Genomic DNA, 56,395 nt, shown 5'->3' with positions numbered 1-56,395 from the left:
TGGCCTGGCCGATCCGCCCGGCTATGGCCGCCGGCTTCGCGCTGCGCTGGAGGAGGCGGGGCGCCACCGCCCGGCCGACGCGAACCCCGGTCCGCCCTGGTTGATCGTCGAGAAGATCCTGGGCGCGGGCGAGCGGCTGCCCGTCGATTGGGCCACCGACGGCACCAGCGGCTATGACTTCATGGACCAGGTGTCCGCGCTGCAGCACGCCCCCGCGGGTGCTGCGCCGCTCACCGCTCACTGGCAGGCGCTGAGCGGCCGCCCCGGCGAGTTCGAGGCGGAGGAGACGCTCGCCCGCGACCAGATCCTGGATTGGGCGTTCCCCGGCCAGCTGGAAGCGGCGGCGGGCGCGTTCGAGCGGCTGGCCACGCTGGAGGGCGATCATTGCGACGTCACCGCCGGCATGCTGCGCCGGGGCATCGGCACGCTGTTGCGGGCGATGCGGGTCTATCGCAGCTATGGCAGCGCCGCGCTGGCGGACAGTCCGGCGCTGCGCGCGGCGCGTGCGGTGGCCCAGGCCAGTGCCGCCCCCGGCGAGGCGTTCGTGCTCGATCTGCTGTGCGACTGGATCGAGGGGCGTCGCTCGCCCTATCATTCGCTGCGTCGCGAAGCCGTGCAGCGTTTCGAGCAATTGAGCGCGCCGCTGTCGGCCAAGGCGGTCGAGGACACCGCGTTTTACCGCTATGCCCGGCTGCTCTCACGCACCGATGTGGGCTTCTCCGCCGATACCTTCAGCCTCAGTCCCGCCGACTTCGCCGCGCGGGTGGCGATACGGTCTGGCGATCATCTTCATGCGATGCTCACCACCGCGACGCACGACCATAAGCGCGGGGAGGATGTGCGGGCCCGGCTGGCGGTGCTGAGCGAACTGCCCGAGGCGTGGATCGCCGCCAGCGAGCGCTGGATGGACATGCCGCCCGGCGAGACGTTGCTGCCGGGCGATCGCTACGCCATCCTGCAGACGGTGGTCGGCGCCTGGCCGCTGGACCTGGACGCGAACGAACCGGCAGGCTTGCAAGCCTTCGCCGTGCGCGTGATCGACTGGAGCCGCAAGGCCATGCGCGAGGCCAAGCTGCGTTCCTTCTGGGCCCAGCCGGACGAGGCCTATGAAGCGGCCGGCGCCGAATTCATCCGTGCGCTGCTGGCCCCCGGCAGCGACGCCGCGCAGGATCTCGCTGCCTTCGTCCGGCGCATCGCACCCGGGGGCGCGGTCAACGCGGTTGCCCAGGCGGTGCTGCGCAGCACGCTGCCGGGCGTGCCCGATCTCTATCAGGGTTGCGACCTGTGGGACTGGAGCCTGGTCGATCCCGACAATCGCCGCCCGGTCGACTATGCCGCCCGCATGCCGATGGCGAGGCTGGGCGAGGGCACGCCCGGCTGGCCCGACGGTCGCCTGAAACAGGCGGCGATTGCCGAGGCGCTGCATCTGCGCCGCGCCGATCCGGCGCTGTTCGCGGCGGGCGACTTCGCGCTTCTGGAGACCGCGGGTGCGCGCGCCGGCCATCTCTTCGCCTTTGCCCGTCGCCACGAAGGACGCACGCTGCTCGTCGCAGTGCCGCTGCACTGCGCCACCGCCGTGGACGCCGATCTGCGGATCGATCCCGATTGGTGGGGCGACACCGCGATCCTCGCGCCCGATGGCGCGCGCATCCCGGCCCACGACGCGTTCGCCGAGCGGCCGTTCCTCCTGCGCCAGGGCTGAGCGGAAAGCGCCCTGCCTCTCCGGAAGAACCGGGCCGGCGCCGAATAGTGCTTGTTCGGCCGGCGTGGATCGTGCGACGGCGCGCGGCATGACGAGCATCGGCATCTGAGACCTTGCCCGCTTGGCTCGGGTATCTCGGGCGTCGACGCGCAGCGCGCGAATGACTGCTCTTGGCAACTTGCGACGTTCGCGTCGCCAAAACGAACGTCGCAATCTGGTCGACATCTGCCAATCAGCGGCAAGGGCGGGTGGCGAATCGGATCTGGGGTTTCATTCGCCGTGATCGTCGGTCGCGATTGAGATAGAGAATTTCATTAACCATCATCCGTCTTTTCCATGCTGCATGCATGGTTGTGTGAAGAGCGAGAGAAAGGAAAATAAGAAGAATTTGGATATAATTTTGGTTGATGCGAGAGCTTTCTCCATGTGGCCCGAAAGGCGCGATTTGGAAAAATTCTAAATCAGGTGCTGCGCGTTCACTTTCAATTAAGGGTTTGATGTCAGAAGGAGAAATACTTCTTTTTTTCCTTTCTCTCTGCCTCTTCGAACCTCGCGTCGTACGTCGAGAGCTCCCTCCGATCTGCTGGGACGGCAGCCAGGCGGTGCTAACCGGCGCCACGGGGTGGCGCCGGCCTGCGAGCCTAGATCGCGCGTTCTTCGAGGCGCTGCGGCGCCGGTACATCGCATCCATCGATCAGTTGATCGATGGTGATCTGCGCCAAGCGCTCGTACGCGCGCACTTTGCCCGCGAACGCAGCTTTTTCGCTCCGCGCAGGGAGGCGAGGATTATGTCGCAGCTTGAACTGGTCGTCGATGCGGAACGCACCCCATTGGTTGTTGTCCGGGACGAGCCAGCAGCGGCCGCCGCTCTGCGGCAGCCACAGCATGCAATTCTCGAAGGCCATAGCCTGGCCGTCATCGTCGACATGCACCAGCGAGATGATGGGGACATAGGGGTTCTCCTCCACGAAGGTGAAGTTGAGGATGTTGCGCTTCGAGGCACGAGCGAAGTGCGTCAGATTTGAAGCAGTCAAGTTGCTGCCCGACAGTGATCGCGATGTTGCGATCAACGTGCTCGAACTGGCCGGGTTTTCCCGTCAGCAGGTAGGCAACCGCGACCATGATGTTTGCGGCCTTCTGCTCGTCGGAGTAGTTTTTCATTTCAGTTCCTTGGTGATTGGCGCGCAGGCGGATGCCTGCGCTGACCTTCTCTTTTTCCGCCCTTCAAAGGGCGCATATTCACCTTTTGTTCTATTTCTCTTCCAGGCGCGCGGGTGCGCGCTCAAGGGTTTGCGACGTCATGACGTCACGCAGGATGCGATCGCCATGCTGGATCCAGTCTGACGCGTACGGGCGGTGGGAGAGGTGCTCGGCGACGAAGCGCGTCATGCGGAGCGTGGACTCGAGAGCGGAAGTGCTGCCGCCGACCAGATGCCGCCATCGCATCAGGAGGAGCGCGGTGGTCAGAACATCGCCCTCGGCGACGGCCTTGACCGTGGACCATTTACCACGTTCCATGAGCTCGTGGATGCGTTCCGGATGACAGGTCAGCTTGGCCGGAATATCGAGCTTCGCCGCCAGTTCGGCGAGATGGACGCGGTCCGCGCCGCCACATATTTCGCTCATCAGGTCGAGATGTCCCTCGCGTCCGCGCGGCCATGGCGCATGGAGTTTCGCAAGGCTTGCGGGGAGCCGGAGACCGGCGGCTGCCGCCGCCAGCAAGATGCGCGGTACGTCGCTGCGGAAGCCGTTATAGGTCACTATGGTGAGCGCCTGATAGCTCGCCATATCGTTGAAAAAGCTGGCGACGATTTCCGCCTCGTCATGTTCCGGGGCCCCGCGGGTCTCCATCCGCACCGGACGAAGCCCGTCAGGGCCATCGATCATCACCAGCCAGCTGAGCGTATTGATCCGCTGGGCCGCCCAACGCGGCGTCAGGCGCAGGGCCTGCCTGGGATCGCTCGCCGTACGCGGCGGAATGTCTTCGGGGTTCACGTGTTCGGCGGCCAGGTACCGGTCATGGACGTCGAGGGCATATTCGGTTTCGGCGTCGAGAATGACGAATACGTTCGGCGTTTCGGCCTTGAACAGCCGATTTGGTTCAATGTGCATGAGATCTCCAGCGGACGCGGCGGTCCGGCATGTCAGGGATGGGGAGGGGGATCAGCTTGTTGGGCGCTGCGCAGCACGCCATTGTCGAGGGCCCGCAGAGCGGCTTGCGCCGGGTGAGTCGTGTCGTCGAAATCACCGAAGTGGCGCGACCAGATCTGCCAGCCGGCGATGGCTTCGTCGGCGAGCTCAATCGCGGATGTCACGGGATCTGGCAGCAGCACTGCAGGTACCCGTGCGGCACATTCGTGGATGCGGACGGCAGGACCACACAGACAGGGCAGTGCCGCAGCACGCGCCTGCCGCCGGTGCCAGGTATGACCCCGAGGCATGTCGCGCCAACGACCCGCCGTATCGAGCGCTGCCGCGCTGATGTGCGGATGCCGCGCCGGGTCCGCAACCGCGCGCAGCCTCCAGGGAACCGAGCCCCAGTTATGCCAGCTGATCACGGCGCCCTGGTCAGGAAGGTGCAGTTCCAGGAAGTCGAGTAGCGAGGCAACGTCGTCGCCTTCCGTCAGGCAACAAGCATCGGCAGTGAACGCGCAGCCATGCTCTGGATCAGGGGTGACGACGAATAGTCCGATGCCGGTGATAAGCCGGGTATCCGGTCGGTAGCGGGCGCCATAGCAAGCGCCAATCGAGCGAACGGCAATACTGATCGAAACAGGCGACCAGCCCCGCTCCTCGATGGAAAAGTCGATAAGGGACATGGTGATTTCCTTTGTAAGTCGCTGCGATGGAAATGATTTGATCAGTCGGCGAGCGAGCGCAGATCGGTGATGTGGAGGCGGGTTGCGACGTGGCCGGCCTGATCAAGCCAGGCGACGAATTGTGTGCTGATGGCGCCGGCGACGTTGCGGGCGACCGGGCTCGTCGCAGCGATGCGACGCAGGACCAGGCGGAACGCGGCCAGCACGTCGACTTCGACGTCCAGCTCGATTTGCCCTGTTTCGGCGCGGACCCAGTCGGCGAACCGGCGGCTGGGATCGGTCTGCGCGCACAGGATCTGCGACAAGGCACAGGCCTGCTCGAAGCGCAGCGGGCGGTCATCGACGGTGGCGGACAGATCGATCACCTGCTGCTTGCCGCGTCCCTTCAGTGCGCGAAGCGCATCCGACCATGTGGTTTCGGCCAGGCCATCGAGCAGATCGGTCACCTCCGAGAGGCGGTAGCCGGCAATCGTCGCGCCCTCCGTTGTCAGGTTTCGATCGAGCCAGGCCAGCAATGCGTTGCCCGTATCGGACGGACGGAGCACATGACTGTCGAGTGTGAATTGGACCGTCGGCCCTTTTAGACGAGCGGTCAGGACGGCAGCCCCGATGGGGATTTGCCTGTCGAGTCCCAAGCGACGCCCGCCATCGAGCCGAGCCAAGCTGAGCGTGGTGATAATAGGTTTGGGAAGCATTTACGGTGTGCTCCAGGCACGCGACGTGCCAACCCCATGCCGCGCAGGCGGATGGGCTCGGGACGCGCAAGTGGTGGTGAGAATGACCGGTAGTCACGGTCGACGACGAAAGTTCCGATGGGTGGCTCAGCCGGCGGATGCCGACTTTCTTTTCCTTCCCTTCAGAACCTACGTCTTACCTGCTGGTAGATAACGGCATCATCGATGCCTATTTTCCATGCGTGCAGCATGGGTAGACCTTCCGGCTCGACCCTCTGGTTCAATTGGCTCGACGCAGAATTCAGGGAAGCGGCCGCGGCTTTCGAGGCAACCGCCCGAGGGCCGCATTGTCGCAGCGCATTGCGACCATTTCTTGTGAGGTCGCAACGTCCTGCTGCTGGATTCAGAAAGCTTGATTTGCTGTCCCAAGACGCGGGGAGCGATCTGGTCGATCGCTCTCCTTGCCGCATCGCGCGGCCTGGAGAAATATCATGGACGACAACCATCAGACCGTTTCGCCGCCCGCAACCGCCAACCTTGATTTGAACGATGTCGGTGACACGACGGTCGCTGCGGACAGCTCGGCACCGGGTGCCGTTACCCCGCTCGTCGATCTCGATCAGCCCGAGGCTTACAATATACTTGGGCCTGTCCACTTTCTCGATCCGGCGCTTTGCATGCCGTTCGACGGGGCGCCGCGGGCAGGGTACCGGTACGACGAACGCCGAGATGCGGACCTCACCGCGGACATCAAGGCCCACGGCATCATTGATCCCATCGTCGTCCTGCGACGGCCAGATAAGCGTGTCATAGTATCCGGCAATCGACGTCGTGCAATCGTTGCTCATCTGCGTTCGCAGGGCATCGATATCCCGATGCCGGTGCGCATCGCTAGCTTCAATGATATTGAGGCGGTCGCCTACGCGACAGCGTGTAACGCAGGGCGAGCCGCACCGACGGCGATGGAAATGGCTCGTTCCGTTCGGTGGGCGCTCGAGAATGTCGATGAAAATCAGGCAACGCTGGCGCGTGCTCTGGCGATGGACCAGGCCAAGGTTTCCCATCTCTGCGTTCTGGCATCGCTGCCGGCGTGGGTGACGGACATCGTAACCGATCCCGAAACGCTGTCCGAGAATTTTGCCGCGCTGATCGGCCCCGGCCTGGCTGATGACGCGACGCGGCAGGTCATGAAGGAACGCGCCGAACGGCTGGCGGCGGAAAATGTCACACTCGCCGGACCTGCCGCCGCCCGCTATCTGCGGACCGGCGAGCGTGCTGCCGCCTCGCGCGAATTGCGTAATGCCGATGGCGCCACGTTCGGCAGCCTCAAGCGCGACCCTCGTGGCGGCATCGCGCTTTGCCTGTCGCCCCAATGGCAGAAGGTTGGCACGGACCCCGCGCTGATCGTCACGCGGGTCACAGAAGCGCTCGCAGATGCGATGCGAGGCGCCTCATAGCGACCCGTGGCCAAAACTGTTCGTATCCGTCAACCATCAGAAATATCCTGGGCGGCGGGGCGTTGACGTCTCGCCGCTTCGCGTTGTTTGCGCGCCTGGCGCTCGGCCCGACGGGCAAGCGCCTGTTCGACCAGAAGCAGGATATCAGCCATCCGTTGGCTCCACCCGCTGCGGATCGGGACGTCCATCGATAGAATCGGCAGTGGCGGATTCGATCGCCGAGAGGGCGACGGCATAGCCTTCATAACCGGCAGAGGCGCCGGGTCGATCGCGATGCGGTAGGGTTCACCCAAGGCCGGCAACGGAGGACGACGCTGGATGTTGGGCGCCGCTTGCGTCCGCGCCGCCAGCGGCAATCCTGGCATACGCGATGTGCGAACCGGGGCGAATTCGGGCAACGCGTTCGGCAGGCCTTTCATGGCGGCAGGCACGATGACCGGTTTCGCCTCGAGTGGAGGCGAGGGCGGCAGAGCGGCTCGTGAGGGGGGCAGCGAGATTGGCCGATAGCGTGCATCGATGGCGTCTCGCTCTACCTTGCGTTCGGCGCGCCAGCGGGCGCGGTCCTTGGCCAGCAGGGCTTCGTTGTCGGCGATCCGCTGTCGATTCCGCTCATTTGCGCCGACGATGTCGCCATCGCGCGCCGCCTGGGTCAGCGCTGGTCCAAGCGGTAACAGGGGCAAGGCTCGCAAGCCCCGCGCCGCGTTTGAAAGATGGGTGTACACCCGGTTCTTGCCATGTGCCTGCGTCACCTCCGTCATGGTCTGGGCGAAGAGCGCCCGGAGGTAGGTGAAGCGCGCTTCGCCGTCGAATTCGGTCGCCAGGCGCGGCGCAACATCCCATTCGTGGGAGCCGAGCCGGTGCATCGGCCGCAAGGCGAAAGCGATGTGCGCATGGAAGTTTCGCGCGTCGCCCTCCGGTGGCGGCGTGTGGATCGTTGCGACATAGGGTAGGTTGTGAAGACCGAAGGCCTCAGCGCAGAAGCCTTCGAGGATCTGGCGCCTGGCCTGCGGACTGACGTCATGGGGCAGATTGACGACCATCGAGAAGACGACCTTGGCATTGCCCCGGCTCGACCGCGCGAGCGTCTCGATCAGATCGAACGCGGTCGCCTGTTCGGCGACATCTTCGCCGACATTGGTCAGGATCGTGGGATTGCCGTCGTCGTCGCACTCGAGCGCGTCTGGCCGGGTAATATAGAGCACCAACCGCCGTGCAACGCCGATCCTGGCCCGCTTCGACCCGTAATAGCGGACCGCGACGAACACACCCTGGCGCCCCAGCCGGTCTATCACAGCGCCTTGATAAGCGGGCAACTTGGTCGAACCCGCGGGCATCGTGCCGGTCTGCCGCTTGCGTGAAGGCTGCGGCGCCCGTCGCTTGATGCCCTGCGGCTTCGCGAAAAACCGCCTCCAGAACCGCTCGATCGCACGATCGGCAGCGCGTTGCTCGCGCAGATAGTGGATTCTGGCGGCAGTATCGCGCATCGCCTACGCGGCGCGCGCGCGGATCTCGCGATGCTTGTTCAACAGCGTGATCAGCCGATCTGCGCGTTTCATGGCCAGCATCTCCGCCCGCCCGACGCTGAGGCTGACCTTCAGCCCCTTGTCGCTGACGAAGGAAAATCCTGCCGCAAGCTTCGCGCGCGCCGCGCGCTCGTCTTGTGAATTCACAAGGGTGGGGACAGGAGGGGGAGGGGGGCCGTTTTTGGATTTGGGCATCGCTCAAACATTTCTTTCGACTACAGCCCCCAATCCTACCCCTTCTCCTGGCGCCGTCTTGGGACAGCAAATCCGCCGCGGATAACCGATGCTTCAGAGTCCCCGGCTATCGGTAGCGCCATGCCCCCGACGCAGCACACGGACATCCGCGGACATATTCGAGCGCTTGCGCATCGCGACGGGCTGGCGCAGCGCATGCGGGGGCGCGGTGACATCTTGAAATGGGCGTCCGCCCTGATTGCCGCGCAGGACAACCCGGGGCGGTCGCTGCCGACGAACCTGCCTGAGCTAGGGCCGTCCTTTCCGAGCGCAACCGAGCTTGTCCGGGCGCTGATCCCGGAGGTGGAACTGCCGCCGGGCGAGACGCGAGGACGTCCCGTACCGGGAGGAGTGCACCATCCGCTCCTGCATTGGTCGCCCGTGCTGCAGTTCGCTCGCCTTGGCGCTTCAGACGGCTTGGTAGACGGGCAGCGGATCGAGGCGTTGCCGCACAACTTTTCCATGCTGGCGGCATGGTTGGAGCGCAGCATGGGACTGATGCCTGCGGAGGGCGGGCAGCAGCGGGATTATGATCGGGACGAGCTGCAGAAAAGCTTCCGAAAGCGGTTCACCTTCTCGACCGACGAGTTTGCTCGCTGGTTGATCGGCGTGCGGGGTACGGACCCGGTGTTGTTCGTGATGCTGATGTCACGGGAGTACCGGCTGGCGCTGCGGCATTGTCCCGAGCTTGGCGATCCGCCAGCCCCGGGCTGTGCCGTTGCCGATGCCATGCCGGCGTTGAAGACGGCGCCAATTCTCGCGGCCATGACGGCTGGCGAGATTCAGCGATTGTTCGCGCTCACGCGCGATCTGGCAGGGCGCATGGGATCGACGTTCCGCGATGCCGCGATCGAGCTGGGCGACAAAAGCGCGTCTGTCGCCGCTCGCGGTAACAAGATTGCCGACGCAATCGGTGGAAAGCGTGCAGCAGGATTCGCCTATGATCACGAACCGATGCGAGTTGAGTCGATCCGGAAGCGTGTATTCCTCGTGCCCAACCGGGACTTGTCGAAACTCGACGAAGATAGCTTCCTTTGCGCGATCTTCGGCGGCTCCACGGATTGGAACCACATCAGGTCGGCTGGTCGACTTGCCGGCGCTCGCGAACTGATTGCGTCGATCCTCGCGCCCAAGATGTTCAAGAAAAGCGGCTCGGGTAGAGGTAAGGGATACTACAAGGATTCGCTCGACCACTATTATGGCCTGTCGATCGGTGATCTGCCCTATGTCGCACTGCTTGAACTAGGAGTGGTACTCCATAATGCGCAGATGCGCGGCGAAACCGCGCCGCTTGCGGCGCGCCTGCTCGCGATTGCGGCCAGCGCCAACGGAACACCCAAAGAACGAAAGCATAAATCGTCGGTCAAAAAGGCTAAGCGATATCTGCGGAAATTCCCCAGGCCCGGGTCTGGCGGCCGCTTCGTGGCCGTGGCCTGGCTCGATCCCGAGCGGGATGCAGCATGGTTCAAAAAGCTGCTCAAACCGGTCGGCGCCATTGATCGGCAAAACATGCGTTCCAGCACCGGCTGGATGAAACCCATTGCGCTGCGCTACCTGCAGCTGTGCTTCCCTCGCCTCTACGAACAGGTAGACAGTCATGATCAATCGGCGAGGCTGATGGCCCATTTGGCAACCTCGTCGGCTGCCTTCACCTCCGACCCGATCTTTTGCGGCATGTTGCGCGACGCTGCCGCGAAGGCTAAAGCATCGGTGAAGGTAAAGAGCAACTTCCTTAAGCGCCCGCCGCCGTCACCTCTGCTGCCGATTTCCCAAAAAATCATCGATGCCGTACGGTTCGCGACGGAGGAAGACGAGCCGGGCGCGGGGCTGGCACATAGCTAATGAGTTGCGCCGATTGGTAACGGACGGTGGTTCCGTGCCCGGACCATTGCTTGGTGCACTGGGCAAGGGCTGCTGATGGAGCGTTGTGGGGTATCCCCAACGACCCGCTCCTCGATGTGAACGTGAATCATTTGGTGTCCCAAGACGTCGACGATGGGCCATGATCATGTCCGCTCTTCCCGCAAGGAGGAGCAGACCATGGATACGAATAGCGATGGACGCCGCGAACCGCATCGGAACTGGCATATCTACAGCCTCGGGGCTCACCTGCCTGAGTACGGCTTCCGCGGCGAGGATGCCGATGCCCTGATGGAGCTGCGGGGACTCCCGGTCACCCAGGGGGTCCAGATGCTGGTAGCGGATCTCGGCCACGGGCAAGTGCTTGGCGGCGTGCTGAAGACGGTGGTCGACAAGCATAGGGGGATGCTAGAGGACCTCGGACGGCAATTGTCGTGGGAGCGGCGCTCGCGCCGTTACCACGCCGCGCTGGCGGATTGGAACGCGCAGCCCGATGCCGTCCAGCAAGGCAGGTGGAGACAGCTGGCGATGACCGCCCGACAGCGGGCCCTGGTGCAGATCACGGCCGACCTTCTCGATATCGCGATTCCGCCCGGGCTGGATCGCGGTACGGCGGCCGACTGGCTAGAACGCCATGGCGCCAACCTCGCCTATCGCGGGGAGAAGTGACATGCCCACGCTCACCATCACGACCGTCGACGGCCAGGGAAAGCCGATCGAGGACACGGCAGCGCTGGAAGCCGAGATCACCAAGTTTGAGGAGGCACTGCAGGCGCTTATCCCGGATCTGGAAGGCGACGATGACGAGGCAGGAAGCCGCGCCGCCAGTCGCTATCGCGTCCTCAAATATTACTTCGACCTCATTCTTGAAAACATCGATTGGTGGAACGAACAGGTTGGCAACGAGCGGAGAGCTGCTCGGCGAAAACTTGCCTCTGCTCTAAAAGCGCGGCGAAAAGAAAATCAGTGAAAATCATGTGAATTTGCGAAATAATTCAGTGAGATTTCCGAAGGAACGAGGCGAATTACTGCCGTTCGTTTGAGATCGGCCGAGGTGGCGCCAATGTTATTGGTTGCCAAGGACGGAGGGATCATTCGGCTACCGCACCGCATCGTCGCCCCTTCCTCCTTAGGTTAGGGGCGTCCGGCAGACCCGGTGCGGTTCAATTTCCATGGCATTCGGCTACCGGGGGGGCATCATGCTTGATCGCAAAGGACACATGTTGAATTACAAAGAGCTATACTTGGGCAGGCCCGGGAGCGGGCCCGTGGCAGCTGGGCGCTGATGCCAGTGACATCGCCGTAGGATCGAGCGGCCGCATAGCGCTACAACGCGGCGCGAGATTTCGGCGTTGCTGCGACGGCCGCGAAGGCCCTTGCGAGCTCGCAATCGAATTGCAAAACCGTGTTTCAGATCGTCAGCGTTTCTCCATCGGCGGGAATGCGCAGGTACTGCTCGTACCCATCCCTTTTCGAAAACGCGCGCAAATCAGCTCGACTGAGAATGCAGTGATTGACGGCTTCCATGTGGCTGGCGATCAGCATCGCATGGGGCGCAGCACGATGTACGGCGAGAACGTCGGTTGGACCCATGATGATCGGATCCAGCCCGATCACCGTAGCCATGCCAGTGTTCAGGACGATCACGTCCGGAGCGTGAGTGGCGATGGCGCGCTCGACCTCGCGGTTCCAGATCGTGTCGCCGGCGACATACAGCGTTTTGTGCGCGGGGTGCCGCAGGACGAAGCCGCTGACCGGGCCGAGGATCTGCGGCAGTGCCTTCAGGTCCGCATCGGTACCATGCTGCCCGCCGGTGCGGTGCAAGCGCACACCGCGAAAATCGGTGTCCTCGGTAAGAAGACGCACGTCCGAAAAACCTGCCGATCGGAGTTGGCCGGCATCGCCGGCGTTCTGCGCGAAGATGGGCAGCGCCTTGTTCAGCTTGGCCTTCGCCACCTCGTCCCAATGATCGGGATGCAGGTGCGTCACGATGACGGCATCCACGTCGATGATGGACGCCAGTGGCAGGGGCAGCGGAACCAGCGGGTTGCGCCGTTGGCTGTTGGCTGTCCCCTCGAAGCCGGGATAGGCGTCCTTGTCCGCCAGCACGGGGTCGACCAGGAAGCGAACGCCGCCGAAATCTATCCGCAAGGTGGCATTGCGGACCTGAGTCAGGCTGGCGCTCGCCGCCGGGCGCGCGATGGCGGCACCGATCGATAGCGGTGCGGCAAACAGCGCCGAGCCAAGTATCGTGGCGCCGGCCAGCGTCATCGCCTGGCGACGGTCGAGTGCTCTGGGCGAGTCGGATGCGTCGGCCATCTACCGTCTCCTTCATCATATTGTTCGATCAACCGTCTCGCGGCCGAAGATCGAGCAAATCAGCGCCCGCCGGGGTCGGCTCGCGATCGCCGCTCTCCGCGCCGCTGCCGAGTCAGTGCGGCATGTCCGAAAATTGGGGCAAATCGAGCGGCTGCTGCCAATCCAAGCGGCGCTTTACGAACATCTCCAGAACCGGCCGAATGCCGCTCGGGTCATCAAGCGAGCCGATCTGGATGAAGGTAAGTTCCGGAAAGCCTTCCAGGTCGCTCGTGTAGAGCCGCGCCCCGCATTCGGTACAGAAGTTGCGGGTGAGCTTCTTCCCGGAATCCGCGACATAGACGAACCCCTTCATCTTGTCGGCGCCCGCCGTGATCTTGAAGGCGGTGGTGGGGACGCCGAACCAGGTCGCGGCCTCGCCGCCGGAAGCCTTCTTGCAATCCAGGCAGTGGCAGATCGCGATGAAGGTGGGATCGAACTCGAACGCGAAGTTCACCGAACCGCAGGCGCAACGGCCTGTACGATGCGTCGCCATGGCGTCTCTCCTTGATTAAACGATCTGTAGGCTCGAACCTCGCCGATATCCGAGGACAGCGTGGTGGCGCGCTGCCCTCGGACTGGGCGCGTCAGTTCGCGCTGGTGGCAGCCGCTTCGATAAAGGCGGCAACATCCTTGGGGTGCGACAGCATGACGGCGTGGCTGCTGTTGATCTCGGTCAGCTTGGCCTTGGCGCGGGTCGCCATGAAGCGTTGGGTGGTCGGCGAAACCATGTGGTCCTGCGTCGTCAGCATCCAGCGGACCGGCTTGTCGTGCCACGCCGCGGTGGTCAGCTTGGTCTGCACCGCGGCCAGGCCCCAGGGGACCTGCGCCACCGCCATGAAGCCGGTGATCGATATATCGACATCCGCCGCGAAGGCCGCGGGAAACTTGGCCGGATCGACGATGATGAACCCGTCTTCCGGCGGCAGCAGCGGCGGGCCGGATTCGCCCGGCACCGGCCGGGTCGCCAGTTCGTACACCGATTCCCCCGCATCGGGCGCAAGCGCGGCGATATAGGCGAGGCTCTTCACCTTGGGATCCGCGCCGGCTTCGGTGATGACCGCGCCGCCATAGCTGTGGCCGACCAGCACGACCGGCTTGCTCGCTTTCGCGATCACCTGGCGGGTGGCCGCGACGTCGCCGTCGAGCGTGACGGTCGGGTTCTGGACGACCAGCACTTCATATCCGTCCTTGGTCAGAATGTCGTAGACCGACTTCCAGCCCGAGGCATCGACGAACGCACCATGCACCAGCACGATCGAGACGGGCTTGTTCGGCACGCGCGGCTGAGCAGTGGCGGAAGCGGCGGTGGCCATGGCGAGGAGTACTCCTGCAATAAGATGTTTCATTGACGTCACTCCAGAATTGGGAGCGCGGACGTTGTCGCTGGGTACCGTCGCAGGGTCCCAGTCCGAAGCGTACGCGGTTTCCTCGGCATTGCACCGAGGTCGGTGGAAGGTCAGCCGTGGCCGAGCTTGCGATCCAGCGCGGCGATGAAGGCCTTGGCGATCGGATGGTCCGAGCGCGGATTCTGGCCGGTGATCAGTTCGCGATCCTCGATGACATAGGGCTCGAAGTCCGGGCCGGTATCGACGATGGCGCCTGCCAGACCGAGCGCATAGGGCATGTCGAAATAGATCTTGGCGTGGAGGATCGTGTCCTCGATCACCTTCTCCTCGGACTTCTGAAACACGGTCATCCGGTAGCCGGCATATTGCCAGTCCTTGGTCCACTCCTTCGCCTTGGCCTCGTCGCCGGCGATCAGCGCGGCGCGGAACTCGCGAGCGTACGGCATCGCTGCGGTCGAGGATATGGGGCCGTGGCAGAGCATGGCCGTCGGCTTCTGATGTTCGTGGAAATGGCGCAGGATCTCGCCCAGTTCCTGATCCTGCATCAGATCCACGATCGGCGCCTGACCGCCGGGGATGAAGACGCCGTCATACGCCTCGATGCCTTCATCGAGGATCGAGCGCAGCGTGCGGCCCTTCATCGACGGGTCGTTGGCCCAGAAAGCCTTCGCGCGTTCATAGGCTTGCTGGTCACCTCCAAAATGCGCGGGCGAGTCAGAAGCTTTGTCGATTGTCGGCGGTACCCCATCGGGCGTTGCCAGAACTGTTTCGTAGCCGGCATCGATGAGCGCCAGCATGGGAACTACCGTTTCGTTCAGGTAGTTGCCCGTTTCGCCCCAATAGCCACCCTTGGTTTCAATGCGGTTCGCATTGGACCCGATGACGACGACCCTACCTTTACTCATCCTATTCTCCCTCGCCAAGCGGCTAAGTTGCAGTCCGGATCTATCTAGTCCCATCCCGGCGGCAGAAGGCGTCAATTGCGGTAACGTCGTGTTAAGGGAGGGGCAGGGGTCTTGGGGAGCGCGACTGCATTGGCTTCTCCAGATTTGACCGGGCTTAACTGATGCCTCGAAGATAACTGCGCTACGAGAGCGTGCGCCTTGGGCAGATCGTCCGGCAGTCGCGATGGAGACAGTTCGGTGGAAATTTCCGCTCAAAATTGCAGTGAGACGGGAGGACCATTGCTGGACGCGTCCGCGCTCCGGCTGCTTCTTGCCGAGATCGTGCATCGTACCGCGAATGACTTCGCAGTGGCGCACGCAGAGGTGTATCTCGCGGCACGCGCGGCAAGCCTTTCGTTCGCGCGACCGCGACTCGCGGCATTGACCCAGCGGCTGCATGCTCTGGCGTCTATCCAGCGCTTGCTGCAGCCGCCGAGCCAGCCGTCGATCGATCTTGGAAACCGATTGTGCGAGCTCTGCCATCACCATGCGGAAGCGCGTTTCGCCGAGCAAGGTGCGTTCATCCGGCTCCAAACCTGTGAAGTGTTCATGGAGGCAGAGCGCGGCTGGGCATTGCTCATGATCGTCTCCGAACTGCTGACCAACGCCGCGCGTCACGCCTTCAACCAGCCGGGAGGGTTGGTGCAGGTGGAAGTCAGCAGCGCGGACGACGTCGTTCTCTGCCGTCTTCAGGACAACGGCGTCGGGAGCGCTCGCAATCAGGCGAACCGCGGCACCGGCACCGCACTCGTTGAGGAGCTTGCCCGGCGCGCCAATATCACGCTTGCCCCGTTTGCGTGCGAGCAAGGCACCGGCATCGAATTGCACGTGCCGCTATCCGAAACCCCGGTACAGCCCAAGGAGGAAGCAAGATGGCCAGCAATGTAAAGACCGTCGGCGTGCTGACTGCCCATCCCGGCAAAGAAGCGGATTTGCAGAAGTTGCTCGAAGAGTTGATAGGGCCGAGCCGGGCGGAGCCTGGGAACCTGCGCTACGATCTGTGGGTGGATCAGGACGAGCCGGGCGTTTTCATCCTCGACGAGCTCTACATCGACGCTGCAGCGCGCGAGGCGCATCGCGCGACGCCGCACTTCCAGCACTATCTGGCAACCATTGTACAGCTTGCCGAACGCAAGGCATTCAGCCTCGACCCCGTGGTCGTGGCCTGAGGGGAAATGCTTGGGCGGAGGGCCTGAAGTGCACACACCATTTCCAAACATCGGGCATGTTCGCGCATATATCAGACATGGGCGTCCGAGCGTCGGCACGAGGCGGCTTGTTGTGCCTTTCGGCGGGTCAGCATGGTGTGGATTTGTGCCACGACCGCGGCGCCTTCACCCACCGCAGCCGCCACGCGCTTTGTCGAGCCCGCACGAACATCGCCAATCGCGAAAATGCCGGGCCTGCTCGTCTCCAGCGGCAAGCTGCCACTCCCCGTCAAAATGAAGCCAGCCGCGTCGGTGTCGACGCACCCCTGCAGCCACTCGGAATTGGGATCGGCGCCGATGAACAGAAAGAGATAGTTCAGGTCCAGTTGCTCGATCGACCCGTCTGACAGGCGCCGGAACCTGACCGATCGCAACCCGACGAGGGGAGATCCCTCGAGACCGAGGATCTCGGTGCCGATATGCAGCTCGACATTCGGTAGGGCAGCGATGCGTTCGATAAGGTAGCGCGACATGGTTTGCGACAGATCGCGCCGGACGAACAGATGGAGCCGCCGCACATGGGGCGAGAGATAGGCAATCGCCTGGCCCGCGGAATTGCCGCCGCCCACCAAAGCGATGTCCTGGTTGGCGCACATCTTCGCCTCGATCGGAGACGCCCAATAGGACACGCCGACGCCCGCATGGGCCTCGAGATCGGGGATGTCGGGCCGGCGGTAGCGGGCGCCGGACGCGACCACCACCGCATGCGCGGTCAGCCGCCGCCCATCGTCGAGTTCCAGACGTGCAAGCTCCCGCGTACAATCCAGACGCGTGACCGCCAAGGGCGCGGCGATTTCGGCGCCGAATTTGATCGCCTGGTTCCGCGCACGGGCGGCAAGGGCATGTCCGGAGATGCCGGTGGGAAAGCCGAGATAGTTCTCGATCCGGGCAGATGCTCCGGCCTGGCCGCCATAGGACCTCGCTTCGAGGACGATGACCGAAAGGCCCTCGGAAGCCGCATAGACGGCCGCCGCCAGCCCCGCCGGTCCAGCGCCGACGATGGCAACGTCATATGGCGCGCTGCGCAACGCGGGCATCATGCCGAGGCAGGTCGAAATCTCCGCATCACTGGGATTGCGCAGCATCGTGCCATCCGGACACACGACCAGGGGCAGTTCGGCCGGCGGGATGCCGATCTGCTCGACCAATGCGCGACCCTTCACATCGATCGAAGCGTCGAGGACGAGGGTAGGATAACCACTGCGGGTGAGGAATCCCTGTAGACGAAGCAGGTCGGCGCTGTTTGGTGCGCCGATGAGAATCGTGCCCGCTCCGGAATCCAGGATCAGTTCCGTCCGCCGCAAAATCAGCGCGCGCATCACGATCTCGCCAAGCTCCGCCGAGCCAATCAGCAGCGCACGTAGATGCAGGTTATCGAAAGGGATCGCCGTGCACCCGCCCGCGCCAGCTCGACCGCTGGAGATTGACGGTTCGCCCGATAGCTGGTTGACCTCGCCACTGAACTGGCCTGCGCCATAGACGATGGCCTGGGTTTCCTGGCCCAGACCGTGTCGTCGCCAGATCTCCAGGCTCCCGCCGGTTACGAGCCAGGTTGGCACATTCCGCTCGCCGATCGCGTACAGGACCTCGCCGGGCTCGAAATGCCGCTCGGCGCCGCTGGCGAAGCGACGGGCGACGTCGACCTGCGCAATATCCAGTGTCGGGAACATCTGGTGCCGGCGCGTGTCGAGCAGGCCGGGCGTCCTTCGATCTTTGTGCATGCGTCCCACCTGATTGGCGGCCCGGGTCCGTGTCCTTTTGCATCGCGCACCTGAAGGGGCACATCGCGTACGGCGCCGAGGCTGTGGTTCTTGGAAGCCAAGGTCGCAAATGGGTGCGCGTCGAGACAATAGCGCATTTCACAATCCGCTCGTGCAGTTCTGTGCATGTCGCGCACGGCGAGCGACCGATAGGGTTTGCCAGCACGGCCATGGCCGCGGCACCGCCAGCTTACATCGGAAATCGCGTAATGTTCTCCTTAGCCTCAAGCGCTGCGCCTCTGAAGAGCGTGTTGCTTCGGTCCACGGCTATCCGTGCCCGGCTTCTTGGAAGCGCTCCGATCGCTGCGATGGCTGTCGCGTCAGGTCTACAGCCCGGTGGGCCGCCACGAGCGCACGCACACGATCGCCACAGCGACTTCCAGCTTTGGGCGTCGACCTCAGCCACGACGAAGCTGGGCGAGGGGGCCGAGACACGGATCGATGGTCTGGTTCAGGTCACTGATGATCTCTCGCGGGTCGGGCGAACACTTGTCCGCACGATCGTGCTCGCCGAGGTAAACAACCGGATCAAGCTTGGGGGCGGTTATCTCTGGACGCAGATTGATCCGGTGCCGGGCATCAGGTTCGTTGAACATCGCGCGGTGCAGGAATTCGACTTCCACGCACCGATCGGTCGGCGGGGGCTTGCGTTCACTGCGCGGACCCAGATGGAGCAACGGTGGCGCCAAAGAGAGGTGGGGACGTCGTTCCGCTGGCGCCAACTGACGCGGCTCGACGTTCCGCTGAGCCATGGTCTGCGCCTGGTGTTCTGGGACGAATATTTTCACGAGCTTCGCCACACGGCGTGGTCTGGAAAGCCAGGGCCAAGTCTGATGATCAACTTCGCCGGGCTGCACCTGCCGCTCAGCCGAGCCATCGCGGTAGAGCCGGGATATCTCAACCAGACCCAGTTCGACCATGGCGCGAACAGGGTGCGGCATGCGATTGCCCTGTACACCACCGTGCGCTTCTGAGCCCCGGCCGAACCCATCAACCTGAGACGGGATCGCGGCGTTCCGACGATTGGGCTTCGATGGCCCGTTGCCGGGACTTCCACGCCGCGATGCGCTCCGCGTCCAGGTTCAGCCGGGACAAGACCGCAACCGCGGTCTCGACGCCTGCAACCTTCCCGGCGTCAACGACCGGTACCAAGCCGATCGACGCATATTGTGCCGCTTGCGATGGGCTGTCCACCACGGCGATCCGGACGAGATCGGGATAATAGGTCCGCGCGATGGGCGTGATGCTGCTGGAGAGTTCGAAGGTGGGGGCGGTGAGAACACTGATCTTGCGATCCTGCATCGCAACCGGCTCCCAAATCCTTGGATCCGCCAAATCACCGAACGCAACGCGATAGCCGTCGGCGATGGCCCGTCGTAGGCGCTGCGGGTTGTTGTCGATCGCGGCATAGCGGATGTCGAATTCGGTAAGGGCGTCGGCCAGCATACGCCCGCATGGCCCCATGCCGACGATGAACACCGGTCCTGCCAGATTTCGCGGCGCAAGTTCGTGCGTGGGTTGGCCGCTCCGCTGTCGCAGACGCCCCGCCAGCGAACGCCCGACCGTCGCAAGCTGCGGCGTCGCGCCGATGCTCAGTACGACGGCGGCGATGAGGATGTCGCAGCGATCGGCACCGACCATCTCCCGAACCGGCGGAAGACTGAAGATCACCAGGGCGAATTCGGAGGTCTGCGCAAGAAGGAAGCCCAGCTGCAGCGAGCCTGGAACGGACCAGCGGAAGGCCAGGTTGGCGCATGCGTTGAGCGCGATCTTGACGAGGATCAGGCCGGCGCTGACGGCGAGAATGACCAGCCACCAGCGATGGAGCAACGACAGCGACAGCGAAAGTCCGAGCGAGATGAAGAAGAAGCCCAGCAGCAGGCCACGAAACGGTTTGATCTCCGATCCGACAATGGCTTGATAGGGTGTGCCCGCGAGCATCATGCCGCCCAGGAACGCGCCGAGCGTAAGCGACAGGCCGAGAATGCCGGTGACCCAGCCGGCGGACAATGCCACGAGGAGCGCCATGGCGGTGAAGACCTCCTCGTTGCGGGTCCGTGCGACCAGGTCAAACAAGGGCCGGACCAGGAGCCATGCGCAGAACATCGCGGCACCGAAAGCCGCGGTCGCCTTGGCTAGAGCCAGGGCCAGGGCGGGGAGCAGCGCGGTGCCCGAGGACAAGGCGCTGGCGATGATAAGGAGGAAGATCGCCGCCAGATCCTGAAACACCAGGATCCCGGTCGCCGTCATGCCGACGGGACAGGTCTGCTGATGGCGCTCGGCGATGATCCGCGCGACGACCGCTGTCGAGGAGAGCGCGAGCGTCGCACCGACGAAGAACGCCGGTGCAGCCGGAACCCCTAGTGCCATCGCAGCCAGGCCGAGCCCCAGCGTGCAGGTCAGCATCTGCGCCGAGCCGAAGCCGAACACGGCGACGATCTGTTCGCGCAGATGCCGCGGGGAGAAATGCAGGCCGACATCGAACAGCAGGAAGACGACGCCGAGTTCCGCCAGGATGCGGATCGCCTCGTTGGATCGCACCAGCCCGGAGACGTTCAGACCAACGCCGAGCAGCAGATATCCAACAATCGGCCCAAGCCGCACCGCGCGCGAGAGGATGACCGTGACGACGCCCAGTGCGAGCAGCAGGATGATCGGCAGAACTGCGGCGAGGATGGGGGCTTCCATGCTCAGCGCGCCGGGGAACGATGCGGCAGGACGTCGACCATCAGGACTGACTGCATATTCCTGTGCTTTCCGCGGCCAATGCTCTCGGGGCGCGTCAATCCGCGACCCTCGGCGCCGGCAATGCTATCGCAAGCTGTCGTGAAAGCGGGTTAAATCCGGTACATTGCATTCCGGAGGCACCTTGAGGCACCAATGCCCGTCGGCACTGGACCGACGAGGCACCGGTGCGGCGACTAGAATTTGACGACCGCTCGCCCGAGAATCTTGTTCTCGCGCATCAGATCCAGATAGTCGTTGATCTGCTCGAAGGCGATCGTCTTGATTGTGTGCTGGATCTTGCCTTCGGTCGCGAGTGCCATGACCTCGCTGAGATCGGCATTGTTGCCCCAGAACGATCCGTGGAAGACCTGCTCCCCCGAAACGCGCGGGAACAGCGGCACGTCGATGCGATCGCCGACAAAGCCGACATCGGCATAATGGCCGGCGATCCCCAGCAACTGGAAACCCATCTGCATCATCTCGGGCGCGCCGACACAGTCCATGATCGCATCGAGCTTTGCCTGGCCGGTCGCCTGCGCCAGCTCCTTGCCGACCTCTTCGACCGACTTGTCCTTCACCGCGATGATATGGTCTGCCCCGTATCGTTTGGCGATTTCCAGCTTGTCGAGGCTCCGGGCAAAGGCGACCACGATCGCGCCGGCGCCCAGCAGCTTGGCATATTGGACCGCATAGGCGCCCAGACCGCCGACGCCGAACACCCCGACCACCCGATCCGGGCCCAGGCCGCCCGCATCGCGGATTTTCTTCAGCGCGCGATAGGGGGTGAGGCCGGCATCGGTGAGCGGCGCGAGTTCCTCGAATTTCAGGTGCTGCGCGACCTTGATCACATAGCGTGCGGGCACAGGGATGTATTCGGCGAAGCCTCCATAGGTGCCGAAGCCCGGCCAGCGCACATTGGGGCAAATCTGCGTGTTGCCGACCTGGCAATGGCGGCAGATTCCATCGCCCCAGCCGGGCGAGACCACGACATGGTCGCCTTCCGCGATGCCCGCGTTTCGGGGAACCACGCTGCCGATCCTCTCGATCGTACCGGTGATCTCATGTCCGGGGATGATCGGTAGCGGGATATCGGCGTACCCCTGGAAGAAGCCGTCGACGAGCAGCACGTCCGAACGGCACATGCCGCACGCTGCCACCTTCACCAGCACCTCGTCGGGCTGGATGTCGGGGACGGGGACATCCTCGAAGACGAGCGGTTGCTTGTATGCGCGTATCACTGCGGCTTTCATGGGTGCACTCCTCTTGGTTGCGTGGGCGACTGCGCTGCATTTGGGGCGCTTATTCGGTGCGCAGGCGCATCTCTTCCCGAGCGTCGTGAGGGCTGGAGCTGCCGCCATTGAAGGCGGCGATCATCGCCTGGGCCACGGCGACGTCCTGCTCGACCGTGCCCGCGCTGGCGCCGACTGCGCCGACAATCTCGTCACCGAGCCGGACGAGCAGGCCGCCGCCGAAGATCACGACCTCGCCGTGATTGCTTTGCTGAATCCCGAACAGGGGCTGCCGAGGCTGAGCGAGGTCGGCGAGTTGGGCGGTCGGCTTGTCGAACAGCCGCGCGGTCACCGCCTTGCTGATGGCAAGATCGATGCTGCCGATCAGTGCATCGTCCTGTCGGATGAAGGCGACCAGATGGGCGCCCGCGTCGACGATCGCCAGATTGTAGGCCAGGCCCGTCTCTCCGGCGGCATGCTCGCCGGCACGCAGCATCCGTTTGGCGTCGTCCAGTGTCAATGTCGTCATTGATCGTGGCATGCCAACCTCGCTGTTTTGCCAAGTTTGGCGCGAATATCGGCTCGAACAATTGGAGATCGCGAAAGGCGCTTGTGCAGGAATCCCCAGGGAACCATTGCGGATTTCGCGCCGTGCTCTTTTCGTGCGTTCCATGGGTAAATGCTGACCGTGCGATGGGCGCACACCACGACTTAACCGCAATTAACGCGCTGAAATCGTTGGCTCACGGTACAACCACTGGGCCCGTCAACGGCTCGGTCGATGGCGGCGAAGCAGCCTTGCCGGCGCTCCCCAACGCACGATCAGGAGTGGAACGACCGATGGAATGGAGTGACATCCGCATATTCCTGCAAGTCGCGCGGGACGGAACCATGCTGGCAGCCAGTGGCGCGCTGCGGATGGACCACACAACGATCAGCCGGCGGATATCGCGGCTTGAGGAACAGACGCGGGTCCGCCTCTTCGATCGGGCGGGCAGGCGTCTTTCGCTGACGTCCGAAGGCGAAAAGCTTCTTCGCGCCGCGGAGAGGCTCGATTCCATCGTCGTTCGCGATGTTTTGAACCTGCGCGACGAAGGCGAGCGCATCGTCGGCCCGGTGCGGATCGGCACCACCGAGGACTTCGGCGCCCACTATCTGGCTCCGCGAATGGCGGCATTGACCTCCGCCCATCCCGGTATCGAGATCGAACTGGTGGCGCTCCCGCGCAGCTTCTCGCTCGCAGCCCGCGAAGTGGACCTGCTGGTATCGCTCGATCGGCCCATCGCCGGCGATATCCGGTACAAGAAGCTGACGGATGTCGAGTTCGGCATCTACGCCGGCAGCAGCTATTTCGAAGCGCGCCCGCGCCCCGGCGCTATGGACGATCTCGCGGGCGAGACCTGGTGCGGCTATATCAAGGAATTGCTGGCCTCGCCTGCGTTGGACATGCTTCCCTTCGAGGAAACCGTTCCCGCAAGATATCGCACGACCAGCAGCACGGTCCAGCTGGCCGCGGTGAAAAGCGGCTACGCGCTTGCGGCCTTGCCGTGTTTCGTTGCGAGCACGGTATCGGGGCTGGAGCGGGTGCTGCCGGACCGGGCGATCTTCGAACGCAGCTACTGGCTCGCGGTCCACCAGGATCTCGCGCAATATCCGCGCGTGCGAGCGCTGATGTCGGCAATCGAAGCCGAGGTCGCGCAGGATCGGGCGTTGTTCAGGCCCAGCGCCGTAGCCGCAGCCACGGCAGCGCGACCGGCCGCCACCATCCTTCGTTGGCTCGAACCGCAGAATGTCGCACCCGATGCGGTGCTGCCTGGTCGGATGGCGGCCGGCGCGGTGCAGCCGGCAAGGGCGCGCAATGCATAGGGTTGCTGCGCGTGGCGAGCGTCGGGGCCCGAGCGGCCATCCGATCACCTTCGCAGTCCAATCGAATGCGGCCCCCGCGGTCGCGGGTCGAGGCGCCGGCGATTGCCCACCATCCCCCCGCCAGGCGTCTCGACCCAATTTCTCTCTTGCTTGAACCGGAGAAGGACATGCTGGAAGTCGTGCAGGCGTTTGACCGCGCAAAGATCGCCGATCTCGACGTAGATGACGCAGCCGCCCTCGAGGCGAAATTCGTTGTTGCCGAACGCCTCTATCGCGACCGTGTATCCTGGCTTCCCCCGCATCGGCGGATCGCCATCCTGCGCATGCTTGGCGAGCTCGTATCCGCGAAACGAGAGGATTTTGCGCTGTTGATCGCGCGCGAAGGGGGGAAGCCGTATAGCGACGCGCTGGTCGAGACCGATCGCGCCATCGACGGCATTCGCAACGCCGCCGACCAGCTGCGGACCCGGAGCGGCGTCGAAATCCCGATGGGGCTCACGCCCGCGACCGACCGCCGCCGCGCCTGGACGGTCGAGGAGCCGATCGGCGTCGTCGCCGCGATCTCCGCCTTCAACCATCCGCTCAATCTAATCGTCCACCAGATCGCGCCGGCCATCGCCACGGGCTGTCCGGTCATCATCAAGCCGGCGGGCCCGACACCTTTGTGCTGCCTCGAGCTGGTGAAGCTGGTGCATGCGGCAGGCATGCCGGAGGGCTGGGTGCAGACGTTCCTGCCTGCCGACCGGTCGCTGCTGGAAAAGTTCACCGCCGATCCGCGCATCGCATTCCTGAGCTTCATCGGGTCGGCGCGGGTTGGCTGGCAGTTGCGCTCGACGGTCGCGCCGGGCGTGCGCTGCGCGCTCGAGCATGGCGGCGTCGCGCCGCTGATCATCGATCGGGAGGTCGATCTCGACGCGATCATCGAGCCGATCGCGAAGGGCGGCTATTATCACGCGGGCCAGGTCTGCGTCTCGGTCCAGCGCATCTATGTCCATGCCGACATCCAGCAGGCGTTCGTCGATCGCTTCGCTGCCAGAGTCGAGCGTCTCCGGGTCGGGGACCCGCGCCTGCCCGAAACCGAGGTAGGGCCGCTGATCACGCCGGCGGAGGCGGCGCGGGTGGAAAGCTGGATCGCGGAGGCGGTCGCCGGTGGCGCCCGTCAGATCGGCGGCGGGCGGCTGAGCGACACGACGCTGAAGCCGGCGATCCTGGTTGCGCCTGAGGACGCCAAGGTTTCGACGCTGGAAGTGTTCGGGCCGCTGACCTGCATCTATCCCTATCGAGCGATCGACGATGCGATCAACTCGGCCAACGCATTGCCCGTGTCCTTCCAGTCCAGCATCTTCACCAACGACCTTTCCGTCGCCCTCGACGCGGCGGAGCGGCTGGATGCGTCCGCGGTGATGGTGAACGACCACACCGCGTTCCGAGCAGACTGGATGCCCTTTGCGGGCCGCCGGGTTTCCGGGCTGGGCGTGGGCGGCATTCCCTACACCATGGCGGAGATGACCGCCGAGAAGATGATCGTCTTCAAATACTAAGGCGGCGTGCGAGCGAGCATGGTTTCGTCCGCCTGTCGCGGCTGACACAGTAGTGCGCGGATTTACTTCAATTAACGCTGCTCCAGCGCAATGCGCGGCTATCTTGTCGCGCTGAGGCGGCTCCTGCCAGGTCTGCCGAATGCAGCAGTTTCGGGAGATTGATCTTGGACATGACCGCGCTGATACTTTCCCGGATACAATTTGCGAGCACCGTCTCGTTCCATATCATCTTTCCGACCTTCACCATCGGCCTCGCCGCCTGGCTCTGCGTTCTGGAAGCGACATCGCTGGTGACCGGCAAGGCCGTGTATTGCCGGCTGTTCGACTTCTGGCTGCAGATCTTCGCGGTCGCCTTTGCGATGGGCGTCGTATCGGGGATCGTGATGGCGTTTCAGTTCGGCACGAACTGGAGCGAATTGTCGCGGCGCACGGGGCCGATCCAGGGCCCGCTGCTCGGCTATGAAAGTTTCACTGCCTTCGCGGTCGAGGCGAGCTTTCTCGGCATCGTCCTGTTCGGCCGCAACCTCGTGCCGAGATGGTTTTACCTGTTCTCGTGTGTGATGGTGGCGATCGGCACGACGATGTCGTCGTTCTGGATCATGGTCAACAACAGCTGGATGCAGTTCCCGACCGGGTATCGCATCGCACCCGATGGCGTGTTCGTGCCGACCGACTGGTGGGCGATCCTCTTCAGCCCCGTCCTTATAGTGCGCATGCCGCACATGTTGCTGGCCGCCTATCTGACCTCCGCATTCTGCATCGCGGCAACCGGCGCATGGCACATGCTGCGCGGTTCCTTTCTCGAGGAATCGCGGATGATGATGCGCATGTCCCTGGCGCTTGCCGCGGTGCTGGTCCCGCTGCAGTTGTTCCTGGGGCATCTGGTCGGGGATTATACCCGCGACAAGCAGCCGACGAAGTTCGCTGCGATCGAGGGGCGCTGGCACGACGAACGTCCTGCGGCGGAGGTGCTGATCGCCTGGCCCGACGAGGAGAACGAGCGCAATCGCTTCGAGGTCAAGGTTCCCTATCTCGGAAGCCTGATCGCCGCCTCATCTTTAGATTCGAAGGAGGTCGGTCTCGCCAACTGGCCGAGGGCGCAGCGTCCGCCCGTGCTGCTGCCGTTCCTCGCGTTTCGCGCAATGGTCGGATGCGGTCTGCTGATGCTCTTTCTGGCCTGGTATGGAAGCCTGCAGCTCTACCGGGAACGGATCGACCGGCAGCGATGGCTGCTGTGGCTGACATTTCTCTCGTTCCCGGTCGGTTTCGTCGCGACGCTGACAGGCTGGATCGTGGCCGAAGTGGGCAGGCAGCCCTGGACCGTCTACGGCGTCGTCCGCACGTCCGAAGCTGCAACGCCGTTCCTTACCCCGCAACTGGTGGCAGCGACGCTCGCCACCTTCTTCGTGGTCTACAGCGTCATCTTCGCGTTCGGGATCCTGTTCATCTACCGGCTTTTGAAGCGCGGGCCCGTTCCGGCGCCCGAACCGATCCTGGGCGACACCAACCCGAAACGCCCCCTGTCGATCGCTGCGGTAGAGGCAATGGAGGCGGCAGAATGATCGAGTTCTGGACCGGGGCGCTCGCGCTCACAATTTTCCTCTATGTCACGCTCGACGGCTTCGATCTGGGCGTGGGCATGCTGATGCCGCTTGCCAGCGAACGCGCGGATCGAGGGCATGTGATCGCAGCGATTGCTCCTGTCTGGGACGGCAATGAGACGTGGCTGGTGCTCACCGGCACCATCTTGTTCGGGATGTTCCCGCTCGCCTATGCTACTCTGCTTTCCGCCTTCCATCTTCCCCTTATCGTCATGCTCTGCGCGCTGATCTTCCGGGGAGTCTCCTTCGAGTATCGCGCCCAGTCGACCTGGTCTCGCGCTTTCTGGGACAGGGGTTTCGTGGTCGGCTCCTATGTGGCGACCTTCATGCAAGGTGCCGCGGTAGGTGCACTGGTCCACGGCCTGCCGATGGAGGGGGATCGGTATGTTGGCGGGACGTTCGGCTGGTTCTCGCCTTTCGCGCTTTTTTGCGGCGTTGGCCTGTGTATCGGATACGCGTTGCTCGGCGCCGGTTGGCTGACCTACAAAACCGAGCATCGTGTCCAGGATCTCGCATTTCGGCTGATCCCGCGACTGCTGGCGGCGCTCGCACTGTTCCTGGCGATCGTCTTCGCGATCGCACTCACCGACCATCTGTCGGTGGTGCACCGCTGGCTGCAGGCGCCGATCCTGTTCATGTTTCCCGCCATGGGGGCGGCTGCCGGTGCAGTGATGCTCTGGGCCGTCTGGGAGCGCCGGGAAATCTTGCCGTTCTTCGCCGCGATAGTTTTGTTCGCGGCCGCGATGGGAACACTGGCCCTGTCTTTCTATCCGTACATGATCCCCTTCGCGATCACGACGTACCAGGCCGCTGCACCGGCCGCATCGCTTTCCTTCATGTTCTGGGGAGGCGGTCTCGTGATCTTGCCGCTGACTCTGGTGTACACCAGCGTCGTCTATTTCTTTTTCAAGGGCAAGGTCGCGCCTGGCGGACATGGGCAGTGACGCTGCCCGTCCTGCAGACGACGCCTTGAAGGGATAGCCCGTGATTAACTTGGCTTGACCGCGTTTCACGCGCCGACGGCGCCCATCGGGGCTACCTCTTGAAAATCGGGGCCGGGGCCAGCGCGGCTGGAAAAGGCTCCTCAAGCAACGCTGCGGGCTCCCCATGGTGACACTGACGATAAATGGACAGGCTCGGCAAGCGGACGTCACCGACGATATGCCGCTGCTATGGGTCTTGCGCGACGTGTTCGGCATGACGGGGACAAAGTTCGGCTGCGGTATCGCACAATGCGGCGCCTGCACGGTGCACCTCGACGGCCGGGCCGTCCGCTCCTGTGTGTTGCCGGTCGGTGCGGTCGGGTCGCGCCCGATCACGACGATCGAGGCGGTCGGCGAGCAACCCGCTGGCGCTCGCATACAACAGGCCTGGCTCGATCTGGAAGTGATCCAGTGCGGCTATTGCCAATCCGGCCAGATCATGGCGGCGACGGCCCTCCTCAACGACGTTCCGCACCCGGACGACGCGGACATCGACGCTGCGCTCGCCGGCAACATCTGCAGATGCGGGACCTATGTTCGCATTCGCGAGGCGATCAAGCACGCCTCCAACGCGCTGCGCTGACGATGGCGGAGGTCAACGTCCCCATGCCCACTAGTGCAAGGCTTTCGCGCCGCGGCCTCCTCGGCATGGCTTCCGGAGCCGCATTCGTCATCGGCTTCGCCGTGCCGTTCGATAATGAGGGGCACGCGGAAGAGTCGGCCCTGGCGGCGGACGCGTTCATCAGGATCGATCGGCGAGGCGACATCACGCTGATCATGCCCCAGGTGGAGATGGGGCAGGGGATCTACACCGCGCTCGCCATGATCCTTGCCGAGGAACTGGATGCCGATTGGTCACGGGTCCGGCTGGAGCATGCGCCCGAGAACGGCAAACTGTACCGCAACGCGCTGTTGCAGGAGCAGAGCACCGGCGGCTCGACCTCGATGCGCGCCTTCTGGATGCCCCTGCGGAAGGCCGGGGCGGGCGCTCGCGCGTGCCTGGTCCAGGCAGCGGCACGGCGGTGGAGCGTCCCCGTCACGACGCTTCGAACCCAGAAGAGCGTGGTCTATCATGACGCGTCCGGGCGGAGCCTTCCCTATGGCGCCCTGATCGACGCTGCTGCTGCGTTGGCGGTGCCGGCAGATCCTCCGCTCAAAGATCCGAAGCTTTTCACGCTCATCGGCAAGCCGCTGCGCCGGCTCGATACGCCCGACAAGACCAACGGGAAGGCCATCTACGGCATCGATGCCATGCCCGCCGGCGTGAAGTTCGCGACGCTCCGGATCAGCCCGGTTCAGGGCGGCCGGGTCCGCCATGTCGACGACCGTGCCGCCAGGAGCGTTCCCGGCGTGCGCCAGATCGTCGTGCTGGAGGATCTTGTCGCAGTGGTCGGCGATCACATGTGGGCCGCCAAATGCGGGCTCGACGCGCTCGAGGTTACCTGGGACGACGGACCCAACGCCGTGGTGAACACCGCGCTCATCTGGGAACGGCTCCGCACCGCGAGCGAGCGGCCCGGGGCGATCGCGCGTAACGATGGCGATGCGCTCGGCAAGCTCCAGACCGGCGACGTGTTCACGGCCACCTACGAGATGCCGTTCCTGGCGCATACGACCATGGAGCCGCTCAATTGCACCGTCCACATCCGGCCCGATGGCGCGGAGGTATGGATCGGGACGCAGGTGATGACGCGGGTGCGCGACATCGTCGCAAAGGTTGCGGGTGTCCACCGCGACAAGGTCCAGATTCACCAGCATCTGCTCGGCGGCGGCTTTGGCCGGCGGCTGGAGCCCGATATGGCAGGCACGGCCGCGCGCATCGGGAAGCACGTCGAAGGTCCGGTTAAAATCGTCTGGACGCGCGAGGAGGATATGCGGGACGATTATTTCCGCCCGGCCTATCACGACGTGTTGACCGCCAGACTCGGCGATAAACGCATCGAGGCGTGGAGTCACAAGGTCACGGGGTCGGCGATTCTGGCCCGCTATGCGCCCGTCGTCTTCCGAGACGGCATCGACGCCGATGCCGTCGATAGCGCTCGGGACATGCCCTACGACATCCCCCATGTGCGGATGGCGTTCGTCCGCGAGGAACCGCCCGGCGTCAAGACCGGCTGGTGGCGTGGCGTCGGCCCCAACAACAATGTGTTCGCGATCGAGTCCTTCATCGAGGAACTCGCGCGGCGGGCACAGGCGGACTCGATTGCCTTCCGCCGCGCGCATCTCCAGAAGGCGCCGCGCCTGCTCGCGGCGCTGGATCTGGTGCGCGAGAAGTCGGGCTGGGGAACGCCGCTACCGCACGGAGCGGGACGCGGCGTGGCGGTGCAGGCAGCGTTCGGCAGCTTCATTGCCACCGTCGTCGAGTGCGAGGTGGACGATTTCGGCGAGATCCGCCTGCGCCGCGTCACGAGCTGCGTCGATACCGGGCTGGTGGTCAATCCGAACACGGTCATCGCGCAGCTGCAGGGTGGGCTGATCTACGGACTGACGGCCGGCCTTTACGGCGAGATCACCCACGACAAGGGCCGCATCCAGCAATCCAATTTTCACGACTATCGCGCGCTGCGGATCGATCAGGCCCCGCCGATCGAGGTGCATCTTCTGCCGAGCGGGGAAGCGCCGGGAGGCATTGGCGAGACGGGAACCACGGCGTCCGTGGCGGCGCTGCGCAACGCCATCTACGATGCGACCGGCGTGCCGCTGCGTCGCATGCCAGCGGACCGAGCCCTCTTGACGCGGGGTTCGCTGTCATGAGCGCGCGCCAGGGCGTTCTTGCATCGATCAAGGCACATTGGCAGCGCATCCTGCTGGCACTGGCCGCGCTCGCAATCTGCGTCGGCGGGCCGCTGGCCTGGTACATGCTTCCGCCCGGGGCGATGCACTTTGCCGGAGGCAGGCAGGTGGACCTTGCCGACTATCCTGGGCCGTCCCCCGTCGGCGTACCTGCCGAGCTCCGCAATGCGCCCCTGATCGTCCGTGGGAAGTATCTGACCGAAGCCGCCGACTGCGCGGCTTGTCATACCACCACGGGTGGCACGCCCTATGCGGGCGGGCGGGCCTTCCGCACGCCGTTCGGCACGCTCTATTCCCCCAACATCACCGCCGACGCGGAGACCGGCATCGGCAGGTGGAGCGATGCGGAGTTCCTTCGCGCGCTGCACAAGGGCATAGGGAAGGATGGATCGCGGCTCTACCCGGCCTTCCCGTACGAATCCTACACCCTGCTCACCGACGAGGATGGAAAGGCGATCAAGGCCTATCTGTTCAGTCTGCCGAAACATCACGGCGCGCCACCGCCGAACGCAATGAACTTCCCGTTCAATCAGCGCTGGCTGATGGGGCTCTGGTCGGCCTTCTACAATCCGGACACGCGCTTCCGGCCCAATGTCGAGCGCTCGGCCGAATGGAACCGCGGTGCGTATATGGTCGAGGCGCTCGCGCATTGCGGCGATTGTCACACGCCTCGAAATCCGGGGCAGGCGCTGGACAACCGGCGGAAATTCGCCGGGGGAGTCGTCGATGGCTGGCTGGCCTACAACATCACCCAGAACAAGGACTCGGGGATTGGCGCCTGGACGGACCAGCAGATCGCCGACTATTTGAAGACGGGCCATACCGTCGGGCGCGGCTCGGCGGGTGGACCGATGGCCGAGGCGGTCGATGTCAGCCTGAGCAAGATCGCTGCTTCCGACATCCGCGCGATCGTGACCTATCTGCGAACGATCCCGCCGGTTTCCACCGCACGCCTGCCGGCGCCCAAGGCCGAAGCCGCATCGGACCGGCATAGCGAGATGGCCGGTGCCGCCAACCCGCGCGGCAAGCAGGTCTTCGAAGGTGCCTGCGTCAGCTGTCATGGATGGTCCGGTCGCAGCCTGATCCACCCGGATGCCACCCTGGTCGGCGCGCGATCGGTGAACGACACCGGCGCGAGCAATGTGGCGCTCGCGGTTCTGAGTGGCATCCAGCGCCCAGCCCCGTCGCTTTCTATGCCGGCGTTTCGCGGGTCCTATAGCGATGCCGAGATCGCGGCGGTTGCCAACTATGTCACTGCGCGCTTCGGCGCCAAGGGGGCGGCGCTCACCGCGAAGGATGTTGCGAAACTGCGGATCCAATCTGCCCCGTGACAAACCGTCTCCTACAAGGGCCATCGAGCGGATGCGCGGAGGTGGCCCCCATATGCTTCGATCGGCGGTTGATCCTGCGGGCCGCGGTCTAGTTCGCGCGACGCGGCTTGCGCCTCTCGATGGCAATGTCGTCGAGGGGCGTCTCGGCCGGTGCCGGGGCATCCTGCCATCCGCCCCCTAAGGCCAGGAACAGCGTGACCTGCATGTCCGCCACGCGCGCACGCGCGTCGGCGAGCGCCGCATCGGACGCAATCAGGGTTCGCTCCGCATCGAGCGTGTCGATGAACTGACCGACTCCGCCTCGGTAAAGCCGTTCGGTATTCTGGGCGGCTTCGGCTGCCTGCGATCGCGCGCGCTGCAGGCTTTGCTCGGCGTCGAGTTGCCGGGCTAGATTGGACAGGGCGGTTTCGGTCTCACGTAGCGCGACGAGGACGGTGCCATCGAAGCTCGCGAGCTGGCCGCGCGCAACGGCGCCGGCGCGCGCGATGTCGGATCGCGCGGCGGAGATGTTGGGGAAGGACCAGTGGATCAGCGGCCCCGCGCCCCAGTTGAACGCACGGTTGCTCAAAAGGTCACTGCCCTTGTTGGCGGCGATCCCGAGTTGCCCGCCCAGCGTGATCGATGGATAGAGCTGGCTGGTCGCCAGGCCGATGCGTGCCACGGATCCCGCCAACCTGCGTTCGGCCTCCCGCACATCGGGGCGCCGCTTGAGCAGCGAGGCACCGTCACCCACCGGTATTGGGCGACGCAGCACCAAGGGCGTTGCGCAGCTCGCGACGCCGGCCGGCACCTGCTCGGGTGGATCCCCCACCAGGGTAGCGAGCAGGTAGAGCGCGGCGCGCTGGCGGGCGATGAGGCTCGGCAACCCGGCTTCGGTCTGGGCGAGAAGCGCGCGGGCGCGAACCACGTCGTTGACGCCGGCGATGCCGCCCTTGAACCGGCGCTGCGCGACGGAAACGATATTCTCCGCGAGCGCGATCGAGCGGTTCGTCACGGCGATCTGATCGCCCGCCGCGCAGACCGTCGCATAGCTTCCGGTGACCGCCGCGGCGACATTCACGCGCGCGAGGTCGAGCGCGGCCTGCGCGACACCGATGTCGGCGACGCTCGCCTGGATCCCGCGCCTGATCCGCCCGGCAAGATCGACATCGTAGCTTACCGCGGCGGACCATGCGTACAGGGGCGCCGGGCGGAGTGCGTTCGGGGCGCCACGAGCGTCCCCCGAACCCTGTCCGTAAGTGGCGCTCGACGCCAGTCCCGTCTGCACCGTGCGCGCAAGCTCCGTCCCTCGGAGCGCCGCTTCCGCTGCCTCAAGCGTCGCGAGCGCAGTGCGCAGGTCGGCATTGTAGCGCAGGGCCTTGTCGACCAGCGCATCGAGTTCCGGGGCAGCATAAAGACGCCACCAGGCGTTTGGCGGCTCCTCGACGGCAAAAGCAGGGCCTTTCGCTTCGATCAGGTGTGGCGGCGCGGACAGAGGGCGCATCGCGGAAGGCGCCCGATAGTCGGGACCGGCCGTACACGACGCGAGGGTGGCGATCGCGGCGGTCGTGGCGAGCGTTCGCTTCACGATCGTGTCGTACCTGCCGCTCGGGCGGCCGGGGGAGGGGGCGCAGTCACGAGGGCTGCGCCCCCATCTTGTTTGGAGGCGTCTGTCCTCCGTGCGTGTGCCGCTGGGAGAATGATGACGCTCGCCGTGCGACCCGCCACCATCTTCATGCCCGGCGGGACCGCATCGACAACGACGCGAACGGGGATGCGCTGGGCGAGGCGGATCCACGAGAATGTCGGATTGACGTTCGGCAGGGCGCCGTTCGAGGCACTATCCTCGCGGTCGGTGATCCCGGCCGCCATGCTCACGACGTGCCCCCATAACGGCCGGCTATCGCCAAGCAGCACGATTCGTGCGCGATCGCCAACATTCACCCGATGGAGCTTGTTCTCCTCGAAATAGCCGAGGATGTAGAGACTGTTGACGTCGAGTAGCGCAAAGTTTGGAACGCCGCTCGTGACATAGGCGCCAGGGCGCATCCTGAAGCCTGTAACATACCCATCGACCCGGGCGCGCACTTCGGAGCGTTCGAAATTGATCTGCGCGATGTGCCGGTCTGCCGCCGCCTGACGCAATGTCGCGCGCGCGACATCTGCAGCCGTCACGTGCTGGTCGCGCTCCTGACGGCTGACCAGATCCCCGAGCGCAACGTAGCGACGCTGCTCGCGAAGTGCATTGGCGAGCGTTGCATTGGCACGCGCGACGCTCGCATCGGCCTGCTCGAGCTGGGCAGCGAAACGCTCCTTGTCCACCACGAAAAGGACCGTGCCGCTTCGGACAAATTGATTGTCCTGCACCAGAACCTGCGTGACCAGACCCGATACGTCGGACGCCACCGGAACACTGTCTGCGCGGACTTTGCCGTCGCGTGTCCAGGGATCATCCTCATAGCGCTGCCAAACATAGACAAGCGCCGCCACGGCCGCCGCGACGAAAAGCAATGTCAGCAGCACACGGCCGATGTTGAGGACGATGCGCGTCATGTTGAGATCCCGATGATGGGCAGGCGGCCAGCAGCGGCGAGCAGGATGCAGAACATGGCTACTTCGACGAGCGGCCTGTTCCAGACGATCCGATAGAAGCCGAGCCGACTGAGCAGCAGTGACAGCACGAAGGTCGCGGTCATAGCCAGCACGCACGCTGCCACGATTGGCGAAATGACAATGCCGCCGATCATCAACTGGTTGCTCACGCAGCACCTGCCGCCGTGCTCGGCATCAGGGGCGACGGCGCGGTAAGCGCCAGCCGCAGGCCTATGAGTGCGGCGAGTGCTTCCGCGCGCGATGTGCTTTCCGGAAGCTCGATCGCCGCTGCCAGCGCAGCGTCGAGGTACGGAAGAATGGCCCGATGGTCAGGCGCGCCACGCTTCGCAAATTCCATTGCGATCGCGTCTCTCACCTCGGCGACTGCTTGCCGTATCGGGGGAAGATGGTCTTCCTGTGCGCGCAGGCGGAGCAGATTGGCCCCCGCGCGGAAGGGCGTCAGCATGTCTTCGCGCTGCAGCGGGTCGTCCGTCGGCATGCCGTCCACCACGGCGAAGTATAGCGACATCCGATCGACGCTGAGCGAAACGAAACGATCCGTCGTGGGGAGACGGTGGCGCCGGGCGACGTCGACGACATCATTGCGGAGGGCGCGGGCGAGCCTGCGCGCCTGAAAGCGAGCGCGGTCGAACTGGAAGAGGTGCAGGGCACCATAGCTGATCATGCATCCGGCCATCGAACCGAGCGCGAGCTCGAGTGTTGCCCCGAAGTCAGCAGCATAAGCGTTCTGCAGGCCGAGGGATGCGAACGCGTTGGCGAGGATCAACACCCCTGCCGGAGACATCGCTGCCAGCAGGCCGAATGGGATCATCGCCGCGGCCAGCACGATCAGGAGCAACGGGAAATCGGTGACGCGCGGCAGAATCGCGAATTGATAGAGAAGTGTCAACGCGTTCGCGATCGTGACCCAGAGAAGGATGCCGCGCGTCGATCGCAGCGCGTCCGGTGTGCCGAGGACAAACCCGAGCGTTATGCACACGAACACCATCGCGAAAATGGCGGCGGTCCAAGCCGTGAAGTACCAGAGAGCTGAACATAGGAAGAGCGCGAAGGCCAGCGGCAGGGTATCGGCCAGGCCCAGGACATAGTCGGTGCTCCAAGCCGGCCAGGCCGCGCGCGCTGCCCTGCGAAGCTCAGGATCCGGCCGGGTGCCGGTGATGACGGCAAACACGCTCTGTTCGAGCCTGCTATAGTGGCGGACGAGCTCCGACAATCGCAGCAATGCCGTGGCCTGAAGCAGCCGCCCGAAATCGGTGCCACCCATATTTTCCCGGCTGCTGGCAAGAAGCCTGTCGCTTAATTCGAGGCCTTGCGCCGCGTGGCCGAGAATTGCGCCGTTGTTGAGCGCCGGTCCTTCCAACATCCAGTCGCGAACCGCCTTTGGGTGAAGCTCGAATGCAGCCAGCCCGTTTGAGGTTCGGCGCGCCGCCTCGACCCAGAGGTTCGACGCGGCGAGATGGACGACCACGTGCGAGACCAACAGCCGCAGGAGCCGCATGTCACGACGACGCGGAGGGACTGGGACGATGTCGTACGGAAGCTGGATACCGGCCGCGGCAAGCAGCGTCAGCAGGCCCGCGAACTTATGAAAGCCGAGCCGTCGCGCTGCGCGTGCGTCCGTCGTCTGACATGCATCGGGGGACAACGCCGCGGCTGCCCAGGTGCTCGCCCGGACGTGCCAGTCGATTATCAGATGGCTGAAGCCCGGCATCGCCGAGCGCGGCAGCAGGACGCTGTCAATCAGACCTACAACTAGGATCGCGAGGCAGATCTCGAGCATCCGGTTCATCGCCATCATGAAGATCGTTCCGGGCAGCGGTGCCTGCGCGATCGCGAGAACGGCAATGGTGAGCGGCGCCACGAACCAGGTGTAGTTGGTCGGGGTTCGGTCGAGCGTCTTCGGGTAGAAGGTCACGAGGATGGCGAGGATGCTGGCGATCAACAATGCACCGACATGGCTCGCGAACAGGATGGCGAGCAGGATGGCGATCACTCCGCCCGCCAGGGTACCGAGCAATCGGAATATCGCCTTGGAACGAATGGCGCCGGCCTCGGGCTGGCCGATCAGCACATAGACGGTCAGCGCGGACCAGTAAGGATTTTCGAGGTTCTGACTGAAGCCGATCGCCAGCGCTACGGCGACGGCAAGTGCTGCCTTCGCCGAGAAGACATAGTCGTGTGTCGAGGGAACGCGAAGCGCCGCCCATGTACCGTGTGCACTGAGGATCGGTGCCGGTGATCCCCTGACAGACATCAGGCAGAACCCACGAGCATGACGCGCCCTGCGCAGATTTCATGGAACACCTTAACCATCAGCTTCTTGATCCATTCGGCGCCGCTGCCATGTGGAGGTTTTCCAATTTGGCTGCCGATGATGACGACCCGCATCTGCAAGCACTTGGTCCTGTTACTGCGACGGGTTTCCGTCGATCGGGGAGGTAACACGCCGTATCTGGATGCTGGGGTAAATTTGGGTGAATAAAGGGCGTTCGCAAAACTTCGCTAAGCGCTATTGAGGTGTGCCGTTTCCGATAGGCATTCGCCCCGGCGGGACATGCTGCCGCTTTCCTGGTTTCACGCCACACCAGCATCAATGAAGCGGTTTTCTTAGAACCTCCATGGTCATTTCCTTTTGCTGATCGAGAAAGCGTCGATGGCGCAGACGCGGGGCGCCATCCGGTCGACGCGGGGCGCGGCGACCGGGGAACGACAGGACATGCATTCGGATCGATCAGTCCGAAATGGGCAGGGGAGCGGCGGGATTGACGAGGCCTTGTTTGCGCAGTTCGCGCCAGAAGCCGACAGGAACGACTTCGCGTAGCGCCGCTCCGTCTTCGGCGATCCGCTCGGGGCGGCTGGCGCCGGGGATCACCGCGGCGACGGCCGGATTGGCGAGCGCGAACTGCAGGCCGGCGGCCTTCATGGAAATACCGTGGCGATCGGCGATCGCCTTGATCGCCGCGACCTTGGCAAGTATTGCGGGCGTAGCAGGCGCATATTCAAAATTGGGTCCGCCCACCAACGCACCGGAGCTGTAGGGACCTCCGACGACGATCCCCAAGCCCCGCTCCGCAACCGTCGGCATCACCCGTTGCAACGCCCGGTCATGGTCGAGCAACGAATAGCGTCCGGCGAGGAGGAAGCCGTCCGGCCGGGCCTCCTCGAGCGCCAACAGCAATTCGATCGGCTCTACGCGGTTCACGCCCAGGCCCCAGGCTTTGATCATGCCTTCGTCGCGCATCCGATCGAGCGCACGGAATGCGCCCTTGCGCGCTTCCTCGAACTTGCCGAGCCATTCGTCTCCATAGAAATCCTGAGCCACGTCATGGACCCAGACGATCTCGACATGATCCGTCTTGAGGCGCGTCAGACTGTCTTCGATGGAGCGATAGGTCGCGGCCTCTGAATAGTCGTTGACGACCTTGTTCGGGCGGCCGTGCTTGAACACTTCGCCCTTTTCGCCATTGTCACGCGGTGCGGAGTCGATCTCGTCGAGCACGATGCGTCCGACCTTGGTTGAAATCACATAGTCGTCGCGTGGCTTGCCGACGAGCGCCTGACCCATCCGGATCTCCGCCAGGCCGGCGCCATAAAATGGAGCATTGTCGTAATAGCGAATGCCATCCTTCCATGCCGCCTCGACGGTGGCCAGCGCCTCCTCTTCGGGAATGGCGCGGAACATGTTGCCCAACGGCGCTGCACCAAAACCCAGCCGGCTCTTGAGGATATGCTTGATGGCCATCTTCTTGCTCCTTGATCATTTCTCTCGCGATCCGTTCGGTCACCGTGCGGATCACCTGCTTGTGCGATGCTGGGTTCCAGAAGCCGTCGGCAGGTCACAGTCCATGCGGGCTGGATTCAGGCGGGCGTTCCAGACCGCAGGTCGGGAATCGTTGGGGAGCGAGCGACCACGCATACGGTTCCTGCCTGGGGCCACGAAGCAAGGGATCTTGCCCGCTCGATGTCGATCGACAAGATGAAAGTGGGAATGCCGAATTTGACTCTTTGACCTGCTCAGATGGTACAATCACTCATATAAGTACGACAGCATTGCCGATCCGATAGTAACTTGTGGTGAATTTTAGTAAGCCATGGTTTTATGCGTTGAAGGCGTCGGCCTTGGTGGCGCGATATACAAAAATGTACAAATTTTTACTTGCATCGAGGCTGGTCGGTGGCGGAGAAGGTTTGTGTCGCTTCTCGAGCGCGGATACGATCGGCCAATCCATCGGCGGATAGCTGCTCGACGATCGGCTGGGGCTATTCCGAAGGAGGGTGCAAATGCCGAACACACCCGAACCGTTCGAAATCGCCGTTGACCGGATCGAGGTAGCGGGCGGATCGATCTTCTACCGTGCGGCGGGTCATCCAGAGCGGCCAGTGGTGTTGCTGCTGCACGGCTTCCCCAGTTCGTCGCACCAGTTCCGGTCCCTGATGCCGCGCCTGGCCGATCGATACCGGGTGATCGCCCCGGATCTTCCCGGCTTCGGCTTCACCGAGGTATCCGACGGCTTCGCGTTCAGCTTCGACCGCATCGCGGAGACGATTGGCGCGTTTTGCGACGCGCTATGCCTGACCCGATATGCCCTGTACCTGTTCGATTACGGCGCGCCGGTGGGCTTCCGCCTCGCCCTGGAACGCCCGGATGCAATCAGCGCCATCGTCTCCCAGAACGGTAACGCTTATGAAGAGGGTATGAGCGACGGGTGGGCGCCGACGCGAGCCTATTGGGCGGACCCGTCACCGGCCAACCGCGATGCGATGCGCAGCATGCTCACGCTTGAGACTACGCAGTGGCAGTATACCCATGGCGCGCCCGATCCGGCCAAGGTCGCTCCCGAAGGCTATTGGCTCGATTCCGCGCTGTTGGCGCGGGCCGGGCAAGACGCGATCCAGTTGGACCTGATCGCCGATTATGCGAGCAACGTCGCGCTGTACCCGCGCATCCATGCGTATCTGCGCGACCGTCAGCCGCCGCTGCTCGCGGTCTGGGGGGCGAACGATCCGTTCTTCCTGCCGGCGGGCGCGAAAGCGTATCTGCGCGATCTGCCCGAGGCGGAGGTGCACCTGCTCGACGCGGGCCACTTTGCGCTCGAGACACATGCAGCCGAGATCGCGGATCACATGCGGGACTTCCTTCAGCGCCAGCTTCGTTAGACAGGTCCGGCCGCATCCGACGGTGAGAGGAACACCATGCACGAAAATGACGACGTTCAGAACAACGTGGCGGCAAGCCGATACGAGCTGGTGACCCCAAGGGGGATCGCCTTTTCAGAATATCGTCGCCACGACGACATCGTCGTCTTCACCCACACGGTCGTTCCCAAGGCCCTCGAGGGGCAGGGGATCGGCAGCCGCCTGATTGCCGGCGCGCTGGCCGACGTCCGCGCGCAGGGGTTGCGGCTGATCTCGCGCTGCCCATTCGTCAGCGCCTATCTGCAGCGGCATCCCGACGCGCGCGATCTTCTGGCCGAGCCCAGCACGACCTAGTCGATCGTGATGTTCCGGGAGTTGGCGAGCCGCCGCCACAGCCGTGCGTTGAACAGGCGGTGCGCCCTGTCCAACCACGCCGACCATCGCGATGTGCCGCGACGCTCATAGGCGATGTGCGCGGGGATAGCGAGTAACAGCTCCGTGCCGCCTTCCGAGGGGGACCGGATGTCGAGGGTGCCGCGCAGTTTCCTCGCCCGCTCCCGCATCCCTTGCAGACCGTAATGGCCGGCCTTCCGCCCCTCTTCGAGGATGGGGGACGGTATCCCTACGCCGTCGTCCAACAACCGGATGGTGAAAGGGCGGGCGAACCGAATGTCGATGTGCAATTGGTTTGCGTCGGCATGTTGGCGAACATTGGCGACGGCCTCGCCGGCGATACGGACGATTTCGTCGATCGTGCACGGCGCCAGAGGCCGCGGATTGCCGATGGCCTGGATGCGAACGCTCGTTGCGGGACCGAAGCTCTGGTCGGCGACGATGTCGGCCAGGATTTCGACGATGCCTTCGGGATCATGCTGCGTACGCAGGTCACGGACGCGGTCGCGGCCCTCCGATATCGCCCGGTCCGCGCGCGTCAGGGCATTTTCCAGCTTCGCGCGTTCCGGCGTGCCCTGCGGCAGATCATCCACGGCCACCTGTACATGCAGGGTGAGCGTCTGGACCGATTGCAACAGCGTGTCATGCAGCTCGCGGGCGATGCGTTCGCGCTCGCCCGTCCGCTCGGCCGTCCGCGCGCGGATGCGTTGGGAAACGGCCCGCAGCCGGAGCATGTACACAAGCCAGAGCAGCAGCAGCACCGCGAAACCGCAAAGGAGGCGGAACGGCCAGCTCTGGACAAAGGTGGGCGGGATTTCGAATTCCAGGGTCGCGCCCTGTTGGTTCCACACGCCGTCTTCGTTCGCTGCGATCAGGCGGAAGCGGTATCTGCCCGGTGCAAGGCCGGTGTAGAAGGCCTCGCGGCGCGTGCCCGCGTCTACCCAGCCATCGTCAATTCCCTCCAGCAGGTAGCGGAATTGCACGCGCGACGGCACCGAAACGCTCGTCGCGGTATAGGCGATCTGGAGGTTCGAGGTGCCTGCGGGCAGTCGTAGGAGCTCCCCGCCAACATAGGCGCGTGTCCCGGAAATCAGGCCTTTGATGATTACCGGTGGAGGTAAGCGATTCAAGAATAGCTGCTTCGGATCGATCCACGCGACCCCGACCCTGGTGAGGAACCATAGGCGTCCATCCGCGGCTTCGATCGCCGTTTGCGACCAGGAATCCTGCTGCGCCACGCCGGGCATACCGTCGTCGCGGTCGAACATGCGTGCCTTTATCGGGCGTTGCGGGTGCGCGAACGCGTCTTCAAGGTCGGCGCGCGCGATCTTGATTACGCCACTGGCGGCATTGAGCCAAAGGTCGCCGTCCGACGTCTCGGCAATCCCGGCAATCCGGCTCAGAAACGGATGAACGTCTGCCTTCAGGGTGATGAAGTTGCGGCCGTCGAACCGCGCTAATCCGAAGTCACCTCCCGCATAGACATGCTCTCCTCGAACGGCGATGACCACAACAATGCCCAGCGCGAGATCCTCGCGTGCGGAGAATACGCGCCGCGTGGATCCATCGATCATCTCGATCCGATGGCCTTCCGCGATCCAGACGCGCCCGGCATCGTCGCGAAGCATCTGCGTAGGCGCGTACCCCGGCGTGGCGAGCTGGGGTTGGCGCTTCCATCCGCTGCCCTCCCGGCAGAAGGCGCCTTCTGCCGACGATATGCAGATTTCGCCGTGACGTTCCTCCAGAAGCGCAAAGGGCGTCGGTCGCGACCAGGGCAACGGCACATCGCGCACGGCGGTTCCTGACCACACGCCCAGCGTTCGGTCCGTGCCGATCCAAGTGCGCCCTAGCGCGTCCGTGTGCAGGATCAACGGTCGCCGCGGAAGTCCAGCCAGCTTGCGAGCGGCGCGCCCGGGGGCGGCGAGGAACAACCCGTCGTTGGTGGAGACGTACATCGCACCTGCAGGCCCCGGCGCGATCCTGAAGCCGTTCCGCGAATCGGTGGGAAGCCCTGTCGCCACCACCGCGCTCGTTTCCCGGAACTGATCGAGGCCCAAGTTTGTCCCTACCCAAATATTGCCTTCCCGGTCCTCCAATATGGGGTTGGCGAGATTGGACGTCAGGCCGCGCTCGGCACCGAACTTCTCGCGCGGGCCCCGGGCGACGAGAGCGGCGCCAACCCGGCTCAGACCGAGGCGGAAAACCCCGCCGCTTCCATATGTCCCCCAGAGGCTGCTGCCGCGCCGGTCGAACAGCAAGCTTTCCGCGCGGGGATTGGCCGTCCTCGGCGGGAGCACCCATGTCGGCGGGGCGTCCTGCGCCCATGGCTCGATGCGCTGGAGACCGGGCCGCGCTCCGGTGCTCAGCCAAATCGCACCATCGGGCGCCTGCCTTACTTGCGGCCTCTCCGAAGCCGAGGCGGGCACGCGCGAGAATCGGGTGGCGCCGGGACGCAGCACCTCCAACTCTCCGCCCACCGCGACCCACACCGATCCGTCTGCCGCTGCGAGAACGCTGGTGGCCGCACCTGCCGGAATGCCCTGAGTGCGGCCGAGCATCTCCCATCGGCCGTACCTGAAACGTACGACGCCACCCCTGTTGTCCTCGCCCAGAACCGCCCAGACCACGCCTGCGCGGTCTTCAGCCAGTGCCAGCACGGCGACGGACGGTATCCCGAGATCGAAGGCTTTCAGGTGTCCTGCGCGCAGCCTTGCGACGGAGCCCGACGCGAGGCCAATCCACAGATCGCCATTGCGGGCTGCGAGCAGGGAGTTGACGTTGAGCGAGGGCAGGCGTTCGCCGTTCAGGGGGCGGAACTTCTCGAAGCGCGCGCCGTCGAATCGGTAGAGCCCGCTGCCAGTTCCCAGCCACAGATAGCCATCCTCCGACTGCGCGAGCGCCCAGATCTCGGGTGGTGCGCCTTCCCGTGCGGTCCAGGCGGTATGGCGTAGTTGTTGAAGGGTACGCTGTCCCGTCGCCGCGGGCGCCTCGCACGCGCCTAAGAACGACGCCAGCACTCCCCACATCCAATATTTCGCGCGGCACGGCATGCGGCATATTTCGTCCAAAGCGGGCCGGGTGTCACGAGGCAGCAGGGCAGCCGGTCATGTCGATCCCCCAAATGGGTGAAGCTAGCTGACCCGGGGGTAGGGTGCGCCACCGCCGCCATCGGCCTAGTCTTCGTGGCATCACAGCATCGTTCCGGCATGACTGGCACCCTGAATTGCACCCGCTGTGAGGGTGCGGAGCGATGCAAACGGGAGATCATCAGCATGTCGTCTGCCGCCTTACCGACGCTTGCGCCGCTGCCCTCCTACCAAGCACCCTTGGTGCGAGCGATCGAGCGGTGCTTCCGTTTCGGCCCCTTCGTTCTCAAGCCTGGCAGGCAGTTGCTGCTGAAGCATGATGCTCCCGTGAAGATCGGTGCCCGCGCACTCGACATTCTCACCATATTGGCCGAGCGTCCAGGAGAGGTCGTCAGCAAGCGCGAGTTGCGCGCGCGCACGTGGCCCGACACTTTCGTCGGTGACGGCAACCTCAAGGTTCATGTTGCGAGTCTGCGCAGAGTGTTGGGCGAAGGGGTCAAAGCGCCGCTCTACATCGCCACCGTTACCGGCCGCGGCTATCGCTTCATCGCAGACGTACAGAACTAAGCGTGCCGTAGCGTAGGTCAGCGATTGAAGAAGCCGCGTCTGATCGCAACAGTTACCGCATGGGTGCGGTCGTCCACCCTCAGCTTCGCGAAGATATTTTTGAGATGTGACTTGATCGTGTCCGGCGACAGATCAAGATTTCGCGCGATTTGCTTGTTGGGGTGTCCCTCGGCAACCATGCCGAGGATCGCCATCTCACGATCGGTGAGCTGTTCATCCAGTGCATGTTCGGCCACGGCGTGGCTGACCTCAGGGCTCATTGCGCGGCGGCCGGCATGTACGGTCCTGATCGCGTCCAGCAATTCGGTGCGCAGGCAACTCTTCAATAGATAGCCCGCGGCTCCGGCCCGGATCGCGCGCACCGCCTGTGCGTCCCCCGAGTAAGTGGTGAGCACCAGGATCCTGGCCCCGGGGCGCAGGTTCAGAATCCTGCCGATGGCATCGAGGCCGTCCAGGTCCGGCATTTGCAGGTCCATCAGCGTCACATCAGGCGTGAGCGCGCGGAACATCGCCACGCCCTCCACGCCATTCGCTGCCTCGCCTGCGATCTCCATGTCGGGTTGCCGAGCGATCAGCGCGGCCACACCGTCGCGGACCGTGGCGTGATCATCGACCGTCAGCACCCGTATCGTCACGTTTCCCCAATCTCCCGGTGGCGCCCTTCCATTCCCCGAAGTCGCGACCGTGGTATCTACTTCGGCTATACTAGCAATCTTGCAACGAATTTTCCACGGCTTACGGCGACACCGCTCCCGAAACGGGGGACTAAGTCCCTCCTGGCATCGGTTCTCCACGCGTGCGCTGCGCATCGCCAGCATTTAACCGCGCCTTACCATAGCTGACCAGAGCGCCGTAGGGATATGGCCTATACCCCTTGGGCGGACGGATCGTTCGTGCCGTGCGCTGCTGCCGACACAGGAGGACGATGCCGAAGGATGACCAAGTTGTTATCGCCCGTACCTCCTTAGTCTAACGTGCCTGCCGATGTTGGCGCATTCCTGATGGTTTCCCAAAGTCCGCGCCCCGGGTCAGAACCTGTTTCTTCGCGGCGATCGAAGACCATCTTCATGCCAGCGGGCGGGGAGAGCGCCAGAAGCCCATGGGAGGTAATCCTCGTGGCCCGGATGTGCCGATGCTTGGCCTCCTCTTCGCCAGGTTGTTCTTCGACGCCCCTTATCCGTCCGGAGTAAGACAATGACCGAGAGCATCTCCCCCCTGGTTTCTGAAGAGATCACTCTGTCGGTCGATCATGTGTCGGTCTTTGTCCGCGCCTGGCGCCCCGTTTCGTCACCGCGCGCGATCGTGGCGATCAGCCATGGGTTCAACGCGCATGGCGGCCTGTATACACGGGCTGCCGAGCAACTGGTTGCCGCGGGCTATGCGGTCTATGCCGTGGACCTGCGCGGGCGTGGTCGATCCAGCGGCCCGCGATTCACCATCACCCGGTTCGACGACTATGTGGCGGACATCGCGGCCATGATAGCGCTGGCGAGGCAACGCGATCAGGACCTGCCGTTGTACCTACTGGGACACAGTGCCGGTGGCGTGGCCGCTTGCCTCTACACGATCGACCACCCTTTCGGGTTGCAGGGCTTAATCTGTGAAAGCTTTGCCTTCCGGCTACCCGCGCCCGCCATAGCATTGGCATTGGTCAGGTTGCTCAGTCACGTTGCGCCTCGGGCCCCTGTACTGCGCTTGAAGAACGAAGACTTCTCCCGCGACCTCGAATGGATTGCCCATTTGAATGCCGATCCGCTGATCGCCGGCGAGACCCAGCCAGCAATTACCGTAGCGGCACTGATCCGCGCGGGAACGCGATTGGGTCGCGACTTCTCGCATGTGACGACGCCGATCCTTATCCTCCACGGTACCGCCGACCGAGCGACGCAGCCCAGCGGAAGTCAGCAACTCTATGAGATGGCCGGATCCAAGGATAAAACGCTGCGACTCTACGAGGGGGCTTATCATGATCTTCTATCGGACATCGGCAGAGATGCCGTCATGAGAGACATTCTGTCTTGGTTAGCGCAGCGCGTGCCTGCCGCCTAGCGCAGATTGACATTCACCGTAACCAGATCATCGGCGGTAGCGCTATCGAAAGGACGCATGGCCTGGGTCTCAGCCCACACTCTCGGTGCGATGTTGGACCAAATCAGCTTACGTGCGTACGTTGGCGCTGTGGAGATATCAGCGCGCTTCGCAGGCAAAGCCTAGTTCTGCAGCGGCCAAATCCTGCCCCCGCAACCAATTTAACTTGTCGCACCTCGGACGCAGCCGCTTCCGGGGTGTTTTTGCGTTTGGCCTCTTGCGAGATCAGCAGCATCGCCGCCAGTTCACCCGTCATGTCTACTTGCAGCCGGCCGTCGACCGGCGTCAGTACGATACGGTCGATCAGGCCGCGTGTGCCGCGCCTGAAGCACCACATCGGTGCCCTGCCGGCTCTGATCGACCACCCTCCGCAGCCTTTCCAACGATGCACCGCATCGCCGAAACCTTACACCAAATCGATATGGCAGCGTGTCCCATCTCCAATGGTCTCCGGCAAATTCGGCGCGGTTCATAAGGAGTCACTTTGGGCGCCACCTCAGCCTGCGGACCATTCGGTTCGTCCGGGTAGATCGCCTCAGTCTTGATCACAAGCGCTGCGGAATGCCGAAAACCCTGTGCCCTTCGTGCCGGTGAGACCTTCTAGCTGCCGCCCAGCGTATAGAACAGGATGCAGAGCGCGTTGCCGGCGAAACGCAGCACCGGCACCACCGCGAAACACAGGTACAGCGCCGTCACCGCCGATGCCGGTTGCTGGATGATTTCGACCGATCGGCGAGTGATCATCCGGTTGGTTTGCCCGCGGAGAGCTGCGCATACGTACGTATTAGCGTCTTACCCGCAGGTCTTGCTCTAGGGGGTGGGCATGGCAGTGACAGACTTGGCCGATGACGGGCGCCCCCTGGTCGTGCAGCCGGGCGCCGATGCAGCCGCGCGCTATCGCGTCATCGTCTACGAGAGCACTCAGTCGTGGGGCGCAAGAGCACCGGTCTGAAGTACGATCGCAGCCCGGACCTTGAACTTCTGGAGAACGCAATCGCAATGCCCACGCTCGACCTTAGCAATGTCTCGAAGCGCTACGGCCGCAAGACCGTGCTGGCGGAGGTGAACCTGCAGCTCTCGAAGGGGCTGAGCCTGCTCGTCGGCCCCAGCGGTGCGGGCAAGTCCACCCTGCTGCGGCTGATCGCCACCGCGGAGCGACCGACTAGCGGAACGCTAGTGTGGAACGGCGCGGCGCTCCCGGCTGCGCGCAAATCCTTGCGGCGAAGCCTAGGATATGCCCCGCAGGCGGTCGACCTGCCCGAGGATCTCACCGCGCTGGAATTCGCGTTGCACATGGCTGCGCTGAAGGAACTCGACCGCGGAGCGAGCGAGGCACAGGCGCGCTTTCTCGCCGACGCCCTGGGCCTTGGTGACGATCTGGAGCGGCGGATCTCGACGTATTCCGGCGGCATGCGCCGGCGGCTGATCCTGTTGCAGGCGATTCTCGGCGATCCGCAGTTGCTCGCCCTGGACGAGCCGACTGCGGAACTCGATTCCGCCAGCATCGCGCGTGTGGTGGCGCTGATCCGCGAGCGCGCCTCCACGGCGATCGTGGTCATGACGACCCATCTGGAACATGCTCTGGCGGGCACGGCGCAAACGAGCTTCCATGTCGAGCAGGGAGAGGTTCGCCCGCTATGACGGCGCTGGGTGCACTATGGGCCTGCTGCGCCGACGATCTGCGGCGCTACCGGCGAAGCCGCGGGCTGTGGTTGATCCATCGGCGCGCGCTTCCTGGTGGACGGCAGCACGATCCACATCGCCCTTGAGGACCATTTGCTCGTGATGGATTGGGGCGCGGTCGGACTTACCCTCGGGGTCGTCGTGTCCACCATGCTGCTGCCCGTCGGGTTCCTCTATTTGCGGTCCAGCGTCACCCGGCGCAGGCCCTGGCAGGTGGAGGATGTGGCACCCGCGCCGCGCGCTACGATGGTGCTCGGCCATTTTCTTGCGGATGGCGTCGTTCTTCTGGGCGCGCTTGCGGTCGCTACGGTCGCCGGATGCGTGCTCGCCTGGCGGATGGGGCAGGGGCCCGTCGCCGTCCCGTTGCTCGTCGGCGCAACCTGGGTGATAGCCGCGTCCAGCCTGCTTTGCATGGTGGCCGTGCGGCACCTGTTGAACGCGGCGCCGATCACGCGCGGCGCGTTGGGCGATGTGGCGGCGTTCCTGTGCTGGATCGCCATGCTGTCGCTGCCCGTCGCGGTCGGCCACCGCCCGTCGAGCTTCCCGGTCAACATGCGGGATCCCGCCGGTTACACGCGTCCGATCGTCGGCAACGCGCCCGTCCTAGCCCGGGAGTTTTCGATCGGTGGCGGCCCGGTTCGCTCCGGTCGGGTGGCGCTTGATACGAACCGGGGGCTCGCTGCGGACGGCTTTCTGCTTTCGCGGCTGGCCTGGCTGGGTATTGCGCTCGCGGTGGCACTCCTCGCGAGCGCGATCGATCGGCCGATGGGCATCGCCTCGACGCGGGAGCGGGCGTGGCACCGATGGCAGCCGCGCTTGCGTTTCGGTGTTCGGAAGGCGAGCGATTTGCCCGCCACCCGCGTGCGCGCGCCATGGGTTTGGCAGGGCATCGATCAGTTCCTCCTCATCGGCCAGGGCGGCGGGTTCCTCGTCCTGGCGATCGCGGCAGCGCTGCTGGGGCTTGTGGGCGCCTATCGCCATATCGGCAGCCCGGCCGCGTTGCTGCTGCTGGTCTTTGCGCTGAGCGCGCAAGCCGGCCGGAACGAGGGGCGGGGCCTCGCCGCGTTGGCGGCGACGACGCCCACATCGGCGTCCTACCGGCGCGCTGCCTTCGTGGTGGCGGGCACGATCTGGTCGTTGCTGATGGCTGTGCCGGCAACGTTGCGGGCGGGGTCGTTCGAACCGCTATTGCTCGCGGGCGGAGTGGGTGCGACCACGGCATTTCTCGCCATGGCCGTCGCCGCCTTCACCGGCTCGGCGTTCGCGCCGCGCATGCTCCTGCTCTTCGGGTGGTACGCCTATTTCGCCACCTGATTCGACGTGCGGAAATCAGCCCAAGGCTATTGCGCCCAGCATCTCCTACAACGCCCGGGGAGGCGGCTGTAGCCGGATCCCCTGCGCGTGGCTGGGCCAGAACGCTTCGGGCACATCACGTTCCGCGGCCGGGCGACAAATGTGCGACGCCCGCCGCGTACCGGCACGATTCCGGCCGGAGGGGCGAACCTCGGTATAGGGTATAACCCTACCGCGTAGAATGGCCGTCATCCTCCTGATTTGCGAGGTTTTTGCCAGAACAAGCGGGAGCCGATCGCATGGACGCATCACCCCTGGCGACGGTTGTGCCGGCGCTTAAGGAACTGCCTGCCTTCACCGAAAGTCAACAGGTTCGCGTGCTGGAGCGCGCGCCGATCGGCCATTATCGCGTGCCGATCTATCTTCGCGGCCATGTCGGCACCGTCGAGCGGGTGATCGAACCCGCGATGATCGACAATGAAGAAGAAGGCTATGGCCGCAACGCCGGCAACAAGCTGCACTATTACCGCGTGTCGTTCCGCATGACCGAAGTCTGGACCGACTATGACGGTTCGCCGCGCGACGAACTCCACATCGAAATCTTCGAAACCTGGCTGGAGCTGGCCTGATGGCACAAGATCACGACCACGATCACGGGCATGACCACGACCATGACGACCATGCCCCGATCACCGCCGACGCCGCCCCCGGCTATTACGAGGTGATGGAGACGGCAGTGCGCGAGATCCTGATCGCGAAGGGCTATCTCACCGCCAACGACATTCGCCACCAGATCGAGGTGCTGGACAGCCGCACGCCCGCGCTGGGCGCAGCGGTGGTGGCACGCGCCTGGACCGATCCCGCCTTCAAGGCGCGGCTGCTCGAAAACGGGCGCACCGCCTGCGAGGAGCTGGGGATCAGCTTCTACGACGATACCCAGCTGATCGTGCTGGAGAACACCACCGAGGTGCACAACCTGATCGTGTGCACGCTCTGCTCCTGCTATCCGCGCCCGGTGTTGGGCCTGCCGCCCGACTGGTACAAGCTCAAGCCCTATCGCGCCCGCGCGGTGAGCGAGCCGCGCAAGGTGCTCGCCGAATTCGGCACGATCCTTCCCGACGATGTCGAGATCCGGGTCAGCGATTCCACCGCGGTCATCCGCTACCTCGTCCTGCCGCGCCGCCCCGAGGGGACCGAAGGCTGGTCCGAGGCGCAGCTGGCCGCGATCGTCACCCGCGACGCGATGATCGGCGTGATCCCCGTAACGCTCGAGAAGGAGGCCGCTTGATGCCCACCCAGGATTTCGTCAGCCGCCTGCCGAACGACATCGGCGGGTTCGAGGCCGGTTCGGTGCAGCGCGTCGAGCATGTGCTGGAGCCGTGGGAAAAGCGCTGCCACGCGCTGGCCGACGTGCTCGACTTCAAGAAGCTGATCAACACCGAGGAGAAGCGCAAGGGTGTGGAAGCACTCGGCGAGACGCTGATCGGCAAGCTGCCCTATTACGAACGCTGGATCGTCGCCTTTGCGAACATCAGTTTCACCAAGGGCTTCTTCACGCCCACCGAGCTGGCCGAGAAGATGGCCGAGGTGGAGGCGCGGTTCGCGGCGCAGCAGGCGGACTGACATGGCCGCACAGCCCACCTGCTTTCACGAGGCCGATCCCAGGTTGGCGCTATGGCGCCGCGCCGGCATGGAGGGAACCGGTACCTTCTTCCTGATGCTTGCCGCAGGCGGGGGCGGGATCGCCGCTGCGCGAGCCTTCGCGGCGGTGCCGGGCATGATCCTGCCGATCACCGCGACCGTGATCGCTTCGGCGCTGGTGGCGCTGATCGTGGCGCTCGGCAGCGTCTCGGGCGGCCATTACAATCCCCTGATCACCATGCTGCAATGGCTGGCCGGGGAGCGCTCGCGCGGGTGCGCCATCGCCTATGTGCTGGCGCAGTTCGCTGGCGGGCTTGCCGGCGGGACCGCCGCGGCGCTGCTCTGGAGCGCGCCGGTCGGCGGGGCCGGGGGCTTCGGCTGGGACGGTATTGCCAGCGAGCTCGTGGCCAGCGCCGGACTGATGCTGGTAGTGTTCGGCTGCATGCGCAGCAAGCGGGTGGAGACCGGACCCTTCGCGGTCGGCGCCTGGCTGATCGCCGCCGTCATCGCGCTGCCGACCACCTCCTTCGCCAATCCGGCAATCGTCCTCGGAGCGGCGGTCTCCGCAGGTCCGGTTGCATTGGGAGGGGCATCGCTGGCGCCTTATATTGGCGCCGAGATCGTCGGCGCGCTGCTCGCACTGCTTCTCATTTTGCTGCTGTTCCCCAGGGGAGCCGACGCGTGATCGCACCTGCGACGTCGGCGCCTGCGGCAAGCGCCCGCTTCCGTCGCCACCTCGCCTGGGTCTATGCGGTTCTCGCGGTCCTGAACCTCGGCGGATGGGCCGCCGCGCTGCTTTTCTTCCACGACCAGCCGGCGACGCTCGGCATTGCGGTGGTCGTATACGGCCTGGGCCTGCGCCACGCGGTGGATGCCGACCACATCGCCGCGATCGACAATGTCACACGCAAGCTGATGCAGGAGCGCCAGGAACCGGTGTCGGTGGGCTTCTGGTTCGCTATCGGCCATTCGCTCGTCGTGATCCTCGTTACCGCCCTGGTGGTTCTCGCTACGTCGAGACTGCAGGTGTTTGCCGCGTTGCAGGAAACCGGAGGCACGATCAGCACCTGTGTCTCGGCCGCGTTTCTGCTCGCCGTCGCCGCGATGAACTTCGTCATCTTGCGCACGATCGTCCGCGCCCTGCGCCGCGTTCGAGCGGGAGACGCGATCGATGACGGGGAACTCGATCTGTTGTTCGCCGGCACAGTAACGCTATCCCGTCTGTTCCGCCCGTTGTTCAGCTTGATTTCCCGACCCTGGCAGATGGCGCCGCTGGGGTTCCTGTTCGGCCTGAGCTTCGACACCGCGACGGAGGTGACGCTCTTCGGGCTGTCCGCCACCCAAGCCTCGCACGGTGTGTCGCCATTGGCCGCGCTGATCTTTCCCGTGCTGTTCGCGGCGGGGATGTCGCTGCTCGATACCACCGACGGGGTCCTGATGGTCGGCGCCTATCGCTGGGCGTTCGTGAAGCCGGTGCGCAAGCTCTACTACAATATGACGATCACGCTGATGTCGATTGCCGTCGCCCTCTTCATCGGCGGTGTGGAAATCATCGCGCTGGTCGTCCGCCGCATTCATCTCGAAGGCGTGTCGGCCCAGATCGCCACCGCGCTGAACGAGAACTTCAATGCGCTGGGCTTCGCGATCATCGCTGCCTTTGCGCTTGCGTGGCTGCTATCCTATTGCCTCTTCCGATGCACCGAGGCACCGGCCCGCGCACCGGCCGAGTGCTAACGCCCGGCAGGCTGGAAATTCCGCGGCGCACGAGTGTCGAAGTAGCGCGCGGGCGCCATCCTTCGCCGCCCTGAGGTGCTTTTCGTCAATCCTGGCCTATAGGTCTGGCGAAACCCGATGATAATTCCGGGCCCCCAGAATTGTTGGTTACGGATGCCCTATGGATCGGTTGGAGATGTTGCGGACGTTCATCGCGGTTGCCGACAGGGGCAGCTTCGCAGAGGCCGCGCGCAGCCTGAACATGACCCCCTCGACCGCGACCCGCGCCATCAAGGATCTGGAAGAGTCGCTGGGCCTCACCCTATTGATGCGTACGACCCGTTCAGTGCGGCTGACCGAAGCCGGTGAGGGCTATATCGCCCGCTGCCGCGCCGCGCTGGCGGAGCTGGACGCAGCGGAACGGGACGTGCGCGGCGTCGGTGCCAAGCCGCACGGCACGCTGGTCGTCACCGCGCCGATGGTGTTCGGCCGGCTCCACATCGTGCCGGTGATCGACGCGGTGATCCGCGCCAATCCCGACCTCAACATCCGCCTGCTGCTGCTCGATCGCGTGGTGCGGATGGTGGAGGAGGGGATCGACGTCGCCGTGCGCATCGCCGACCTCTCGGACAGCGCCTTCCACGCCGTGCGCGTCGGCGAGATCCGCAAGGTGGTTATCGCGAGTCCGGCCTACCTCGCCGCGCATGGCGAGCCTAGCAGCGTCCCCGAGCTGGCCGCGCACCGGCTGATCCATTTCGACGGGCTGGCTGGGCCGCCGGGGGAATGGCGCTTCGGCGCGTCAGGGCGGCCTGCACACCGGCTGGAACCGCGGTTGATCGTCAACACTGCGGATGCTGCCATCAAGGCGGCATGCCTGGGGATGGGGATCACGCGTGCGCTCTCCTATCAGGTAGCGGACGATATCGCCGCGGGGCGATTGAAGCCGCTGCTGATCGACCAGGAACCGCCACCCGTGCCGGTGCACCTGCTGTTCCAGGGCCAGCGATCCGCGTCTCCCAACCTCCGCGTGTTCATCGACGCGGCGAAGCAGTATTTCCGTGGCGCCACTCTCGGCTGAGCCGGGGCGGGTGGGTGCGCGGGCCTGTGGAGGTACCAGCCCGCGCACCTGGTTCATGCCGCCGCCCGATCGTGGAACGGATAGTCGGTGTAGCCGCGGGCATCCCCGCCATAGAAGGTCGCTCGGTCATAGGCGTTGAGCGGCAGGCCCAGCCGCAGTCGCTCCGGCAGATCGGGATTGGCGATGAACGCTCGTCCGAAGGCTACCGCATCGGCATCCCCTGCCGCGAGCAGGGCTTCTGCGCTGGCACCGTCAAACCCGCCTGCTGCGATCAACGTGCCGCGGAACAAGGGGCGAAGGTGACGCACCGCAACCGGTTCGGCTTCGGCGATGAGTTCCGTGCCCTTGATGCGCGGCTCGACGACGTGGAGATAGGCGATGCTCAGCGCATCCAGCTTCCGCGCGACATAGCCGAACGTCGCCTGCGGATCGCTGTCGAACATCGATCCATAGGTGCCGCTCGGGCTCAGCCGCACGCCGACGCGATCGGCACCGAACGCGTCGATCGCGGCCTGCGTCGCCTTGAGCAGGAAGCGTGCGCGGTTTTCTACCGGGCCGCCATAGTCGTCGGTGCGCCGGTTGGTGCCGTCCTGGAGGAATTGATCGGGCAGATAGCCATTGGCGCCATGGATCTCGACGCCGTCGAAGCCGGCGGCTCGGGCCCGCGCCGCGCCCGCACCGAATTCGGCGATGATCGCCGGGATTTCGTCCCGCTCCAGCGCACGCGGCATGCTGAACGGGACCGGGCCGTGCGTGGCATAGCCATAGCCCTCGGCCGCGATAGCTGAGGGCGCGACCGGGGCCGCACCGTCTGGCTGGATATCCGGGTGCGATTGCCGGCCGACATGCCAGAGCTGCAGCACGATCTGCCCGCCCTTGGCATGGACGGCGTCGGTCACCGCCCGCCAGCCCTCGATCTGGGCATCGTCATAGATCCCCGGCGCCCCGGCATAGCCATAGCCCTGGCGCGAGATCGGCGTCGCCTCGGAGACGATCAGCCCACCCGCGGAGGCGCGCTGGGTGTAATAGTCGCGCATCAGCGCGCTGGGGCGATCGCCGGGATCCGCGCGCATCCGGGTGAGCGGCGCCATCACCACGCGGTGTCCGAGCGTCAGGGCGCCGGCGGTGACCGGCGTGAACAAGTTGGGCATGGGACTTTCTCCTTGAGGATGGTTCAGGCAACCGGCACCAGCGCCTCGACGCGGGTGACGGCGCGCTGGACGGCAGGGCGCTGCTCGACCTCGGCGTACCAGCGGGCGAGGTTGGGAGCTGCGTCCAGTCCGATCCCGGCGAATTCCCGGCGCCACAGCCAGCCGAAATGGGCGATGTCGGCGATGGTGACGGCGTCGCCGGCGACGAAGCGGCGGGTCGCCAGCACCGCGTCGAGCACGGCGACGGTGCGCTTCGCTTCTCCGGAGAAGCGCTTGATGGCGAGCGGCTGCGGCTCGGCAGCAAGGCGCTGGAAGAAGCCCGATTGGCCGAAGGCGGGGCTCAGGCCGGAGGCGTGGAAGAACAGTTGCTCGAACACGCGTGCCCGGGCCTCGCCCGTGGCGGGGAGCAGCTTGCCGGTCTTCTCGGCGAGAAAGACCAGGATCGCGGCGGACTCGGTGAGCACCAGGTCGTTGTCGACCAGCACCGGCACCTTGGCGTTCGGGTTGAGCGCGATGAAGTCGGGCAGCTTCTGCTCGCCCTTGCGGATGTTCACCGCGTGCAGGTCATAGTCGAGGCCGAGCTCTTCCAGTGCGATCGGCACCTTGATGCTGTTGGGCGTGGCGAAGGCATAGACGTCAAGCATGGCAGTCCTCCTTGGAGTTGAAACGCGCCCGCAGCAGCGGCGCGGCTACCGCGACGAGCGCAGGGATCGGGCTGCCGGTGCTCTGGTAGGCGAGCAGCCCGTCGAGCAGCGCGGGGGCGGCGCTGGTGCGCATCAGCCATGTCAGCATCGTCGTTCTCCGCTTCCGCTCCGGCCGATCCGAAGGCGTGACGACCAGATGCCTCTTCTGTTATGGACATGGCAGCGGGCTACAGGCGATAACGTCCATTCCAAGGAGGAATGACGTGGATCGATACCAGGCAATGGCCACCTTCGTGCGGGTGGTGGAGACCGGCTCCTTCTCGGCGGCTGCGCGTCATCTCAACGTGGGGCAGCCTGCGGTATCGAAGACGATCGCGCAGCTGGAGGGCCGGCTGCAGGTGAGCCTGCTGATCCGCTCGACCCACGGCCTCACACCCACCGAGGCCGGCCAGCGCTTCTACGAGCGCGCCAAGCTGGCGATCCAGGAAGCCGACGAGGCCGAGCTCGCTGCGCGGGGGGCGGGGGCGGGCCTGTCCGGCTGCCTGCGCGTCTCCGCCGCGACCACCTTCGCGCGGCTGCACGTCGTCCCGCTGCTGCCCCGCTTCCTCGCGCAGCACCCGGAGTTGGAGATCGACGTGATCCTCGACGATCGCGTGATCGACCTGATCGCCGAGGGCATCGACGTCTCGCTGCGGATGGGGGCGCTGCCCGATTCCTCGGCCGTGGCGCGCAAGCTGGCGACCGGACGGCGTTCGGTACTGGCGACGCCGGCCTATCTCGCCCGCGCCGGCGCGCCGCAGAGCCCGGCCGACATCGCCGCACACGATACCGTGCTGTACAGCCAGCTTTCCAACATCTGGTCGTTCCATCGCGACGGCACCGAAGCGTCGGTGACGGTGCGAAGCCGGGTGCGGGTGAGCGCAGCGGAAGGGCTGCGCGCCGCGGTGCTGAGCGACATGGGGCTGACCATCGCGTCGGACTGGATGTTCTGGCCCGAACTTGCCGACGGCAGCGTGCGCCCGGTACTGACGGACTGGTCGCTGCCGCCGATCGACCTCTGGGCGGTATTCCCGGCCGGCCGCATGGCCAGCGCCAAGGCGCGCCAGTTCGCCGCCTTTGTCGAGGCGGCCATGGCGGACCAGCACCAGGATATTGCCTAGAACCGGCAGCAACTGCTGCTCATTCCCCGGCGGAATGGACGTTAGTCGCCGGGCGCGGCTGCACCGGCGGCGCGCGGTGGCGCATCTGTGCCTTGCCACTACGGACAAGGATTACGCCCATGACTCTCCAAGCCAAGCTCGACGCCTTCAAGGCCGATTTCGAAGCCGGCAAGCCGCCCTACAATGTGCCGCCCTCGGTGATCGCGACAATGCG

Annotated in this window: 56 protein-coding genes (2 of these 56 cut by a window edge); 30 read left to right on the top strand and 26 right to left on the bottom strand. The window is 64.7% G+C overall.

From position 1 onward, the window contains the following. Positions 1-1,702: the 3' portion of a malto-oligosyltrehalose synthase gene (gene treY / locus ABIC35_RS07585; protein ID WP_121078039.1), read on the top strand. The gene continues 812 nt to the left of window position 1, outside the view; the window shows 1,702 of its 2,514 coding nt (coding positions 813-2,514); its start codon lies off the left edge, out of view; its stop codon occupies positions 1,700-1,702. A gap of 641 nt (positions 1,703-2,343) precedes the next feature. Here treY and ABIC35_RS07580 read toward each other — a convergent pair. The 4 genes from ABIC35_RS07580 to ABIC35_RS07565 form a co-directional block, all read right to left on the bottom strand. Further along, the gene (locus ABIC35_RS07580; RefSeq protein WP_147425892.1) at positions 2,344-2,772 is read right to left on the bottom strand and encodes a hypothetical protein; all 429 of its coding nucleotides are present in this window, start codon (positions 2,770-2,772) and stop codon (positions 2,344-2,346) included. A gap of 181 nt (positions 2,773-2,953) precedes the next feature. Then, on the bottom strand, positions 2,954-3,814 hold the full coding sequence (locus tag ABIC35_RS07575) for a hypothetical protein (RefSeq protein WP_121078035.1): 861 nt from the start codon (positions 3,812-3,814) through the stop codon (positions 2,954-2,956). A gap of 32 nt (positions 3,815-3,846) precedes the next feature. Next, complete coding sequence (locus ABIC35_RS07570) at positions 3,847-4,521, bottom strand: hypothetical protein (protein WP_121078033.1); 675 nt, start codon at positions 4,519-4,521, stop codon at positions 3,847-3,849. A 41-nt stretch (positions 4,522-4,562) separates the two neighbouring features. Beyond that, the gene (locus tag ABIC35_RS07565; RefSeq protein ID WP_183049419.1) at positions 4,563-5,156 is read right to left on the bottom strand and encodes a hypothetical protein; all 594 of its coding nucleotides are present in this window, start codon (positions 5,154-5,156) and stop codon (positions 4,563-4,565) included. A gap of 530 nt (positions 5,157-5,686) precedes the next feature. On the opposite strand from ABIC35_RS07565, the gene ABIC35_RS07560 reads away from it, so the two are divergent. Beyond that, the gene (locus tag ABIC35_RS07560; protein WP_121078029.1) at positions 5,687-6,652 is read left to right on the top strand and encodes a ParB/RepB/Spo0J family partition protein; all 966 of its coding nucleotides are present in this window, start codon (positions 5,687-5,689) and stop codon (positions 6,650-6,652) included. 29 nt (positions 6,653-6,681) lie between these two features. Here ABIC35_RS07560 and ABIC35_RS07555 read toward each other — a convergent pair whose 3' ends face one another. After that, positions 6,682-8,136: a MobA/MobL family protein gene (locus ABIC35_RS07555; protein ID WP_121078027.1), complete on the bottom strand. Its 1,455-nt coding sequence runs from the start codon at positions 8,134-8,136 to the stop codon at positions 6,682-6,684. Positions 8,137-8,139: 3 nt separating this feature from the next. Then, positions 8,140-8,370 (bottom strand): hypothetical protein, encoded by a 231-nt coding sequence (locus tag ABIC35_RS07550; RefSeq protein ID WP_147425890.1) that lies wholly within the window; start codon positions 8,368-8,370, stop codon positions 8,140-8,142. Positions 8,371-8,490: 120 nt separating this feature from the next. Between ABIC35_RS07550 and ABIC35_RS07545 the strand changes: the two genes are divergently transcribed. The 3 genes from ABIC35_RS07545 to ABIC35_RS07535 all read left to right on the top strand — a co-directional run bounded on the left by ABIC35_RS07545 (position 8,491) and on the right by ABIC35_RS07535 (position 11,239). Continuing rightward, complete coding sequence (locus ABIC35_RS07545) at positions 8,491-10,251, top strand: hypothetical protein (protein ID WP_121078023.1); 1,761 nt, start codon at positions 8,491-8,493, stop codon at positions 10,249-10,251. 198 nt (positions 10,252-10,449) lie between these two features. After that, positions 10,450-10,938: a hypothetical protein gene (locus ABIC35_RS07540; protein ID WP_147425889.1), complete on the top strand. Its 489-nt coding sequence runs from the start codon at positions 10,450-10,452 to the stop codon at positions 10,936-10,938. A 1-nt stretch (position 10,939) separates the two neighbouring features. Further along, positions 10,940-11,239: a hypothetical protein gene (locus ABIC35_RS07535; RefSeq protein WP_121078019.1), complete on the top strand. Its 300-nt coding sequence runs from the start codon at positions 10,940-10,942 to the stop codon at positions 11,237-11,239. Positions 11,240-11,679: 440 nt separating this feature from the next. Here ABIC35_RS07535 and ABIC35_RS07530 read toward each other — a convergent pair whose 3' ends face one another. The 4 genes from ABIC35_RS07530 to ABIC35_RS07515 all read right to left on the bottom strand — a co-directional run bounded on the left by ABIC35_RS07530 (position 11,680) and on the right by ABIC35_RS07515 (position 14,878). After that, a complete protein-coding gene (locus ABIC35_RS07530) occupies positions 11,680-12,588 on the bottom strand; it encodes an MBL fold metallo-hydrolase (protein WP_121078017.1) in 909 nt (302 codons plus the stop codon). A 112-nt stretch (positions 12,589-12,700) separates the two neighbouring features. Next, entirely contained in the window at positions 12,701-13,120 is a 420-nt protein-coding gene (locus tag ABIC35_RS07525) for a GFA family protein (RefSeq protein WP_121078015.1), read from the bottom strand. 91 nt (positions 13,121-13,211) lie between these two features. Beyond that, positions 13,212-13,973, bottom strand: a complete 762-nt coding sequence (locus ABIC35_RS07520; protein ID WP_354278377.1) for an alpha/beta hydrolase — start codon at positions 13,971-13,973, stop codon at positions 13,212-13,214. Positions 13,974-14,083: 110 nt separating this feature from the next. After that, on the bottom strand, positions 14,084-14,878 hold the full coding sequence (locus tag ABIC35_RS07515) for a type 1 glutamine amidotransferase domain-containing protein (RefSeq protein ID WP_121078011.1): 795 nt from the start codon (positions 14,876-14,878) through the stop codon (positions 14,084-14,086). A 279-nt stretch (positions 14,879-15,157) separates the two neighbouring features. On the opposite strand from ABIC35_RS07515, the gene ABIC35_RS07510 reads away from it, so the two are divergent. Together ABIC35_RS07510 and ABIC35_RS07505 are read left to right on the top strand one after the other, a co-directional pair. Then, positions 15,158-15,805: an ATP-binding protein gene (locus ABIC35_RS07510; protein WP_354278376.1), complete on the top strand. Its 648-nt coding sequence runs from the start codon at positions 15,158-15,160 to the stop codon at positions 15,803-15,805. After that, entirely contained in the window at positions 15,790-16,086 is a 297-nt protein-coding gene (locus ABIC35_RS07505; protein WP_121078007.1) for a putative quinol monooxygenase, read from the top strand. Before ABIC35_RS07510 ends, ABIC35_RS07505 begins: the two co-directional genes overlap by 16 nt. Positions 16,087-16,157: 71 nt before the next feature. On the opposite strand, the gene ABIC35_RS07500 is transcribed toward ABIC35_RS07505, so the two are convergent. Continuing rightward, positions 16,158-17,846 (bottom strand): FAD-dependent oxidoreductase, encoded by a 1,689-nt coding sequence (locus ABIC35_RS07500; RefSeq protein WP_121078005.1) that lies wholly within the window; start codon positions 17,844-17,846, stop codon positions 16,158-16,160. 347 nt (positions 17,847-18,193) lie between these two features. On the opposite strand from ABIC35_RS07500, the gene ABIC35_RS07495 reads away from it, so the two are divergent. After that, positions 18,194-18,859, top strand: a complete 666-nt coding sequence (locus ABIC35_RS07495; RefSeq protein ID WP_183049418.1) for a DUF2490 domain-containing protein — start codon at positions 18,194-18,196, stop codon at positions 18,857-18,859. Between the two features lie 16 nt (positions 18,860-18,875). Here ABIC35_RS07495 and ABIC35_RS07490 read toward each other — a convergent pair whose 3' ends face one another. From ABIC35_RS07490 to ABIC35_RS07480, 3 genes are all read right to left on the bottom strand, one after another. After that, a complete protein-coding gene (locus ABIC35_RS07490; protein ID WP_121078001.1) occupies positions 18,876-20,573 on the bottom strand; it encodes a cation:proton antiporter domain-containing protein in 1,698 nt (565 codons plus the stop codon). A gap of 233 nt (positions 20,574-20,806) precedes the next feature. After that, positions 20,807-21,862 (bottom strand): NAD(P)-dependent alcohol dehydrogenase, encoded by a 1,056-nt coding sequence (locus ABIC35_RS07485; RefSeq protein WP_121077999.1) that lies wholly within the window; start codon positions 21,860-21,862, stop codon positions 20,807-20,809. Between the two features lie 49 nt (positions 21,863-21,911). Further along, positions 21,912-22,514: a GlcG/HbpS family heme-binding protein gene (locus tag ABIC35_RS07480; protein WP_354278375.1), complete on the bottom strand. Its 603-nt coding sequence runs from the start codon at positions 22,512-22,514 to the stop codon at positions 21,912-21,914. 167 nt (positions 22,515-22,681) lie between these two features. Between ABIC35_RS07480 and ABIC35_RS07475 the strand changes: the two genes are divergently transcribed. The 7 genes from ABIC35_RS07475 (at position 22,682) to ABIC35_RS07445 (ending at position 31,956) form a co-directional block, all read left to right on the top strand. After that, positions 22,682-23,707, top strand: a complete 1,026-nt coding sequence (locus ABIC35_RS07475) for a LysR family transcriptional regulator (protein WP_220667367.1) — start codon at positions 22,682-22,684, stop codon at positions 23,705-23,707. Between the two features lie 167 nt (positions 23,708-23,874). After that, positions 23,875-25,248, top strand: coding sequence for an aldehyde dehydrogenase family protein (locus ABIC35_RS07470; protein ID WP_121077995.1), 1,374 nt, complete (start codon positions 23,875-23,877; stop codon positions 25,246-25,248). 170 nt (positions 25,249-25,418) lie between these two features. Further along, positions 25,419-26,810: a cytochrome ubiquinol oxidase subunit I gene (locus ABIC35_RS07465; protein ID WP_220667366.1), complete on the top strand. Its 1,392-nt coding sequence runs from the start codon at positions 25,419-25,421 to the stop codon at positions 26,808-26,810. Beyond that, positions 26,807-27,793 (top strand): cytochrome d ubiquinol oxidase subunit II, encoded by a 987-nt coding sequence (cydB, locus tag ABIC35_RS07460; RefSeq protein ID WP_121077991.1) that lies wholly within the window; start codon positions 26,807-26,809, stop codon positions 27,791-27,793. The genes ABIC35_RS07465 and cydB overlap by 4 nt, the downstream gene beginning before the upstream one ends. A 163-nt stretch (positions 27,794-27,956) precedes the next feature. Next, positions 27,957-28,415, top strand: a complete 459-nt coding sequence (locus tag ABIC35_RS07455; RefSeq protein WP_121077989.1) for a (2Fe-2S)-binding protein — start codon at positions 27,957-27,959, stop codon at positions 28,413-28,415. 2 nt (positions 28,416-28,417) lie between these two features. Further along, on the top strand, positions 28,418-30,586 hold the full coding sequence (locus ABIC35_RS07450; RefSeq protein WP_220667365.1) for a xanthine dehydrogenase family protein molybdopterin-binding subunit: 2,169 nt from the start codon (positions 28,418-28,420) through the stop codon (positions 30,584-30,586). Then, on the top strand, positions 30,583-31,956 hold the full coding sequence (locus ABIC35_RS07445; protein ID WP_121077988.1) for a c-type cytochrome: 1,374 nt from the start codon (positions 30,583-30,585) through the stop codon (positions 31,954-31,956). The genes ABIC35_RS07450 and ABIC35_RS07445 overlap by 4 nt, the downstream gene beginning before the upstream one ends. Before the next feature lie 88 nt (positions 31,957-32,044). Here the strand turns inward: ABIC35_RS07445 and ABIC35_RS07440 are convergent, their stop codons facing one another. The 6 genes from ABIC35_RS07440 to ABIC35_RS07415 form a co-directional block, all read right to left on the bottom strand. After that, complete coding sequence (locus ABIC35_RS07440) at positions 32,045-33,523, bottom strand: efflux transporter outer membrane subunit (protein ID WP_183049416.1); 1,479 nt, start codon at positions 33,521-33,523, stop codon at positions 32,045-32,047. Then, a complete protein-coding gene (locus tag ABIC35_RS07435; protein WP_121079490.1) occupies positions 33,520-34,488 on the bottom strand; it encodes an efflux RND transporter periplasmic adaptor subunit in 969 nt (322 codons plus the stop codon). Before ABIC35_RS07435 ends, ABIC35_RS07440 begins: the two co-directional genes overlap by 4 nt. Then, positions 34,485-34,697: a DUF1656 domain-containing protein gene (locus tag ABIC35_RS07430; protein ID WP_220667364.1), complete on the bottom strand. Its 213-nt coding sequence runs from the start codon at positions 34,695-34,697 to the stop codon at positions 34,485-34,487. The genes ABIC35_RS07435 and ABIC35_RS07430 overlap by 4 nt, the downstream gene beginning before the upstream one ends. Next, positions 34,694-36,802 (bottom strand): FUSC family protein, encoded by a 2,109-nt coding sequence (locus tag ABIC35_RS07425; protein WP_121077984.1) that lies wholly within the window; start codon positions 36,800-36,802, stop codon positions 34,694-34,696. Before ABIC35_RS07425 ends, ABIC35_RS07430 begins: the two co-directional genes overlap by 4 nt. After that, entirely contained in the window at positions 36,802-36,942 is a 141-nt protein-coding gene (locus tag ABIC35_RS07420; protein WP_183049415.1) for a hypothetical protein, read from the bottom strand. The genes ABIC35_RS07425 and ABIC35_RS07420 overlap by 1 nt, the downstream gene beginning before the upstream one ends. A gap of 337 nt (positions 36,943-37,279) precedes the next feature. Beyond that, positions 37,280-38,290, bottom strand: a complete 1,011-nt coding sequence (locus tag ABIC35_RS07415; RefSeq protein ID WP_121077982.1) for an aldo/keto reductase — start codon at positions 38,288-38,290, stop codon at positions 37,280-37,282. A gap of 638 nt (positions 38,291-38,928) precedes the next feature. Between ABIC35_RS07415 and ABIC35_RS07410 the strand changes: the two genes are divergently transcribed. Both ABIC35_RS07410 and ABIC35_RS07405 read left to right on the top strand, forming a co-directional pair. Continuing rightward, on the top strand, positions 38,929-39,705 hold the full coding sequence (locus ABIC35_RS07410) for an alpha/beta fold hydrolase (protein WP_354278374.1): 777 nt from the start codon (positions 38,929-38,931) through the stop codon (positions 39,703-39,705). Between the two features lie 36 nt (positions 39,706-39,741). Then, positions 39,742-40,038, top strand: a complete 297-nt coding sequence (locus ABIC35_RS07405; RefSeq protein WP_121077978.1) for a GNAT family N-acetyltransferase — start codon at positions 39,742-39,744, stop codon at positions 40,036-40,038. On the opposite strand, the gene ABIC35_RS07400 is transcribed toward ABIC35_RS07405, so the two are convergent. Next, the gene (locus tag ABIC35_RS07400) at positions 40,035-43,094 is read right to left on the bottom strand and encodes a sensor histidine kinase (RefSeq protein ID WP_183049414.1); all 3,060 of its coding nucleotides are present in this window, start codon (positions 43,092-43,094) and stop codon (positions 40,035-40,037) included. The two genes, ABIC35_RS07405 and ABIC35_RS07400, sit on opposite strands and share 4 nt — an antisense overlap. A gap of 255 nt (positions 43,095-43,349) precedes the next feature. Between ABIC35_RS07400 and ABIC35_RS07395 the strand changes: the two genes are divergently transcribed. Continuing rightward, a complete protein-coding gene (locus ABIC35_RS07395) occupies positions 43,350-43,730 on the top strand; it encodes a winged helix-turn-helix domain-containing protein (RefSeq protein ID WP_121079487.1) in 381 nt (126 codons plus the stop codon). 17 nt (positions 43,731-43,747) lie between these two features. Here the strand turns inward: ABIC35_RS07395 and ABIC35_RS07390 are convergent, their stop codons facing one another. Further along, positions 43,748-44,365, bottom strand: coding sequence for a response regulator (locus tag ABIC35_RS07390; RefSeq protein WP_354278373.1), 618 nt, complete (start codon positions 44,363-44,365; stop codon positions 43,748-43,750). 559 nt (positions 44,366-44,924) lie between these two features. Between ABIC35_RS07390 and ABIC35_RS07385 the strand changes: the two genes are divergently transcribed. Next, positions 44,925-45,779: an alpha/beta hydrolase gene (locus tag ABIC35_RS07385; RefSeq protein ID WP_121077974.1), complete on the top strand. Its 855-nt coding sequence runs from the start codon at positions 44,925-44,927 to the stop codon at positions 45,777-45,779. 639 nt (positions 45,780-46,418) lie between these two features. Here ABIC35_RS07385 and ABIC35_RS07380 read toward each other — a convergent pair. Next, the gene (locus ABIC35_RS07380) at positions 46,419-46,562 is read right to left on the bottom strand and encodes a hypothetical protein (protein ID WP_183049413.1); all 144 of its coding nucleotides are present in this window, start codon (positions 46,560-46,562) and stop codon (positions 46,419-46,421) included. A gap of 79 nt (positions 46,563-46,641) precedes the next feature. Here ABIC35_RS07380 and ABIC35_RS07375 point away from each other — a divergent pair, with 79 nt between their 5' ends. The 9 genes from ABIC35_RS07375 to ABIC35_RS07335 all read left to right on the top strand — a co-directional run bounded on the left by ABIC35_RS07375 (position 46,642) and on the right by ABIC35_RS07335 (position 53,226). Further along, positions 46,642-46,770 carry a hypothetical protein gene (locus ABIC35_RS07375; RefSeq protein ID WP_354278372.1) on the top strand — a complete coding sequence of 43 codons (129 nt, stop codon included), beginning with the start codon at positions 46,642-46,644 and terminating at the stop codon, positions 46,768-46,770. Continuing rightward, entirely contained in the window at positions 46,746-47,459 is a 714-nt protein-coding gene (locus tag ABIC35_RS07370; protein WP_354278371.1) for an ATP-binding cassette domain-containing protein, read from the top strand. The genes ABIC35_RS07375 and ABIC35_RS07370 overlap by 25 nt, the downstream gene beginning before the upstream one ends. Positions 47,460-47,555: 96 nt before the next feature. Continuing rightward, the gene (locus ABIC35_RS07365; RefSeq protein ID WP_121077971.1) at positions 47,556-48,815 is read left to right on the top strand and encodes a hypothetical protein; all 1,260 of its coding nucleotides are present in this window, start codon (positions 47,556-47,558) and stop codon (positions 48,813-48,815) included. 278 nt (positions 48,816-49,093) lie between these two features. Then, entirely contained in the window at positions 49,094-49,423 is a 330-nt protein-coding gene (locus tag ABIC35_RS07360; protein ID WP_121077969.1) for an SH3-like domain-containing protein, read from the top strand. Then, entirely contained in the window at positions 49,423-50,082 is a 660-nt protein-coding gene (gene nthA, locus ABIC35_RS07355; RefSeq protein WP_121077967.1) for a nitrile hydratase subunit alpha, read from the top strand. Before ABIC35_RS07360 ends, nthA begins: the two co-directional genes overlap by 1 nt. Next, complete coding sequence (locus tag ABIC35_RS07350) at positions 50,082-50,417, top strand: SH3-like domain-containing protein (protein ID WP_220667363.1); 336 nt, start codon at positions 50,082-50,084, stop codon at positions 50,415-50,417. Before nthA ends, ABIC35_RS07350 begins: the two co-directional genes overlap by 1 nt. Position 50,418: 1 nt before the next feature. Beyond that, positions 50,419-51,120, top strand: a complete 702-nt coding sequence (locus ABIC35_RS07345) for an aquaporin (RefSeq protein ID WP_121077964.1) — start codon at positions 50,419-50,421, stop codon at positions 51,118-51,120. Then, entirely contained in the window at positions 51,117-52,169 is a 1,053-nt protein-coding gene (locus ABIC35_RS07340) for a HoxN/HupN/NixA family nickel/cobalt transporter (RefSeq protein WP_354278370.1), read from the top strand. Before ABIC35_RS07345 ends, ABIC35_RS07340 begins: the two co-directional genes overlap by 4 nt. A 175-nt stretch (positions 52,170-52,344) precedes the next feature. After that, the gene (locus tag ABIC35_RS07335; RefSeq protein WP_354278369.1) at positions 52,345-53,226 is read left to right on the top strand and encodes a LysR family transcriptional regulator; all 882 of its coding nucleotides are present in this window, start codon (positions 52,345-52,347) and stop codon (positions 53,224-53,226) included. A gap of 53 nt (positions 53,227-53,279) precedes the next feature. Here the strand turns inward: ABIC35_RS07335 and ABIC35_RS07330 are convergent, their stop codons facing one another. The 3 genes from ABIC35_RS07330 to ABIC35_RS07320 are packed head-to-tail and all read right to left on the bottom strand — an operon-like array spanning position 53,280 to position 55,169. After that, positions 53,280-54,377: an alkene reductase gene (locus ABIC35_RS07330; protein WP_121077960.1), complete on the bottom strand. Its 1,098-nt coding sequence runs from the start codon at positions 54,375-54,377 to the stop codon at positions 53,280-53,282. Between the two features lie 23 nt (positions 54,378-54,400). After that, positions 54,401-55,021: a glutathione S-transferase family protein gene (locus ABIC35_RS07325; RefSeq protein WP_121077958.1), complete on the bottom strand. Its 621-nt coding sequence runs from the start codon at positions 55,019-55,021 to the stop codon at positions 54,401-54,403. After that, positions 55,014-55,169 (bottom strand): hypothetical protein, encoded by a 156-nt coding sequence (locus ABIC35_RS07320; RefSeq protein ID WP_183049412.1) that lies wholly within the window; start codon positions 55,167-55,169, stop codon positions 55,014-55,016. Before ABIC35_RS07320 ends, ABIC35_RS07325 begins: the two co-directional genes overlap by 8 nt. 115 nt (positions 55,170-55,284) lie before the next feature. Between ABIC35_RS07320 and ABIC35_RS07315 the strand changes: the two genes are divergently transcribed. Continuing rightward, the gene (locus ABIC35_RS07315; protein ID WP_121077956.1) at positions 55,285-56,181 is read left to right on the top strand and encodes a LysR family transcriptional regulator; all 897 of its coding nucleotides are present in this window, start codon (positions 55,285-55,287) and stop codon (positions 56,179-56,181) included. Between the two features lie 119 nt (positions 56,182-56,300). Beyond that, positions 56,301-56,395, top strand: the 5' portion of a protein-coding gene (locus ABIC35_RS07310) for a peroxiredoxin-like family protein (protein WP_121077954.1). Its footprint extends 580 nt past the window's final position; 95 of the gene's 675 nt are visible here — the first part of the coding sequence; the start codon lies at positions 56,301-56,303; the stop codon falls past the right edge of the window.

The sequence above is a fragment of the Sphingomonas trueperi genome, from assembly GCF_040545965.1.
GTDB classification, from domain to species: Bacteria; Pseudomonadota; Alphaproteobacteria; order Sphingomonadales; family Sphingomonadaceae; genus Sphingomonas; species Sphingomonas trueperi_C.
This window is presented reverse-complemented; position numbering and strand designations above follow the sequence as displayed.

Coding starts and splice junctions, on each gene's coding strand:
- ABIC35_RS07575 (WP_121078035.1), bottom strand. CDS start 3,814: ATGCACATTGAACCAAATCGGCTGTTCAAGGCCGAAACGCCGAACGTA.
- ABIC35_RS07570 (WP_121078033.1), bottom strand. CDS start 4,521: ATGTCCCTTATCGACTTTTCCATCGAGGAGCGGGGCTGGTCGCCTGTT.
- ABIC35_RS07560 (WP_121078029.1), top strand. CDS start 5,687: ATGGACGACAACCATCAGACCGTTTCGCCGCCCGCAACCGCCAACCTT.
- ABIC35_RS07555 (WP_121078027.1), bottom strand. CDS start 8,136: ATGCGCGATACTGCCGCCAGAATCCACTATCTGCGCGAGCAACGCGCT.
- ABIC35_RS07550 (WP_147425890.1), bottom strand. CDS start 8,370: ATGCCCAAATCCAAAAACGGCCCCCCTCCCCCTCCTGTCCCCACCCTT.
- ABIC35_RS07545 (WP_121078023.1), top strand. CDS start 8,491: ATGCCCCCGACGCAGCACACGGACATCCGCGGACATATTCGAGCGCTT.
- ABIC35_RS07540 (WP_147425889.1), top strand. CDS start 10,450: ATGGATACGAATAGCGATGGACGCCGCGAACCGCATCGGAACTGGCAT.
- ABIC35_RS07535 (WP_121078019.1), top strand. CDS start 10,940: ATGCCCACGCTCACCATCACGACCGTCGACGGCCAGGGAAAGCCGATC.
- ABIC35_RS07530 (WP_121078017.1), bottom strand. CDS start 12,588: ATGGCCGACGCATCCGACTCGCCCAGAGCACTCGACCGTCGCCAGGCG.
- ABIC35_RS07525 (WP_121078015.1), bottom strand. CDS start 13,120: ATGGCGACGCATCGTACAGGCCGTTGCGCCTGCGGTTCGGTGAACTTC.
- ABIC35_RS07520 (WP_354278377.1), bottom strand. CDS start 13,973: ATGAAACATCTTATTGCAGGAGTACTCCTCGCCATGGCCACCGCCGCT.
- ABIC35_RS07515 (WP_121078011.1), bottom strand. CDS start 14,878: ATGAGTAAAGGTAGGGTCGTCGTCATCGGGTCCAATGCGAACCGCATT.
- ABIC35_RS07505 (WP_121078007.1), top strand. CDS start 15,790: ATGGCCAGCAATGTAAAGACCGTCGGCGTGCTGACTGCCCATCCCGGC.
- ABIC35_RS07500 (WP_121078005.1), bottom strand. CDS start 17,846: ATGCACAAAGATCGAAGGACGCCCGGCCTGCTCGACACGCGCCGGCAC.
- ABIC35_RS07495 (WP_183049418.1), top strand. CDS start 18,194: ATGGCTGTCGCGTCAGGTCTACAGCCCGGTGGGCCGCCACGAGCGCAC.
- ABIC35_RS07490 (WP_121078001.1), bottom strand. CDS start 20,573: ATGGAAGCCCCCATCCTCGCCGCAGTTCTGCCGATCATCCTGCTGCTC.
- ABIC35_RS07485 (WP_121077999.1), bottom strand. CDS start 21,862: ATGAAAGCCGCAGTGATACGCGCATACAAGCAACCGCTCGTCTTCGAG.
- ABIC35_RS07480 (WP_354278375.1), bottom strand. CDS start 22,514: ATGGAACGCACGAAAAGAGCACGGCGCGAAATCCGCAATGGTTCCCTG.
- ABIC35_RS07475 (WP_220667367.1), top strand. CDS start 22,682: ATGGAATGGAGTGACATCCGCATATTCCTGCAAGTCGCGCGGGACGGA.
- ABIC35_RS07470 (WP_121077995.1), top strand. CDS start 23,875: ATGCTGGAAGTCGTGCAGGCGTTTGACCGCGCAAAGATCGCCGATCTC.
- ABIC35_RS07465 (WP_220667366.1), top strand. CDS start 25,419: ATGACCGCGCTGATACTTTCCCGGATACAATTTGCGAGCACCGTCTCG.
- cydB (WP_121077991.1), top strand. CDS start 26,807: ATGATCGAGTTCTGGACCGGGGCGCTCGCGCTCACAATTTTCCTCTAT.
- ABIC35_RS07455 (WP_121077989.1), top strand. CDS start 27,957: ATGGTGACACTGACGATAAATGGACAGGCTCGGCAAGCGGACGTCACC.
- ABIC35_RS07450 (WP_220667365.1), top strand. CDS start 28,418: ATGGCGGAGGTCAACGTCCCCATGCCCACTAGTGCAAGGCTTTCGCGC.
- ABIC35_RS07445 (WP_121077988.1), top strand. CDS start 30,583: ATGAGCGCGCGCCAGGGCGTTCTTGCATCGATCAAGGCACATTGGCAG.
- ABIC35_RS07435 (WP_121079490.1), bottom strand. CDS start 34,488: ATGACGCGCATCGTCCTCAACATCGGCCGTGTGCTGCTGACATTGCTT.
- ABIC35_RS07425 (WP_121077984.1), bottom strand. CDS start 36,802: ATGTCTGTCAGGGGATCACCGGCACCGATCCTCAGTGCACACGGTACA.
- ABIC35_RS07415 (WP_121077982.1), bottom strand. CDS start 38,290: ATGGCCATCAAGCATATCCTCAAGAGCCGGCTGGGTTTTGGTGCAGCG.
- ABIC35_RS07405 (WP_121077978.1), top strand. CDS start 39,742: ATGCACGAAAATGACGACGTTCAGAACAACGTGGCGGCAAGCCGATAC.
- ABIC35_RS07395 (WP_121079487.1), top strand. CDS start 43,350: ATGTCGTCTGCCGCCTTACCGACGCTTGCGCCGCTGCCCTCCTACCAA.
- ABIC35_RS07385 (WP_121077974.1), top strand. CDS start 44,925: ATGACCGAGAGCATCTCCCCCCTGGTTTCTGAAGAGATCACTCTGTCG.
- ABIC35_RS07380 (WP_183049413.1), bottom strand. CDS start 46,562: ATGATCACTCGCCGATCGGTCGAAATCATCCAGCAACCGGCATCGGCG.
- ABIC35_RS07375 (WP_354278372.1), top strand. CDS start 46,642: ATGGCAGTGACAGACTTGGCCGATGACGGGCGCCCCCTGGTCGTGCAG.
- ABIC35_RS07360 (WP_121077969.1), top strand. CDS start 49,094: ATGGACGCATCACCCCTGGCGACGGTTGTGCCGGCGCTTAAGGAACTG.
- nthA (WP_121077967.1), top strand. CDS start 49,423: ATGGCACAAGATCACGACCACGATCACGGGCATGACCACGACCATGAC.
- ABIC35_RS07350 (WP_220667363.1), top strand. CDS start 50,082: ATGCCCACCCAGGATTTCGTCAGCCGCCTGCCGAACGACATCGGCGGG.
- ABIC35_RS07345 (WP_121077964.1), top strand. CDS start 50,419: ATGGCCGCACAGCCCACCTGCTTTCACGAGGCCGATCCCAGGTTGGCG.
- ABIC35_RS07335 (WP_354278369.1), top strand. CDS start 52,345: ATGTTGCGGACGTTCATCGCGGTTGCCGACAGGGGCAGCTTCGCAGAG.
- ABIC35_RS07330 (WP_121077960.1), bottom strand. CDS start 54,377: ATGCCCAACTTGTTCACGCCGGTCACCGCCGGCGCCCTGACGCTCGGA.
- ABIC35_RS07325 (WP_121077958.1), bottom strand. CDS start 55,021: ATGCTTGACGTCTATGCCTTCGCCACGCCCAACAGCATCAAGGTGCCG.
- ABIC35_RS07320 (WP_183049412.1), bottom strand. CDS start 55,169: ATGCTGACATGGCTGATGCGCACCAGCGCCGCCCCCGCGCTGCTCGAC.